At 63.7% G+C, this 51,361-nt stretch carries 51 protein-coding genes; 30 read left to right on the top strand and 21 right to left on the bottom strand.

All coding sequences use genetic code 11. From position 1 onward, the window contains the following. Positions 1 to 547: 547 nt before the first annotated feature. The 3 genes from ercA to DM872_RS11420 all read left to right on the top strand — a co-directional run bounded on the left by ercA (position 548) and on the right by DM872_RS11420 (position 5,218). On the top strand, positions 548 to 1,711 hold the full coding sequence (ercA, locus tag DM872_RS11430; protein WP_179059602.1) for an alcohol dehydrogenase-like regulatory protein ErcA: 1,164 nt from the start codon (positions 548 to 550) through the stop codon (positions 1,709 to 1,711). Beyond that, entirely contained in the window at positions 1,695 to 3,032 is a 1,338-nt protein-coding gene (locus tag DM872_RS11425; protein ID WP_179059601.1) for a hybrid sensor histidine kinase/response regulator, read from the top strand. Before ercA ends, DM872_RS11425 begins: the two co-directional genes overlap by 17 nt. 437 nt (positions 3,033 to 3,469) lie before the next feature. Then, positions 3,470 to 5,218 (top strand): ABC transporter ATP-binding protein/permease, encoded by a 1,749-nt coding sequence (locus DM872_RS11420; protein WP_179059600.1) that lies wholly within the window; start codon positions 3,470 to 3,472, stop codon positions 5,216 to 5,218. On the opposite strand, the gene DM872_RS11415 is transcribed toward DM872_RS11420, so the two are convergent. Both DM872_RS11415 and pobA read right to left on the bottom strand, forming a co-directional pair. Further along, positions 5,204 to 6,331: a glycoside hydrolase family 5 protein gene (locus DM872_RS11415; RefSeq protein ID WP_179059599.1), complete on the bottom strand. Its 1,128-nt coding sequence runs from the start codon at positions 6,329 to 6,331 to the stop codon at positions 5,204 to 5,206. The two genes, DM872_RS11420 and DM872_RS11415, sit on opposite strands and share 15 nt — an antisense overlap. 233 nt (positions 6,332 to 6,564) lie before the next feature. Further along, complete coding sequence (gene pobA / locus DM872_RS11410; protein WP_179059598.1) at positions 6,565 to 7,749, bottom strand: 4-hydroxybenzoate 3-monooxygenase; 1,185 nt, start codon at positions 7,747 to 7,749, stop codon at positions 6,565 to 6,567. 161 nt (positions 7,750 to 7,910) lie between these two features. On the opposite strand from pobA, the gene DM872_RS11405 reads away from it, so the two are divergent. Next, a complete protein-coding gene (locus tag DM872_RS11405; RefSeq protein ID WP_179059597.1) occupies positions 7,911 to 8,780 on the top strand; it encodes a helix-turn-helix domain-containing protein in 870 nt (289 codons plus the stop codon). A 192-nt stretch (positions 8,781 to 8,972) separates the two neighbouring features. On the opposite strand, the gene DM872_RS11400 is transcribed toward DM872_RS11405, so the two are convergent. The 6 genes from DM872_RS11400 to DM872_RS11375 all read right to left on the bottom strand — a co-directional run bounded on the left by DM872_RS11400 (position 8,973) and on the right by DM872_RS11375 (position 14,127). Then, on the bottom strand, positions 8,973 to 9,485 hold the full coding sequence (locus tag DM872_RS11400; protein WP_179059596.1) for a DoxX family protein: 513 nt from the start codon (positions 9,483 to 9,485) through the stop codon (positions 8,973 to 8,975). Next, a complete protein-coding gene (locus DM872_RS11395) occupies positions 9,482 to 10,258 on the bottom strand; it encodes an HvfC/BufC N-terminal domain-containing protein (protein WP_179059595.1) in 777 nt (258 codons plus the stop codon). The genes DM872_RS11400 and DM872_RS11395 overlap by 4 nt, the downstream gene beginning before the upstream one ends. Beyond that, entirely contained in the window at positions 10,255 to 11,124 is an 870-nt protein-coding gene (gene bufB, locus DM872_RS11390; protein ID WP_179059594.1) for an MNIO family bufferin maturase, read from the bottom strand. Before bufB ends, DM872_RS11395 begins: the two co-directional genes overlap by 4 nt. Positions 11,125 to 11,148: 24 nt before the next feature. Further along, positions 11,149 to 11,460, bottom strand: a complete 312-nt coding sequence (locus DM872_RS11385; RefSeq protein WP_179059593.1) for a BufA1 family periplasmic bufferin-type metallophore — start codon at positions 11,458 to 11,460, stop codon at positions 11,149 to 11,151. A 181-nt stretch (positions 11,461 to 11,641) separates the two neighbouring features. After that, entirely contained in the window at positions 11,642 to 12,277 is a 636-nt protein-coding gene (locus DM872_RS11380) for an SCO family protein (protein ID WP_179059592.1), read from the bottom strand. After that, positions 12,274 to 14,127, bottom strand: a complete 1,854-nt coding sequence (locus tag DM872_RS11375; protein ID WP_179059591.1) for a multicopper oxidase family protein — start codon at positions 14,125 to 14,127, stop codon at positions 12,274 to 12,276. The genes DM872_RS11380 and DM872_RS11375 overlap by 4 nt, the downstream gene beginning before the upstream one ends. 367 nt (positions 14,128 to 14,494) lie before the next feature. Between DM872_RS11375 and DM872_RS11370 the strand changes: the two genes are divergently transcribed. Both DM872_RS11370 and DM872_RS11365 read left to right on the top strand, forming a co-directional pair. After that, positions 14,495 to 14,941: a hypothetical protein gene (locus DM872_RS11370; protein WP_179059590.1), complete on the top strand. Its 447-nt coding sequence runs from the start codon at positions 14,495 to 14,497 to the stop codon at positions 14,939 to 14,941. A gap of 286 nt (positions 14,942 to 15,227) precedes the next feature. Next, entirely contained in the window at positions 15,228 to 16,607 is a 1,380-nt protein-coding gene (locus DM872_RS11365; RefSeq protein ID WP_179059589.1) for an aldehyde dehydrogenase family protein, read from the top strand. A gap of 105 nt (positions 16,608 to 16,712) precedes the next feature. Here the strand turns inward: DM872_RS11365 and pdxR are convergent, their stop codons facing one another. Continuing rightward, positions 16,713 to 18,146 carry a MocR-like pyridoxine biosynthesis transcription factor PdxR gene (pdxR, locus tag DM872_RS11360; protein WP_179059588.1) on the bottom strand — a complete coding sequence of 478 codons (1,434 nt, stop codon included), beginning with the start codon at positions 18,144 to 18,146 and terminating at the stop codon, positions 16,713 to 16,715. 287 nt (positions 18,147 to 18,433) lie between these two features. Between pdxR and DM872_RS11355 the strand changes: the two genes are divergently transcribed. The 3 genes from DM872_RS11355 to DM872_RS11345 all read left to right on the top strand — a co-directional run bounded on the left by DM872_RS11355 (position 18,434) and on the right by DM872_RS11345 (position 20,263). Continuing rightward, a complete protein-coding gene (locus DM872_RS11355) occupies positions 18,434 to 18,694 on the top strand; it encodes a hypothetical protein (RefSeq protein WP_179059587.1) in 261 nt (86 codons plus the stop codon). A 176-nt stretch (positions 18,695 to 18,870) separates the two neighbouring features. Further along, the gene (locus DM872_RS11350) at positions 18,871 to 19,518 is read left to right on the top strand and encodes a hypothetical protein (RefSeq protein ID WP_256873370.1); all 648 of its coding nucleotides are present in this window, start codon (positions 18,871 to 18,873) and stop codon (positions 19,516 to 19,518) included. Continuing rightward, positions 19,511 to 20,263, top strand: a complete 753-nt coding sequence (locus DM872_RS11345) for a hypothetical protein (RefSeq protein WP_179059586.1) — start codon at positions 19,511 to 19,513, stop codon at positions 20,261 to 20,263. The genes DM872_RS11350 and DM872_RS11345 overlap by 8 nt, the downstream gene beginning before the upstream one ends. A gap of 59 nt (positions 20,264 to 20,322) precedes the next feature. Here DM872_RS11345 and DM872_RS11340 read toward each other — a convergent pair whose 3' ends face one another. Next, positions 20,323 to 20,892, bottom strand: a complete 570-nt coding sequence (locus DM872_RS11340) for a MarR family winged helix-turn-helix transcriptional regulator (protein WP_373273706.1) — start codon at positions 20,890 to 20,892, stop codon at positions 20,323 to 20,325. Positions 20,893 to 20,998: 106 nt separating this feature from the next. Between DM872_RS11340 and DM872_RS11335 the strand changes: the two genes are divergently transcribed. From DM872_RS11335 to DM872_RS30705, 20 genes are all read left to right on the top strand, one after another. Then, positions 20,999 to 21,229 carry a glutaredoxin domain-containing protein gene (locus DM872_RS11335; protein WP_120650993.1) on the top strand — a complete coding sequence of 77 codons (231 nt, stop codon included), beginning with the start codon at positions 20,999 to 21,001 and terminating at the stop codon, positions 21,227 to 21,229. A gap of 13 nt (positions 21,230 to 21,242) precedes the next feature. Then, the gene (locus tag DM872_RS11330; RefSeq protein WP_179059584.1) at positions 21,243 to 21,497 is read left to right on the top strand and encodes a DUF2024 family protein; all 255 of its coding nucleotides are present in this window, start codon (positions 21,243 to 21,245) and stop codon (positions 21,495 to 21,497) included. Between the two features lie 10 nt (positions 21,498 to 21,507). Beyond that, positions 21,508 to 21,792: a Rho-binding antiterminator gene (locus tag DM872_RS11325; protein WP_179059583.1), complete on the top strand. Its 285-nt coding sequence runs from the start codon at positions 21,508 to 21,510 to the stop codon at positions 21,790 to 21,792. 163 nt (positions 21,793 to 21,955) lie between these two features. Beyond that, a complete protein-coding gene (pcaQ, locus tag DM872_RS11320) occupies positions 21,956 to 22,885 on the top strand; it encodes a pca operon transcription factor PcaQ (RefSeq protein ID WP_179059604.1) in 930 nt (309 codons plus the stop codon). 129 nt (positions 22,886 to 23,014) lie between these two features. Continuing rightward, positions 23,015 to 23,734, top strand: a complete 720-nt coding sequence (gene pcaH / locus DM872_RS11315; protein WP_179059582.1) for a protocatechuate 3,4-dioxygenase subunit beta — start codon at positions 23,015 to 23,017, stop codon at positions 23,732 to 23,734. 12 nt (positions 23,735 to 23,746) lie between these two features. Continuing rightward, on the top strand, positions 23,747 to 24,352 hold the full coding sequence (pcaG, locus tag DM872_RS11310) for a protocatechuate 3,4-dioxygenase subunit alpha (protein WP_179059581.1): 606 nt from the start codon (positions 23,747 to 23,749) through the stop codon (positions 24,350 to 24,352). Then, a complete protein-coding gene (zapE, locus tag DM872_RS11305) occupies positions 24,342 to 25,442 on the top strand; it encodes a cell division protein ZapE (protein WP_179059580.1) in 1,101 nt (366 codons plus the stop codon). Before pcaG ends, zapE begins: the two co-directional genes overlap by 11 nt. Positions 25,443 to 25,456: 14 nt before the next feature. Next, positions 25,457 to 26,386: an AEC family transporter gene (locus DM872_RS11300; RefSeq protein WP_179059579.1), complete on the top strand. Its 930-nt coding sequence runs from the start codon at positions 25,457 to 25,459 to the stop codon at positions 26,384 to 26,386. Between the two features lie 189 nt (positions 26,387 to 26,575). Next, positions 26,576 to 27,208: a malonic semialdehyde reductase gene (locus tag DM872_RS11295; protein WP_179059578.1), complete on the top strand. Its 633-nt coding sequence runs from the start codon at positions 26,576 to 26,578 to the stop codon at positions 27,206 to 27,208. Between the two features lie 337 nt (positions 27,209 to 27,545). Then, the gene (locus tag DM872_RS11290) at positions 27,546 to 28,388 is read left to right on the top strand and encodes an IclR family transcriptional regulator domain-containing protein (RefSeq protein WP_179059577.1); all 843 of its coding nucleotides are present in this window, start codon (positions 27,546 to 27,548) and stop codon (positions 28,386 to 28,388) included. Positions 28,389 to 28,771: 383 nt separating this feature from the next. Further along, on the top strand, positions 28,772 to 30,121 hold the full coding sequence (locus DM872_RS11285; protein WP_179059576.1) for an MFS transporter: 1,350 nt from the start codon (positions 28,772 to 28,774) through the stop codon (positions 30,119 to 30,121). 164 nt (positions 30,122 to 30,285) lie between these two features. After that, positions 30,286 to 31,248 (top strand): AraC family transcriptional regulator, encoded by a 963-nt coding sequence (locus DM872_RS11280; RefSeq protein ID WP_077527238.1) that lies wholly within the window; start codon positions 30,286 to 30,288, stop codon positions 31,246 to 31,248. Between the two features lie 254 nt (positions 31,249 to 31,502). After that, the gene (gene benA, locus DM872_RS11275; protein WP_077527239.1) at positions 31,503 to 32,861 is read left to right on the top strand and encodes a benzoate 1,2-dioxygenase large subunit; all 1,359 of its coding nucleotides are present in this window, start codon (positions 31,503 to 31,505) and stop codon (positions 32,859 to 32,861) included. After that, positions 32,858 to 33,346: a benzoate 1,2-dioxygenase small subunit gene (benB, locus tag DM872_RS11270; RefSeq protein WP_179059575.1), complete on the top strand. Its 489-nt coding sequence runs from the start codon at positions 32,858 to 32,860 to the stop codon at positions 33,344 to 33,346. Before benA ends, benB begins: the two co-directional genes overlap by 4 nt. 10 nt (positions 33,347 to 33,356) lie before the next feature. Continuing rightward, complete coding sequence (gene benC, locus DM872_RS11265) at positions 33,357 to 34,370, top strand: benzoate 1,2-dioxygenase electron transfer component BenC (RefSeq protein WP_179059574.1); 1,014 nt, start codon at positions 33,357 to 33,359, stop codon at positions 34,368 to 34,370. Positions 34,371 to 34,487: 117 nt separating this feature from the next. Further along, complete coding sequence (locus DM872_RS11260; RefSeq protein WP_179059573.1) at positions 34,488 to 35,264, top strand: 1,6-dihydroxycyclohexa-2,4-diene-1-carboxylate dehydrogenase; 777 nt, start codon at positions 34,488 to 34,490, stop codon at positions 35,262 to 35,264. 150 nt (positions 35,265 to 35,414) lie between these two features. Beyond that, complete coding sequence (locus DM872_RS11255; RefSeq protein WP_179059572.1) at positions 35,415 to 36,746, top strand: MFS transporter; 1,332 nt, start codon at positions 35,415 to 35,417, stop codon at positions 36,744 to 36,746. Between the two features lie 37 nt (positions 36,747 to 36,783). Beyond that, a complete protein-coding gene (locus DM872_RS11250; protein WP_179059571.1) occupies positions 36,784 to 37,998 on the top strand; it encodes a benzoate/H(+) symporter BenE family transporter in 1,215 nt (404 codons plus the stop codon). A gap of 129 nt (positions 37,999 to 38,127) precedes the next feature. Then, entirely contained in the window at positions 38,128 to 39,387 is a 1,260-nt protein-coding gene (locus DM872_RS11245; protein WP_179059570.1) for an OprD family porin, read from the top strand. A gap of 160 nt (positions 39,388 to 39,547) precedes the next feature. Then, complete coding sequence (locus DM872_RS30705) at positions 39,548 to 40,432, top strand: methyl-accepting chemotaxis protein (RefSeq protein WP_373273705.1); 885 nt, start codon at positions 39,548 to 39,550, stop codon at positions 40,430 to 40,432. A 12-nt stretch (positions 40,433 to 40,444) separates the two neighbouring features. Here DM872_RS30705 and DM872_RS11235 read toward each other — a convergent pair whose 3' ends face one another. The 4 genes from DM872_RS11235 to DM872_RS11220 form a co-directional block, all read right to left on the bottom strand. Further along, positions 40,445 to 41,623, bottom strand: coding sequence for an NAD(P)/FAD-dependent oxidoreductase (locus DM872_RS11235; RefSeq protein WP_179059568.1), 1,179 nt, complete (start codon positions 41,621 to 41,623; stop codon positions 40,445 to 40,447). A 184-nt stretch (positions 41,624 to 41,807) separates the two neighbouring features. Beyond that, the gene (acuI, locus tag DM872_RS11230; RefSeq protein ID WP_179059567.1) at positions 41,808 to 42,791 is read right to left on the bottom strand and encodes an acrylyl-CoA reductase (NADPH); all 984 of its coding nucleotides are present in this window, start codon (positions 42,789 to 42,791) and stop codon (positions 41,808 to 41,810) included. 64 nt (positions 42,792 to 42,855) lie between these two features. Beyond that, a complete protein-coding gene (acuR, locus tag DM872_RS11225) occupies positions 42,856 to 43,488 on the bottom strand; it encodes an acrylate utilization transcriptional regulator AcuR (protein WP_179059566.1) in 633 nt (210 codons plus the stop codon). A 191-nt stretch (positions 43,489 to 43,679) separates the two neighbouring features. Continuing rightward, positions 43,680 to 44,567, bottom strand: a complete 888-nt coding sequence (locus DM872_RS11220) for an alpha/beta fold hydrolase (RefSeq protein ID WP_179059565.1) — start codon at positions 44,565 to 44,567, stop codon at positions 43,680 to 43,682. Positions 44,568 to 44,742: 175 nt separating this feature from the next. On the opposite strand from DM872_RS11220, the gene DM872_RS11215 reads away from it, so the two are divergent. Then, positions 44,743 to 45,324, top strand: a complete 582-nt coding sequence (locus DM872_RS11215; protein WP_373273707.1) for a CGNR zinc finger domain-containing protein — start codon at positions 44,743 to 44,745, stop codon at positions 45,322 to 45,324. 406 nt (positions 45,325 to 45,730) lie between these two features. Here DM872_RS11215 and DM872_RS11210 read toward each other — a convergent pair whose 3' ends face one another. The 7 genes from DM872_RS11210 to DM872_RS11180 form a co-directional block, all read right to left on the bottom strand. Then, the gene (locus DM872_RS11210) at positions 45,731 to 46,525 is read right to left on the bottom strand and encodes an ABC transporter ATP-binding protein (protein ID WP_179059564.1); all 795 of its coding nucleotides are present in this window, start codon (positions 46,523 to 46,525) and stop codon (positions 45,731 to 45,733) included. Between the two features lie 7 nt (positions 46,526 to 46,532). Continuing rightward, a complete protein-coding gene (locus DM872_RS11205) occupies positions 46,533 to 47,303 on the bottom strand; it encodes an ABC transporter permease (protein WP_179059563.1) in 771 nt (256 codons plus the stop codon). 9 nt (positions 47,304 to 47,312) lie between these two features. Further along, positions 47,313 to 48,080 (bottom strand): ABC transporter permease, encoded by a 768-nt coding sequence (locus DM872_RS11200; RefSeq protein ID WP_179059562.1) that lies wholly within the window; start codon positions 48,078 to 48,080, stop codon positions 47,313 to 47,315. 2 nt (positions 48,081 to 48,082) lie between these two features. Then, complete coding sequence (locus tag DM872_RS11195; RefSeq protein WP_179059561.1) at positions 48,083 to 49,276, bottom strand: MFS transporter; 1,194 nt, start codon at positions 49,274 to 49,276, stop codon at positions 48,083 to 48,085. Between the two features lie 592 nt (positions 49,277 to 49,868). Then, positions 49,869 to 50,270 (bottom strand): ExbD/TolR family protein, encoded by a 402-nt coding sequence (locus DM872_RS11190; RefSeq protein ID WP_179059560.1) that lies wholly within the window; start codon positions 50,268 to 50,270, stop codon positions 49,869 to 49,871. A 1-nt stretch (position 50,271) separates the two neighbouring features. After that, positions 50,272 to 50,979 (bottom strand): MotA/TolQ/ExbB proton channel family protein, encoded by a 708-nt coding sequence (locus DM872_RS11185; RefSeq protein ID WP_179059515.1) that lies wholly within the window; start codon positions 50,977 to 50,979, stop codon positions 50,272 to 50,274. Positions 50,980 to 50,994: 15 nt separating this feature from the next. Then, positions 50,995 to 51,361: energy transducer TonB (locus DM872_RS11180; protein ID WP_179059559.1), on the bottom strand; the 367-nt coding region annotated here is incomplete at its 5' end.

Here is a 51,361-nt window from a genome sequence, read left to right as displayed (position 1 = left end):
GCGATTGAAATCGCCCCCACAACCAGCCCTAGGCGGCGCCGAGCTCGCAATTGGCTTTCCTGTAGGGGCGAATTCATTCGCCAAGGGCGGCGCAGCTGCCCCCTGAGAGGCAGAGGGGCGAACCTGCGGTTCGCTTGGCGATTGAAATCGCCCCCACAATTAGCCCCAGGCGACGCTGAGCTCGCAATTGGTTTTCCTGTAGGGGCGAATTCATTAGCCAAGGGCGGCGAAGCTGCCCCTGGAAGGCAGCGGGGCGAACCTGCGGTCCGCTTGGCGATTGAAATCGCCCCCACAACCAGCCCCAGGCGGCGCCGAGCTCGCAATTGATTTTCCTGTGGGGGCGAATTCATTCGCCAAGGGCAGCGAAGCTGTCCCTGGAAGGCAGCGGGGCGAACCTGCGGTCCGCTTGGCGATTGAAATCGCCCCTACAACCGCTAGGAAGGATGGAATCGGGGCTTAGGAAAGCTCCCAAGGTCTGATTGAAAAGCCCCGTGAATCCAGTAGGCTGGGTCCTACTCACCGCATAACTACAAGAAAGAGCCGTTTGATGCGTCACGATATCAGCTCGCTTCGCAAGTTCGTTTCTCCCGAGATCATTTTCGGCGCCGGCTGCCGGCACAATGTCGGCAATTACGCCAGTACCTTCGGCGCACGCAAGGTGCTGGTGGTGTCCGACCCCGGCGTGCAAGCCGCGGGCTGGGTCGCTGATGTGGAGGCCAGCCTGCAGGCCCAGGGCATCGATCATTGCCTCTACACTCAGGTATCGCCCAACCCACGCGTCGAAGAGGTGATGGAGGGGGCCGACTTCTACCGCACCATGGGCTGCAACGTGATCGTCGCCGTGGGGGGCGGCAGCCCGATGGATTGCGCCAAGGGCATCGGCATCGTGGTTGCCCATGGCCGCAGCATTCTCGAATTCGAAGGTGTGGACACCCTCACGGTGCCCAGCCCGCCGCTGATCCTGATCCCGACCACCGCCGGCACTTCGGCCGACGTTTCGCAGTTCGTGATCATTTCCAACCAGCAGGAGCGGATGAAGTTCTCCATCGTCAGCAAGGCGGTGGTACCCGACGTGTCGCTGATCGACCCGGAAACGACCCTGAGCATGGACCCGTTCCTCTCTGCCTGTACCGGCATCGACGCCCTGGTTCATGCCATCGAGGCCTTCGTTTCCACAGGGCACGGTCCGCTCACCGACCCCCATGCGCTGGAAGCCATGCGCCTGATCAACGGCAATCTGGTGGCGATGATCGCCAATCCCCAGGACATCGCCCTGCGCGAGAAGATCATGCTCGGCAGCATGCAGGCCGGGCTGGCCTTCTCCAACGCGATCCTCGGCGCCGTGCATGCCATGTCCCATAGCCTTGGCGGCTTCCTCGACCTGCCGCACGGCTTGTGCAACGCGGCGCTGGTCGAGCACGTGGTGGCCTTCAACTACAGCGCCGCACCGGAGCGCTTCAAAGTGATCGCCGAGACCTTCGGCATCGATTGCCGTGGCCTGACGCAGAATCAGGTACGCCAGCGCCTGGTGGAGCACCTGGTGACCCTGAAGCGCGCGGTGGGCTTCCATGAGACCCTCAGCCTGCATGGCGTTGGTACATCGGACATTCCCTTCCTCTCTCGTCACGCCATGGACGATCCCTGCATCCTCACCAACCCGCGCGAGTCCAGTCAGCGGGATGTCGAGGTGGTGTATGCCGAGGCCCTCTGACGACCCGCGCGATGCGCTGACCGGGCTGCTTGGCCTGGGCAGTCACTCCGCGCGCAAGAGCCATTACCCCGAGCTGCTGGCGCGCCTGGAAGAGCTGGAGGCCGAGCGCAACCGCTACCAGACCCTTAACGATGAACTTGAGCAACGCGTGCTGGACCGCACCCGCGAACTCCAGGCGCTGAACGAACAGTTGCGCGAGGCCCGCGATGCGGCCGAGGCGGCCAACCTGAGCAAGGACAAGTACCTGGCTGCGGCCAGCCACGATCTGCTGCAACCGCTGAACGCTGCGCGCTTGCTGGTTTCCACCCTGCGCGAGCGCGAGTTGCCGGCGCCTGAGCAAAAACTGGTGGAGCGCACCCACCAGGCCCTGGAAGGGGCCGAGGACCTGCTGACCGACCTGCTGGATATTTCCAAGCTGGACCAGGCCGCGATCAAGCCGGATGTGGACGTCTACCAACTGGACGAGGTGCTGGGCCCGTTGGCCTCGGAGTTCGAGAGCGTCGCCGAAGCCGCCGGATTGGCGCTGCGTGTGCGCATTCCGCGCCTGAGTATCAGTACGGACTTCCGCCTGCTTACGCGCATCCTGCGTAATTTCCTCAGCAATGCCTGCCGTTACACCGAGCGCGGACGCATCCTGCTCGGGGCAAGGCGTCGGGGCGATCGGCTGCGACTGGAAGTGTGGGACAGCGGTCGTGGCATTCCGGAGGACAAGCTGCAGGCGATCTTCCTGGAGTTCAACCAGCTGGATGTGGGGCGTGCTGCGGAACGCAAGGGCGTTGGGCTCGGTCTGGCGATCGTCGACCGGATTGCCAGCATGCTGGCGTATCGCGTTGAGGTGAGATCGCAATTGGGGCGAGGCTCGGTGTTCAGTATCGAAGTGCCATTGGCCACGTCGCAGCCTGAAACGAGAGCCCTGGTGGAGCCACGCTCCGTAACCGGCGATCCACTGCCCGGTCAGCGCCTGTTGGTCGTGGATAACGAACCCGACATTCTCGAAAGCATGTCGGCGCTGCTGGGGCAGTGGGGCTGCGAAGTGCTGACCGCCACTGACCTGGCCACCGCCCAGAAGGTGCTGGAAGATCAGGCCCCGGACCTGATCCTGGTCGACTATCACCTGGACCACGGCATGGTCGGTTGCGATGTGATTCTGGCCCTTCGCCAACGCTTCGCGCGGCAAGTACCGGCAGTGATCATCACCGCTGACCGCAGTGACCAGTGCCGACGAAAGCTGCAGAGCCTCGGCGTGCCGTTGCTGAACAAACCAGTCAAGCCGGGCAAGCTGAGGGCGGTGATCAGCCAACTGATCGGCAGCGCCGGCTGAAGCGGCGGCCCATCCGGCAGGTCCGTCGATCCACCTTTTTCGGCCAGAGGCGCTCGACGGTCTGGAAAAAAACGGTGGATCAGATTCCGTGTGCTTGAATCAACCTTACCGGCGTTGCCATGCAACGAGGCCGACGAGCCGAGATCGGATGGTCTGTCCTCGTTTGTCCCTGCGTTGCAGCCACGCCCCGCGGCAGACCCTCGCCGAGAGCCAACCATCGGCAGGGCAGACAACGCGCTCCCCGGAGTTCGCTGAGCAACCTGAGGCCACGGCCTCGAGCAGCAGGGGGTCAGATGATGCTTCGTATGCTGAACAGGGCGGCAACACAGGCTCGCCCGCGATGGGGAAAAGGCTGCGTCGCCTGTGCGCAGCGCAAGGGGGGGCCTGACTCTTCCGGGTCGCCTGTTCGTTTTTTCTCTGAATCGAGTGGCAGCTAGATGTCCCGGCCGGCGGCAAGGTCGCGCTGGCAGTTCCTGCATCTGGTCATGCCGTACTGGGACTCAGCCGAGAAATGGAAGGCGCGTGGCTATACCATCGCGCTGCTGCTGCTCACCCTGGCCCAGGTCGGGCTGGTGATCTGGACCAACTACTGGAACCGCGCACTGTTCGATGCCCTGGAGGCCCGGTCGCTGAATCGTCTGCTGATGCAGATCGGCACCTTTGTGGTGATCCTCCTGCTGACGGTAGGCGTCACGGCGATGCACATGCGGGTCAAGCGCTGGTTGCAGCTGGACTGGCGGCGGTGGCTGACAGAACGACTCATCGACAAGTGGATGGCGCGTGGGCATCACTACCAACTGCAGCAAACCCATGGCGAGCATGACAACCCCGACGGGCGCATCGCCGAAGACATCCACGTCGTGACCGAAAGCGCGATTTCGCTGACCCATTCGCTGGTCTACTCGCTGCTGATCCTAAGCACCTTCGCCAACATCCTGCTGACGGTCACCGGCAGCGTGCAGTTCCCCGGAACTGGCCTGATGGTTCCGGGCTACATGCTGATCCTGGCGGTGGCCTACGCCGGTGCCGGCACAGTGTTCGGCATGCTGCTCGGGCGCCCGCTGATCCGGGCCACCAACAAGTTGCAATCGGCGGAAGCGGACTTCCGTTTCGGGCTGGCCCATGCACGGGAAAGCTCCGAGTCCATTGCACTGATGCAGGGCGAGGAAGCGGAGCGCCGGAGTTCGACGAGCCACTTCGCTGAACTGGGGCACCGCTGGTCTCGGCAGACCAAGGCCTACCTCGGCATCGTGTCGTTCTCGTCGGGCTATGGCGTGCTGCTGCCGGTATTCCCGATCCTCGTCATGGCGCCCCAGTTCATTTCCGGCGCCATGACCCTGGGCGTCCTGATGCAGGCCGCGCAGGCATTCCACCAACTGACCTCGGCGCTGTCATGGCCGATCGACAACCTGGCCGAACTGGCGCGTTGGCGAGCGTCGGCCGACCGTGTCATTAGCCTCTACAACGACCTGCAGGACCTGGAAGACCAGGACGCCCAGCCGCAGCACCGGATTTGCCTGGCGCAGTCGCAGCAGGCGGAAATCGTGCTGCGCGACCTGTGCATTGCAAACCCTGACGGGCAGGTCCTGATCGAGGGACTCAACGTCGTGATCCAACGTGGCGAGCGGGTGCTGATCTCAGGTGATCCGGCGGTCACCATTGGCCTCTTCAAGGTGCTCGCGGGGTTGTGGCCATGGGGGCATGGGGAGGTCTGGCTGCCGGCGGGCGCGGCCATCTACTTCCTGCCGCAACGTCCCTTCCTGCCGGTCGGCAGCCTGTGCGCGGTGTTGAGCTACCCGCAGCCCGCCGGCACTTTCGCTACTGGCGCCATGCTGCATGCCCTGGAAAGCGCCGGCATCGCCTGGCTGGCCAAGCGAATGGAGGAGGTCGACAACTGGCAGAGCGTGTTGCCGCTACGTACGCAGCAGCGGTTGGCCATCGCCCGGTTGTTCCTGCAGCAGCCCCCCTGGGTGTTCATCGAAGAAGCGAGCAGTGCGTTCGAGACCCGGGACGAGGAAGACTTCATGGATTTGCTGCATCGCGAGCTGCCGGATTCGACGCTGCTGGCCATCAGCTTCCAGTCCGGGCTGGAGCGCCACTACCAACGCAGGCTCCGGCTCAATCACCTGCCGCAGGAGCCCCTGGTCGGCTATGGCACGCCACTGCGGGCGCTAAGAAAAAGTTGAGGGTAGCCAGCCGCGCTGGACGCATTCACGGAAGCACCAGGCGGGCGTGGTCTCAGTCTTATAACTCCAGAAGAACCAGCCCAGGTACTTCTCATAGGTCAGCAACTGCGCAGCGGCATAGCCGCGATAGGCCACGTCTTTCTGGAAGCTGTCCATGTTTTCCAGCGCGTGGTTGAACGGCCCTTCAGCCCATAGCGAGACGACTTTCAGGTCCAGTCCCAGGCTCCACTCGCCGCAATAGGCCGGGATGCCGAGGCGCTGGATGATTCCGTCAGCCTCGGTTTTCCACTGGCCGCTGGCCTTGTGGATGTGGGTATAGATATCGCTGTCGATGTCGCCACGCTCGAAGCATTGGTAGCGATGGATGTCGAACACCACGTTGGCGAATTCCGGTGGTTGCATGAAGCCGAGGTATTGCTCGTAGTCGCGAAAGCCGTCATGGAACACCACGCTGACCTTGTCGGCACTGCAGTGCTGGCGAATGCGCTGGTAGGCGTCCTGGTTGTAGCCCTTGAGGTAGTCGGTCGGCACATCCCAGCGGGGCTCGTTGAGGACCTCGATGGCATGCAGGGCGCTCTGGTCACGATAGCGTTCGGCGAGGCGCTCCAGCACCTTCAGCGAGTGCTCGCGATACTGCTCGTCGGTGTGCCATTCGCAGACATCCTTGATCCCGCCGTTATCGAAGCCGTTCTGGCAGCCAGGTGCGGCGTGCAGGTCCAGGACGATCCTGATCTGGAGTTCCGCTGCCCAGGCGAAGGCCTGGTCCAGCACCTCGATGCCGCCTTCGACGAAGGGGTGACGGCTCTCGCCGTACTTGGTGTGATAGGGGTAATCCGCACCGAAGATCCAGTGCCCCACGGGAATGCGCACCGCATTGATGCCGCGCTCATGCAGCCAGACGAAGTCTTCGCGGGTTATGAAACTGTTCCAGTGCTGCCGCAGCCTTTCCGGGGCGCGGGCCCCCATTTCGGCGCACCAGGTGGTTTCATCCGTCGCCTGTAGTCCTTCGAACAGACTGGGGGTCATCCATTTTTCCAGGACCAGCCAACCGCCCAGGTTCACGCCGCGCAATTTCTGGTGGGGGTGGGTATTGACGGGATTCTGCTGCGCCATGACTGCACTCCTTGGGTCTGCAGGACCGACTTCCGATTCTTGTGAATCGCCCTTGCAAGCCTAGGTCATGAGCGGGAGGCCGCCAGGCGCGTTGGTGACGACGCCAATTTCGGCTGGCTGGAGGTTGCAGTCGCACTTGTAGGAGCGAGCTTGCTCGCGAAGCTTTTGGGGCCGGGCCTTTCGCGAGCAAGCTCGCTCCTACACAAAGCAAAGCCATGGCGGCCGCTTTCGCTTTAGCCAATCGCCTCATAGGGCAGGCCCACATAGTTCTCCGCAATGGTCTTGCGACCGGCTTCGGAACCGACGTAGTAGTCCAGTTCGGTCTGTTGCATGCGGTGTCCGAAGGCGTCGGTTTCCGGGAAGCGGTGCAGCAGCGAGGTCATCCACCAGGAGAAGCGCTCGGCCTTCCAGATGCGCCGCAGGCAGATGGCCGAGTACTGCTCCAGCAGGTCGACGCGGTTCTCGGCATAGACCTTCACCAGGATGCGGAACAGGGTATTCACATCACTGGCTGCCAGGTTAAGGCCCTTGGCGCCGGTGGGTGGGACGATGTGGGCGGCATCGCCGAGCAGGAACAGGCGGCCGTACTGCATGGGCTCCACCACGAAGCTGCGCAGCGGGGCGATGCTTTTCTCGATGGAAGGGCCGGTGACCAGCTTCGCCGCGGTCTGCTCGGGCAGGCGGCTCTTCAACTCATCCCAGAAGCGCTCGTCGGACCAGTCTTCGACCTTTTCCTCGGCCGCCACCTGCACGTAGTAACGGGTGCGGGTAGGCGAACGCATGCTGCACAGGGCGAAGCCGCGCTCGTGATTGGCGTAGATCAGTTCGTCGTTGACCGGCGGGGTGTCCGCCAGCACGCCTAGCCAGCCGAAGGGGTAGACACGTTCGAACTCCTTGAGCACGCCGGCGGGAATGGACTTGCGCGAAACACCGTGGAAGCCGTCGCAGCCGGCGATGTAATCACAGTCGAGTCGCACGGCCTGGCCGTCCTGTTCGAAGGTCACGTAGGGTGCTGCGGATTTCAGGTCGTGGGGCTGGACGTTGGCCGCGTTGTAGACACTGCGCGCACCGCAGGCGGCGCGGGCCTCCATCAGGTCGCGGGTCACCTCGGTCTGGCCGTAGATCATCACGCTCTTGCCGCCGGTGAGCCCCTTGAGGTCGATGTGTTCGCACCGACCGTCGAAGGCCAGTTCGAAGCCGTCATGTACCAGCCCCTCGCGATCCATGCGCTCGCTGACGCCGGCTTCGCGCAGCAGGTCGACCATGCCCTGTTCCAGTACCCCGGCGCGGATGCGGCCAAGCACGTAGTCCGGGCTCTGGCGTTCGATGATGACGTTGTCGATACCGGCGTTGTGCAGCAACTGGCCGAGGAGCAGGCCGGACGGGCCGGCGCCGATGATGGCGACCTGAGTCTTCATTGTTGTTGTCCTCTCGTAGGATTGCGGTGGCCGGCGCAAGGCAGTGGCGGCTCACCTCTTGTTATGGTCCGCCTGTATTTTTTGTGGATGGGCATTGGCTTTGAAGGCAATATCCAAGGTCATTCATGGACTTTTCATGGATTGATGTCATTGGAGGTTCGATGATCGAACAGACCCATTCCCCCGTCCCGGTGTTCAAGCTCTACGGCGAGACGGCTGCCTGGCCGACGCCGGACCTGATCCATTGGGAATCGATCGAGTCGCGCAGCCGCCTGCATGAATGGGAGATCAAGCCGCACCAGCATGGCGACCTGGTGCAGCTGCTCTACGTGCGCTCTGGTCGCGCGGAGCTGGAAGTGGAGGGGCGGGTGAACCGGGTCGACTGCGCGTCGCTACAAGTGGTGCCGGCGCTCTGCGTGCATGGTTTTCGTTTTTCCAACGATGTCGACGGCCATGTGCTCACTCTGGCGTTGCCTCTGGTGGAGCAAGTGGCGGGGCTTCTCGACAGCAATGCGCTGCTGGCACCGGCCTGCTTCGCCGCCGGCGACAGCCAGCCTTACCTGGACACCTTGTTCGAAGCCATCAGCCGCGAGTACGCCCAAGCGGCGCCGGGGCGCGAGCTGATGCTGCAGTCCCTGATCAGTGTGCTGCTGGTGTGGATCGGCCGTCGCTCGTTGGCCCTGTCCCAGGCCGAAGCCCAGCATCAGGATCGCGGGCGGCTGCACCTGCAGGAGTTCGCCCGGTTGCTGGAGAAGCACTTCCGCGAACACCTGCCCATCGAGCATTACGCCCAGCGCCTGGGGATCAGCGCCGCTCACCTCAACGCCCTGTGCCGACGCCTGGCCGGGCAGTCGGCGCTGCAGATGATCAACCAGCGGCTGCTGCTGGAGGCCAAGCGCTGCCTGGTCTACACCGCGATGACCATCAACCAGGTGTCGGACAGCCTGGGCTTCTCCGAGCCGGCCTATTTCTCGCGATTCTTCAAACGAGGAACGGGGCAGTCGCCGAAGGAGTTCCGCATTTCCCGCTGATGCTCGCTCCTACAGGATTAGGTTGGGTGTGGTAGGCCTGATTTTGGCGCGGTTGGCAACAGATCCTTGTGGGGGCGAATTCATTCGCTAAGGGCAGCGCCGCTGCCCCGCTGGGAGGTCGAAGGGCGAACCTGCGGTCCGCATAGCGATTGAAATCGCCCCCACAGAAAAAGAAAGGATTCGTCCCGGCTGTCAGTCTTGATACCGCCGCGCGATCAGGTGATCGATGGAAATCACCCCGGGTCCCTGGCTGACCAGCAGCATCAGGCAGGCAGCCCAGACGCCGTGGGTGGGATAGGCGTCGGGATAGACGAAGGTCTGGATCACCAGCGTCATGCCCAGCAGGGTCAGGGCGGAAAAACGTGTGGCCAGGCCGAGCAGGATCAGCAGCGGGAAGAAGTGCTCCGCGAATGCCGCCATGTGGGCGGCCAGCTCTGGCGAGAGAAAGGGCAGTTTGTACTCATCCGCGAACAGCGGGATGGCCGAAGCGGAGAGGTGCGGAACACCCAGCTGGAAGGTACCGTCCACCAGGTCGATGGCCAGGCCTTCCACCTTCGTCTGCCCGGATTTCCAGAAGATCGCGGCGATGGAGAAGCGCGCGACGAAGGCCACCAGGCTGTAGGGAATCCGCTTGCACAGTTCGATGGCCTGGACCACCAGTTTGGCGGGCAGGTGGCTGTAGTGGATCTGGATGGTGGCGTTCATGGCATCTGACTCCCGCTGTGGAAGGTGAACCGGGTGATGGCACCGCCCGCCAGCAGGCGGGCGAGGGTGGAGCCGAGGTCGAACGCGGTATCGACGGCGAGCGCGGCGCCCACGGCCGAAGCGAGGGGACTGCCCGCGCCCAGTGCCTGGATGAAGGCAGTGGCACCGAAGCTGATGCGGTTGACCTGTACCTCCAGGCCATTGCGCAGCACCAGTGCACATTCGGGCTGGTTGGGGTCGACTTCGGTGAGCTCGAGCAATCCCTGGTGGGCGGCCCAGAGCGAGGTGATGGCGAAGTCGGAGCTGATCACCGCCACTGACGGGTGCAGCCAGAGCTGCATGCCGGGCAGCATCTGCGGATCGGCCAGGACATCGGCAAGGCCGGCGGTGCCCAGGGGGGGCAGGTCGGCGGCGTGGTAGGCATGCACCTGTGCCAGTTCCAGTCGCGCCACGTCCGCCAGATACGGCAGATTGGCCGCCGGTGGGAATGCTGCGATGAAGGCAGGGAAGTCCTCACCGTAGAAGGCCAGCAGCGGTGAACGAGGGGGTGTGGCTTGCACGTGCAAGCGCGCCATTCCGGCAAAGAACGCCTCTCCCACCAGTTGCTTCACCACTGGAAAGGTGTCTCCCAGCGCGTTGATCAGCGACGCCAGCACGTTGTTGCGATAGACCGCAAAACGCCGCATCGGATCAGAGCCGTTCCACGTCCGCAGGCCGGGTGGGCAGTCGGGATTGGCGGTGAGCAGGGCGGAGGCGAAGGCTTCGTCGTTCATGCAGGCAGCTCCCGTCTCAGCCGTCGCTCGGCACGATCTGCCTCGCGAACCAGCGCGTCGAGGGCGGGAATGTCGTTGTCCCGCTCGATCAGCGTCGGCAAGGGGCCGAGGCGCTCCAGTGTTTCGTCGTAGAGGGCCCAGACCGCGTCATCGACGGCCGATCCGTGATGGTCGATCAGCAGGCGCGCACCGTCGGCATCGCAATCCTCGGCGAACCCCGCCAGGTGGATTTCGCCGACCGCATGCAGGGGCAGGGCATTGACGTAAGCGCGGACGTCGCGATTGTGGTTGGTGCAGGACACATAGGCATTGTTCAGGTCCAGCAGCAGGCCGCAGCCCGTACGTTTCACGACTTCACTGATGAACTCGGCCTCGTCCAGGCAGGAGTCGCTGAACTCCAGGTAGGTGGCCGGATTTTCCAGCAGCATCGGTCGTTGCAGCTGCTCCTGGACCTGATCGATGTGCGCGCAGACCCGTTCCAGGCTGGCCTGGTCGTAGGCCAGTGGTAGCAGGTCGTTGAAGAAGAAATCGCCATGGGTCGACCAGGCCAGGTGTTCGGAGAACGAGGCCGGCTCATAGCGACGGAGGAGCACGGCCAGGCGGTCGAGATGGGCTTTGTCCAGCGGCTGGTCGGCACCGATGGACAGGCCGACGCCGTGGATGGAGAGGGGATAATCCTCGCGGATCAAACCCAGGTAATGGTGGAAGGGGCCACCGTCCACCATGTAGTTCTCGGCATGGATTTCAAGGAAGCCGACGGCCGGCCGGGATTCGAGCAGGTCCCGGTGGTGCTGGGACTTCAGCCCGATCCCGGCCCGCGCCGGCAAGCAGCTGGCAAGAGCAGGTGGCAGTGAAGACAGGGTCATGGCGCGCGCTCCTGCCGGCTCGGGTCAGCTCTTCTTCTCTTCCTTGAAGGCCTGCAACTGGCCATTGCCGGTGGGCGAAGAGGGGGACGCCGTCTTCTCGCAAGTGCCGGTGGGGACGTACTTCCAGGCGTTGCCCTGGTAATCCATCTTGGCGGTGCCCGCGCAGGACGTGCCGGCGCCGGCAGCGCAGTCGTTCTTGCCTTTCATGGCGACGCCGAAGCATTTCTCGTTGTCGGCGGCCTGGGCAGTCATAGGCGCCATGGCCAGGCCAAGGGCAGTACTCAGGGCAAGGGCGAGACCGGTTGCGGATACGACACTGGCAGTCGGGGTTTTCATGGTTGTTCTCTCCGTTTCTGATGGGTCGATAGGGCTGGGCGCCCAAGGCGATGGGGGTCCCGGACTTGTTGGGTGCCGGAATCACCGCCTTCGAAAAAGGAGAGTTTGGACGACGAGCAGCGTTACATCCCGACGAGAAGTTTTTTCTTGAACAACTCGCTGGCTACGTTGCGCGGCCGTCTCAGGTCGGTACGGCTGCATCCTTGTAAGCCGTCGCCACCATTGCCGTATCCACGTGGTTGATGGTGGCAATGATGCGTTCGGCGTCGCACAGGGCCGGCGCCATGGCCCAGCGGTTGGTACGGTCGTTGCCGATGCGGAGCATGCCGATGTGGTTGGCGAGATTGCCGTCGACCTCCGGCACGGGGTCGTAGAAGCCCAGGCTGTAGCGCAGGCGACGGATATCCGCTTCCTTGCCGGTGAGGAACAGCCAGCCCGGTCGTACGCCCTGGCGTTCGGCGTAGTCCCTGAGTACGTCGGCGGTATCCAGCGCCGGTTGCAGGCTAATGGAGTAGAGGAATACATCGCGCCCCAAGCGCTCGCCGAGCAGGATCTGGAGTCTGCGCAGGTTGGCGATCATGGCTGGGCAACTGCCTTCGCACTGGACGTACATCATGTTGATCGCCACCACCTTGCCGCGCACCAGTTCGTCGTAGAAATGCATCTGGCGGCCGTCATGGGCCTGCACAGGAACATTGGGGAAGCGGCCGTCGGACTTGCGCGCCGTCGATTGCGATGTTGGGGCAAGGCTATAACCCAGGGCGCCGCCAAGCGCGGCCAAGCCCAGCCCGCCGATTACCATGCGTCGAGTGTTCATGTGCGGCCTCCCGGGAGCGGCGATTCATTGCGTGCCATGCCGCTGCCGCTGGGCGATGGTCCACTGGTATCCAGTTCGATATCCCAGCGAGCCATCATGGCGTGGTCTTCGTGGATCAGGTTGTGGCAATGCAGGGCGTACTTGCCAAGGAAGTCGCGGAAGCGCAGGAACACCCGGACCGTCATGTCCTCGCCTATCACGTAGACATCCTTGCGTCCCTGCTCATGGAGCGGAATCGGCACGGCGCGACCCAGTACCGTCTTGCTGATGATGCGACCTTCCTCGAAGTGGACATGGATGGGGTGGTCCCAGCCATCCTCGGGATTGATGAACTCCCAGATTTCGGCGCTGCCCTGGCGTATGCGGGCGTTGATCTGGTTGGGGTCGAAGAAACGCTCGTTGATGGACCACAGGCCCTTGTCGCGGTCGAACACCCAGCGTCGTAAGGGTGCCGCGGCGATCTCGTCGGCAGTGACAGGGCGAAGCTCGCGGAGGCTGTCGGGTACCTGACTGATGTCGGCTTCGAGGGGCATGCGATCGACGATGAACTTGAGCACCTGCACGCCGGGCCTGCGCACATCCTTGGGCTGCCGGGTGTCTTCGGCCTTGTGTGTGAGGCGGTTGACCAGATAGAGCTCGGTTCCCAGCGGGTAGGCGGAGAAGTCCACCACGATGTCGCCGCGCTCGGCCACAGCCAGCCGGACCCGCGTCTGATCGCGCAAGGGCGCGGGCAGCAGGTTGCCGTCATTGGCGATGTAGGTGAAGCGCTGGTCGCGGCCGCGGCGATCCACCAGGTAGAACTCGTAGAAACGGCTTGGTCCCGTATTGAGCAGACGCAGGCGATATTTGCGGGCGGCGACGCGTAGTACGGGTTCGATGATGCCGTTGACGGTGATCTTGTCGCCCAGTACGCCCTCCGGGCTGACCTGATCCCAGAACAGGGTGCCGTCGGGGGCGAAACGTTTGTCGCCGAAGGCCAGCGGATAGTCATGGGGATGGCTCGGCAGACGCAGCGCTCCTGGATTGGGATCGTGCTCGTCGCCGGAGTCGAGGTCATCGAACAGCAGATAGAAACCCAGCAGTCCCTTGTAGATGTTGGGCGCCGTGAAGTCCATTGTGTGGTCATGGTAGAAGAGCGTGCCCAGCGCCTCACGCGGGTCGCCGACACCGTTCTGGAACTCGTCGAAGCCGGCGTAGATGTTGCCGTACAGGTGGTCGAGGAATTCCCCGGGAGCGGCAAGGGTCGGTCCGGCCTTGGTGGCGCTGTAGAAGTCGCCGGGGAAGCCGTCGCTTTCCGATCCTGTGTGGGCGTTGTGCAGGTGGGTGGCGATTTCCGGCGAGCCGAATCCCTGGTGGTCGGCGGGCAAGCCATTGCGGATACGCACAACGATGGGCTCGCCATAGCGCGCGAAGATCACCGGTCCTGGCGTCATGGCTTCCGCCTCATTGCCCTGGAATCCCCAGATCGGCTGACGCGGGTAGGCTTCATTGAAGAGCCATTGCGGGTTTTCCCGTGCCGTCAGTTCGTAGGTCGTCCCGTAGGCCAGTTCGGCCCAGCGCTGATGCGCCGCTCGGCCGGCCTCTCCGGCTGAACCATTGGCCTGCTCGGTGGGGGCGGGAGACAGGAGTACGGGGGCGAGTGGAGTGATCCGTTCCGGTAATTCGAGGGTCCAGGGAATGGTGGGCGGGCTGGGCGGGATGACCGGAATGACCTCTTCGCCTTCATCGTCGCTGGCCAGGCTGCCAAGCGGGCGCCCGATGAAGGGGACCGCCACTGCAGCCGAGGCGAACTTGAGGAAGGTTCTGCGGGAATCGCCGGACGCCGAGTGGATGGGGTAGGGCCTGCTCATGAGACGCCTCCTCCCGCAGGAATTCATTTTTGGGTCGGGACAGAAGATCCGAGTGGACTTCCGTGTCGGTATAAAGGGGCGGGATCTCCGTCAATGTTCTGGCAATCCATGACGATATCACCGTGAAATCGCGCGCAGTCAAAATAATGACAATCGGCTGGGCAGGTGTTGTGGATCGCGGCCTGAATGCGCTTCGTCGCGTCTCTGGCCCTCCTGTCAAAGCCAGGCTGGCGGCGTCTTGACTCCTGTTCCCCGGTCACGAAACTCAGGCGGCAGGGGTGGGAAAAAAATACCGAGATGCCAACAACCGACCCCAAACCAGCAATCCTGGAAACGATGACAATTGCTTCGGCTAGGGGAGGCAGTCATGTGTCATTCAGTGGAAGTCAGTGGGCTCTTCACCGCCGAAGGGAGCCGGCAACTCATCAACTACCCCGATGCCGATGCGGCACTGCCCATCCATGACCCGCAGCGTGGCGTGGTGTGGATTCCCTGGGGACGTCGGAGCCAGGAACACGGCGAACTCCCGGCCACAGGCTGGTTGCAGGGTGAGGGCGTGCTGCCCGAAGGCTGGGATCGTTTCAATCCGGCTTCGGTGCTCGCGCGGGTGGAGCGTTTCATGGAGATGACCCACGACGGAGAGCCGCGCTGGTTCGACATGGAGGACGGCAAATTGCTGCAGTGCGTGTTGCTGCGCCATGGCCACGAACAGCGGGTATACGTGGTCACCACCGAGTCACCGGACGAACAGCACCGCAGCTGGCCACTGACGCGCGGTCACCGGGGCAAGGGGCGGCTGGCGGCGCTTGTGTAGGGTGGATGACGCCTTTTTCATCCACCGGCGGCGTTGGTCCACGCGCGGAAAAGGTGGAGTGGAAGATCTGTCTGTTACTGGGGCAGAGCCTTTCGCGAGCAAGCTCGCTCCTACCTACAATCCGCAAGTATTTCAGCCCAAGCGGGACGAATGCGCCGCTCATCCATTCTCTTTTTGTGAATACTTTCTTCTGGATTATTCGTTTTACGTGAATCGGTCACTGCCTTAACGTCGCCGCATGATTGATCGCGAGCCCTGACCGGCTCTCACGTAGAACGAGGACAACATGACTCAGCCTGCCGCCATCTCCCGCAACCCCGCCACCGGCGAAGAAATTGCCCGTTATCCCTACCAGGATGCCGCCGCCCTGGAAGCCAGCCTGGCGTCCGCCCAGCGTGGCTTCGAGACCTGGAGCCGGTTCAGCGTGGAAGAACGCAGCGCGGCGCTGCTGCGTATGGCCAAGGCCCTGCGTGCCAACGCCGAAACAATGGCGCGGATGACCACCACTGAAATGGGCATGCCGATCAGCCAGTCCCGTGGCGAGATCGAGAAGTGCGCCAAGCTCTGCGAGTGGTACGCCGAGCACGGTCCCGCCATGGTGGCCGACGAGCCGACTCTGGTGGAGGACGACAAGGCCGTGGTTGCCTACCTGCCGCTGGGTCCGGTGCTGGCTGTGATGCCCTGGAACTTCCCGGTGTGGCAGGTGATGCGCGGCGCCGTGCCGATCATCTTCGGCGGCAACACCTACGTGCTCAAGCACGCCCCCAACGTCATGGGCTGCGCTCGTCTGCTGGGCGCCGCCTGGGCCGAGGCCGGCCTGCCGGAAGGCGTGTTCGAGGTGATCAACGTCGAGCCGCCGCTGGTCTCGGTGGCCATCGCCGACCCGCGCATCGCCATGGTGGCGGTGACCGGTAGCGTGGGTGCCGGTGCGGCCATCGCTTCCCAGGCCGGTGCTGCGCTGAAGAAGTGCGTACTGGAGCTGGGTGGTTCCGACCCCTTCATCGTCCTGGCCGACGCTGACCTGGACCAGGCCGTGAAGGCTGCGGTCACCAGCCGCTTCAACAACGCTGGACAGGTGTGCATCGCCGCCAAGCGCATCATCCTCGAAGCACCCATTGCCGAAGCCTTCACCGAGCGCTTCGTGGCGGCGGTCGAGGCACTGAAGATCGGTGATCCGCAGGCCGATTCCACCTTCGTTGGCCCGATGGCCCGCTTCGATCTGCGCGATGAGCTGGATGGTCAGGTTCAGACCACGCTGGCCGAAGGCGCGACCCTGCTGCTCGGCGGCCACAAGCTGGAGGGCGAGGGCAACTACTACGCGCCGACCATCCTGGCCGACGTGACCCCGGACATGACCGCCTTCCGCAAGGAAATCTTCGGCCCGGTGGCCTCGCTGATCGTCGCCCGTGACGCCGAGCACGCCGTGGAGCTGGCCAACGACAGCGAGTTCGGCCTGGGTGGTGCGCTCTGGACCACCGATGCCGCCAAGGCACAGAAGCTGGCCCGTCGTATCGTCAGCGGCGCGGTGTTCATCAACGGCTTCACCGCCTCCGACCCGCGCGTGCCGATCGGTGGCGTGAAGAAGAGCGGTTACGGCCGCGAGCTGTCCCACTTCGGCCTGCGCGAGTTCCTCAATGTGCAGACCATCTGGCGCGATCGCGGCTGATGGTTGGGTGAGTGAAAAAAAGGGGCTGCCAGGTGCAGCCCCTTTTTCATTTTGAGATCGGAATTTGGGTGCGCCCCCACAGGAAAAGCGGATGGGCGTTTGAAACTATGCAATCTGCTCCAGGATGTCCCGCACCCGATCCAGCGCCGGGTCGATGTCCAGGGTTTCGATGCCGCCATAGCCGAGCATCAGGCCGCTGCGTGGCGGCATCTGGTAGGAGAATCCGGCCAGCGGATAAATGCCGACGTCCACTTTGCGGGCCAGTTCCACCAGCAGCGGTATGTCCACCGGCACCTTCGCCAGGACCGCGAGGTGGAAGCCTGCCACCGAAGGCACCAGCTCGAACCAGCGTCCGAGGTCGCCGTTGATGCGTTCGTGAATACGCTCGCGCCGGCTGGTGTAGAGCGGGTGGCAGCGACGGATATGTTTGAGCAGGCAGCCTTCATCGATGAACTTGGCCAGGGTCCACTGCATCAGGGTCGAGCAGTGGCAATCGGCGAGCTGCTTGGCGGCGGTAATGGCGGCGATCAGCGCGGGCGGCAGGATGCAGTAGCCCAGGCGAAGCTCTGGCTGCAGGGACTTGGAGAAGGTACCGACGTAAGCCACGGCTCCCTGGCTGTCCAGGCTCTGCAGTGTTTCAGTGGGGCGGCCTTCGTAGCGGAATTCACAGTCGTAGTCGTCTTCGATGATCACCGCGCCGATGCGCAGGGCTTTCTCCAGCAGCGCTTCGCGTCGGGCCTGGCTCATGGGCATGCCGAGGGGGAACTGGTGCGACGGGGTCACGTAGATCAGTCGCACATCTTCGGGAATGGCGTCGACGCAGATACCTTCCGCATCCACTGGAATGCCGATCACCTCGGCGCCCTGGGCGGCGAACAGTTGGCGCGCCGGCGGGTAGCCAGGGTCCTCCACGGCCACGCTGCAGCCTGGTTCGATCAGCACACGAGCAAGCAGGTCCAACGCCTGCTGCGCGCCATTGCACACCACGACATCCTCGGCGTTGCAGCGTACGCCGCGGGAAAAGGCCACGTGGCGGGCAATGGCATCGCGCAGGGCGGGCAAGCCGGCTGCCTCGCTGTAGAGGCCCCGGGATTTCGCTGTCTGGCGCAGGGCGTGCTGGGTGCAGCGGCGCCAGTCGTCCTGGGGGAACTGATTGCGGGTGGTGGCGCCGCCGAGGAAGTCGTAGCGCAACAACGCATCAGGGGACGGATGGCTCAGGCTGCTGGAGATATTGCGCCACCGGGAAATGATCGCCGCACTGGCCAGGGATTCGTGTCCCTGCTTGCGCCCCTGGCCGGCGGACTGCGCATTGACGAAGGTGCCCGAGCCCACCTTGCCGATGAGCAGGTTGTCGTAGGTGAGCAGGGCATAGGTATCGGATACCGTCTTGCGCGAGATACCCAGCTGCTCGGCGAGCAAGCGGCTTGGTGGCAGCCGCGTGCCGGCCTTCAGGCGGCCGGACTCGATGGCCTCGCGCAACTGGCGATACAGCTGACCGGACAGGTCCTTGCTGCCCTGAATGACGATGTGCAGTTCCATGCATGGCTCCGGCGAGGGACTGGTTGAAAAAATACCGCATTGCCGGTGGCAGTGGATGGCGAGGACGGGGCTACGTTAGCCCCCGGGCCGTCCGCGTCGAATAGCCAATTTACGCATTTCCCGGAAGGCCAATGGCATGACCCCCGGTCAGGTGAAACGTCCCGGAGTGCCCCCTGTGCTATATCCGGATGAGAGCGAGGCATGCGCCAACCTTCAGTTGAACTTCACTCACGCCTGCCGGACTGGGCGACCCATTGCGCCGGGCATTCAACAAAGAGGTAGACCCCATGAGCATCCTGCAATGCGTACACCGCGACCACACCGTAGTCGCCGATGTGTTCGAGCATCCGGGCATTCCGACCCCCTGGGCTGCCGGTTGCCACATCATCGCGCCTGACGGGCAAACCACCCGCCGAATTGCGCTCCCGGTTCGCTATTCCTTCCTGGCTGAACTGGGCAAGGCCCAGCAGGCATCACTGGCCCATGGCAGGTGGTTGGTGGATCAGTGCCTGGACGAGGGGCGCGAGCTGTTCCAGAAGAGCGCTTGAGCAAAGCAGGGAGGCCCTTGTCTGACATCGTTGCGCGCCCGTCTTGAGCGGGTGCGCGGTTAGTGCCTGCGGCTTCCACTTCCCATTGCCTCCCCATACTTACGAACGGGTCCACGCCGTCGTCATGTAGCCCTGAAAGGGTTCTTTTGCATTAGTAGCCTATTCAGGCTACTTTCATGGCTTCCATTGCCCTTTCCGGTTTACCTATGACCATCAAGGCAGTACTGACGGGGGATTTGATTCATTCCCAGTCGTCCTATGACACGTTGGCCTATATCGACAGCTTGCAGAGCGTACTGAAAAGGCTTGAAGCATCCTTTGCTTTCAAGGCTGAGACCTACCGTGGGGATGGCTTCCAACTGGTGCCGGAGAACACGGTCGAAGCTGTTCGCTGCGCTGTGGTACTGCGCGCGGGGCTGATTGCATCCAGTCCGCCGGAGGAACGGTGGGATGCGCGAATCGCAATCGGCATTGGTACCGTGGAAGCGCAGCGTGGGTTCGGTGAGGCGTTTGTGCTCTCCGGTCAGGGCTTGGATGGCATGAAGAAAAACAGTCTCGCGGTTTTCTCCAGCGATAGTCAGTTGCAGGAGCGCCTGGGTCTGGTAACGGAGTTTGTAGCGGCGATCCTCGATGGGTGGACCACTGTTGAAGCGCAGACTTACTTCTTGCAAGCAATAGAGGGGCGAGATCAGCAAGGCACGGCACTCCTCCTCGGCAAATCGCGGGTTACCGTAAACAAGGCATTGCAACGGGCCAATGCGCGTTTGGTGGACCGCTACTTAGAGCGTTCCCGGGACTGGATCAAGGAACTTCTCCATGGATAAGGCGAAGGTCTTGCTGTTGTTCCTATTGCTGGGATTTACGTTACTGGAGTTCTTGCTGCCGTTGCGGCGAATGATCGATCAAGCAACTCGACCAGTGAGGGCTTGGGAGAGGGCGTTACTGGCAGTACTACATGGGGTGGCTGTACTGGTTGTATTGGCTGTCTTCGGCCAAGGGTGGGCCTTTGCGTTGGCGGCGGGGTTAGCCGTCTCGTTGTCCTGGCTGCTACTGAACCATTGTTCGTCACGTGTCGGCCTTGGAAAGGGTGCAGGACTTGGCGTCGAGTTGGTAGGAAATCTGTCCCTCATCCTGGTCATATGGCTGAGCAGTAATGGCTATTGGGATGAGGTGGCAGCGCATCTCGAGAAAACGCTGAATGCCCAAAATCTTGTTGTTCTACTGGCTTTTGCGATGGTGCTTCAACCGGCGTCCCGGGTGATAGTTGCGGTGCTGCAACCTTGGTTGGGTTCGATACCCCAAAGCGATGGCTCCTTGAAAAATGCTGGGGCTCTGATTGGTTACCTGGAGCGCGGAATGATCCTCACCTTCGTGCTGTTACAGCAGTGGGAAGCTGTTGGCTTCCTGCTTACGGCCAAGAGCATCCTGCGTTTCAACGAGGTCAAGGGAGCTAATCATCGTGCGCTCAGCGAATACATCCTATTGGGCACGTTGCTCAGCTTCAGTATCAGTATCGGCGTGGGTATCGCGACGCTTCTGATTCTGGGACAGGATTTGCAAGCAAAGTAGCCGTAAAAGGCTACTTATCTATTTTTAGCCTCTTAAGGCTTTTCCCACCCAGCCATTGATCAGGCTGCATCTTCGTGCGGCTGGTGTTCACGGCAGATCAGCTCGATGGAAGCGCGGGCCAGGGGTTCCCGGGTCAACCCGCAGAAGGGGCCGCCGTCCCGCTGCTGATGAAAGCGGCAGGTCTTGCACAGGCCGAAACCGGGCACATCCACCTGGCGCTGTACGGTACGCAGCAGTTCAGCCAGCAGCCGTTCCAGTTCCTCCGCATCCGCCCCCATTGCCTCTGCGGCGTTCGCCAGGAATTCAGGCGGCGTCACCGCCACCAGCAGCTCACGCGCCGCAGGCGTCAGCACCAGGTGCACGCTGCGCTTGTCCTGCAGGTCCTGGCGCTTCTCGATCAGCCCCTTGGCTTCCAGCGCTTTCAGCGATTGCGACACCGTGCCCTTGGTCAGCCCCAGGTAATCGGTCACTGCCAGCGGCGTGTCCGAGTAGTGGTTGCAGCGCGCCAGGTATTCCAGCGCGCTGAGCTGCACGGGCTGGAGATCGGCCAGCAGCGGGTGCTCGCGGTGCCAGATGCGCATCAGGCTGGTCAGTCGTTCGAACAGATCGAAAAGGGTGGTCATATTCACCTCCGTCGATAAATAGTATCGAGTAAAAACTATATTGACAAAGGGTGTGCTCCGGGTAACCTGACTGCGGTATCGAATCGATACTAAATCAACCAGGAGACAGAAGATGACTACCGCCCGTTACTACCACGCCGGCTGCCCGGTTTGCGTTTCCGCTGAACAGACCCTGCTCAATCTGCTCGCCCCTGAGGTGAAGGTGGAAGTGGTTCACCTGGGCGAAGCCCCGGCCCGCGTTGCCGAAGCTGAAGCTGCCGGCGTGAAGTCGGTCCCCGCCCTGGTGGTGGACGATCAGGTGCTGCACATCAACTTCGGCGCCGCGATTGCGGACCTGAAGTAAGGAGGGCATCGAAATGCAGGTGAAAGTCTTCGATACCCATGTCCGTACCCGCGATGGCCGTTACCTGCACTTCGACGTGCTGACCGACGGCGGCGACAAGCTCCAGGCGGGGCGCTTCGCCGCCGAGTGGCTGGCCGGCCGGGGTGTGCAGGACGCCGACATCGCCGCCAGCGAGTGCCTGTTCTGCCACAGCGAGATCGCCAGTCCGCAGGTGGCCGAAGCCATCGGCCGACACGGCTACTCGATCATTCCGCTGCAAGGTTGCTGAGGAGACCGCCATGTATCAGCCCCTGGATTGCGACTTGCACGATTTCCTGGAAATCGCCTGCCTGTATCGCTACCTGGTGAAGGTGGAGCTGGTGGACGGCGGCGGATTCGAGGCCAGGGCGCTGACCACCCACACCAGCGCGGAGAAGGAAGAATTCTTCGTGCTGGAAGTGGAGGACGGCCCTTGCTCCGTGCGCATGGACCGGCTGCTGGCGATCACCCCACTGGAACCCGGTGCGCGGTTCGGCCGGGTCGAGTTGGCCGGCAAGGTCTGCGCGGTGCCGTTTGGGCTGTAGGAGCGAGCTCTGCTCGCGAACAGTCCGAGCGCCATCCTTCGCGAGCAAGCTCGCTCCTACACGAGTTCGGTCCAGACGTGGTTTTCCCAGGTTCAAATAGGAGTTGGCTGTGGGCCCCGTCCTTGAGCTAGCCTTCGCAGGCCAGCCGCCACAGGACCCGCCGTTGAATATCGATACCCGCATCAAATTCCGCCACCTGCTGTGCTTCCTCGAAGTGGCGCGCCAGGGCAGCCTGGCCCGCGCCGCGGATCAGTTGGCGGTGAGCCAGCCGGCCATCTCCAAGACCCTCAAGGAGCTGGAGGAAGTGCTCGATGCCAGCCTGTTCGAGCGCAGCAAGAGCGGCGTCAGCCTGACCGAGGCCGGCCTGGCCTTCATGCGCTATGCCGGCCCCTGCGTCCAGGCCCTGCGCGACGGGGTCAACAGCTTGCGCGAAGGCGAGTACGCTGCCGGCACCGTGCGGCTCGGCGTGCTCTCGACCGTGGAAGGCCTGCTGGTGCCGGAAATGGTGCGGCGGCTGCATCAGCAGCATCCCTCGCTGGTGGTCAGCGTGCTGACCGGGCCCGGTGCCTACCTGCTGTCGCAATTGCGGGTGGGCGAGCTGGACCTGGTGGTCGGGCGCATGACCGACAACCCGGAAATTCACGGCCTGACCTTCGAGCACCTGTACAGCGAATCCATGACCCTGGTGGTCCGTGCCGGCCATCCGCTGCTGGAGGAGGGCGCTGATCGCCGCTCCCTGGATGGCTTCCCCCTGGTGCTGCCGCTGGCTGGCACCACCATTCGCAAGCATGCCGACGGATTCTTTGTGCAGAGCGGCATCAGCCCGCCGCGCCAACGCTTGGAAACCCTTTCCCTGGCCCTGAGCCGGCGCTACGTGCAGAGCGGCGATGCAGTCTGGATCGCCCCCCTGGACGCGGTGCGCCTGGACCTGGCCGCCGGCGAACTGGTGGAACTGGACCTGGGCTTCAAGGAACCCGGCGGTTCGGTGGGGATCTGCAGTAATGCGTCGCTGCCGCTTTCCCTGGCGGCGCAATGGGCGGTGGAGACCCTGCGCGAGGCAGCGCTGGACTATCGCGAGGGGCGTCTTACATAACCATACGGTTATGGATGGTCGGCAGGATTTCAATTTTCTGCCAGCCTCTGTTGGATGAGACTGCGCGTCACGGCCGAATGCCTTATGTATCGATTGGCCGCCCGACAACTCCAATAAGAGGAAACCGTGATGTCCGATGCGGAAAACAGCCGCTTCGTCATTCGTGACCGAAACTGGCACCCCAAGGCCCTGACCCCCGACTACAAGACGTCCATTGCCCGTTCCCCGCGCCAGGCGCTGGTGAGCATTCCGCAGTCCGTCTCCGAGACCAGCGGCCCCGATTTCTCCCACCTGAAGATGGGCGAGCACGACAACGACCTGCTGCTCAACTTCAACAACGGCGGGCTGCCCATCGGCGAGCGCATCATCGTTTCCGGGCGGGTGGTCGACCAGTACGGCAAGCCGGTTCCTCACACCCTGGTCGAGATGTGGCAGGCAAACGCTGGCGGCCGCTATCGCCACAAGAACGACCGTTACCTGGCTCCGCTCGACCCGAACTTCGGTGGCGTCGGCCGTGCGCTGACCGACCGCGACGGCTACTACCAATTCCGCACCATCAAGCCGGGCCCGTACCCGTGGCGCAACGGCCCGAACGACTGGCGCCCGGCGCACATCCACTTCTCCATCAGCGGGCCGTCGATCTCCACCCGCCTGATCACTCAGCTGTATTTCGAAGGTGACCCGCTCATTCCGATGTGCCCCATCGTCAAGAGCATCGCCAACCCCGACGCGGTTCAGACGCTGATCGCCAAGCTCGACATGAGCAACGCCAATCCCATGGATTGCCTGGCGTACCGCTTCGACATCGTTCTGCGCGGCCAGCGCAAGACCCACTTCGAAAACCGCTGAGGAGATACGCGCATGCCTATCGAACTGCTGCCGGAAACCCCCTCGCAGACCGCCGGCCCCTACGTGCACATCGGCCTGGCCCTGGAAGCGGCCGGCAACCCGACCCGCGACCAGGAAATCTGGAACCAGATGGCCAAGGCCGACGCCCCCGGCCAGCACATCCTGCTGCTGGGCAATGTCTATGACGGCAATGGCCACCTGGTGCGCGACTCCTTCCTGGAGTTCTGGCAGGCCAACCACGAAGGTGTCTACGACACTGCCTTCGACCTGGAAAAGCCGTTCAACAGCTTCGGCCGTACTGCCACCACTTTCGATGCCGGCGAGTGGACCCTGCACACCATCAAGCCGGGCGTGGTGAAGAACGCCGCCGGTGTGCCCATGGCGCCGCACATCAACGTGTCGCTGTTCGCCCGTGGCATCAACATCCACCTGCAGACCCGCATTTACTTCGACGACGAAGCCAGCGCCAACGCCGTCGATCCGGTGCTGAACCTGATCGAGCAACCACAACGCCGCGAAACCCTGGTGGCTCGACGCTGCGAAGTGGACGGCAAACTGGCCTATCGTTTCGACATCCGTATCCAGGGAGAAGGGGAAACGGTGTTCTTTGACTTCTAGAGAGCGGGAGCCCGCATTCGATGCGCCGGCCGAAACGGTCGGCCAGCGCATCGAACGTCATTTCGACGCACTGCTGGAGGCCCGGGGCTACCGGGCCGACGCGGCGCAACGCACAGCCATTACCCATCTCGGGCAATGGCTGGAGTCGTTCATGGCCGGGAAAAAGGGCTGGTTGCGGCGTCCCGTCGCCGGCCTGTACCTCTGGGGCGGAGTAGGGCGCGGCAAGAGCTTCGTGATGGACGCCTTCTTTGCCGCCGCACCGCTGTCGGCGAAACGCCGCGTGCACTTCCATGCGTTCCTCCAGGAGTTGCAGGAACGCATGGTGGCCTTTGCCGGCCAGCCCGATCCGCTGGCACTGGCGGCCAGGGCGTTGGCAGTGGATACGCGACTGCTCTGCTTCGACGAGTTCCACGTCCACGACATCGGCGACGCTGTGCTCCTCGGGCGGCTGCTCAAGGTGCTGGTGGAGGAGGGCGTGGGCATGGTCTGCACTTCCAACTACGACCCCGACGGCCTCTGCCCGAACCCGCTGTACCGCGAACGCTTCCAGCCGGCCATCGCCTTGATCGAAAAACGCTTCGACGTGCTCAACCTCGACGGCGGCGAAGACTACCGCCTGCGGCGCGGAGAACTCGAAGCCTGGGGTACCTATTGCTGGCCGCTTTCAGCCACCGATGCGGCCTGGATCGAACATCAGCTGGGGTTGAGCGCAGCGGCCGAACGGGATGTGGTGGTGGCGGTCAACCACCATCCGCTGCGGTTGCGCGCCATGGATACCGAACGCGCCTGGCTGGATTTCGACGAGCTGTGCCGGCGCCCCCATTCCAGCGCCGATTTCCTCTGGCTGAGCAGGCGCTTTCTGCATCTCGCCATCAGCGGCGTGCCCTGCCTCGGTGAGGAAGCCATCGATGTGCAACAGCGCTTCGTCAACCTGATCGACATCGCCTACGACGCGGGAATCCAACTCCTGCTGGCCAGCGAAGCCAGCCTGGACGACCTGTGCCGGGGCAATCCCCATATGGACTTTTCCCGTACCCGCAGCCGGTTGCAGCAATTGAAACCGGTTCAGCCTGGGGAAAGGAGCCGCTGACCGCAGAGCCTCCAATGCTTCAGATACTTGGCATTACCGCGCCCATCTTCATCCTGATCGGCATCGGCTACCTGTCCGCCCGCGGGCGGCTGGTCAGTCCGGAGCAGGTGCTGGGCATGGGCAAATTCGTCATCACCTTCGCCTTGCCGGCCCTGGTCATACGCGCACTGTTGGAAAAACCGCTGGACGAGGTGTTCGACGCCACCTACCTGCTGGCGTACGGCATCGGGTCCCAGCTGGTGTTCTGGGGCGGTTTCCTGTTCTCCCGGATGGTGCGCAAGGACAGCCTCAGCGGCAGCGCGCTGGCGGGCCTTGGCATGTCGGTGTCGAACAGCGGCTTCATCGGTTATCCCATCGTGGCCATGGTCCTCGGCTCGCCGGCAGCGGTGGCACTCGCCCTCGGCATGCTGGTGGAGAACCTGCTGATGATTCCGCTGGCGCTGGCCCTGGCCGAAATGGGGCGGCAGAACGGCAGCGGATTGCGCGCGGCCCTGCTGGATACCTTCCTGCGCCTGCTGCGCAATCCGGTGATCATCTCCATCAGCATCGGCCTGGGATTGGCCCTGCTCGGCGTCCGCCTGCCCAGCGTGCCGGCCAAGGTGGTGGAGATGCTAGCGACGGCCTCGGCGCCGGTCGCGCTCTTCGTCATCGGCGCCAGCCTCAACGGATTGCGAGCCGGTGGCCTGGTCAAGGACGTGTCCCAGCTCAGCCTCGGCAAGCTGATCCTGCACCCGCTGGCGGTCATGCTCAGCTTCCAGTTGCTGCCCCCGGTCGACCCGGCATTGCGAGTCGCGGGCGTGCTCTTCGCTTGCTCGCCGATGATGAGCATCTACCCGATCCTCGGTCAGCGCTTCGGACTCGAAGGTCGCTGCGCCGCGGCGCTGGTGGTCTGCACCGTGCTGGCGTTCGTCAGCATCAGCTTGTTCATCGGATTGCTGACCTGAGGCGCGGGCTGCTTTCTGTAGGCGCGATTTCAATCGCCAAGCAAGCCGCAGGTCTGCCCTTCAGATGCTCTGGGGCGGCTTCGCCACCCCTGGCGAATGAATTCGCCCCCACAGGTGGAGCGCTGCGCTGACTATCCTCTCTAGATCATCCGCACGAGCGTGCGGCCACCCTGGCAAGAGGAGGCAGCGATGAGCAAGCGATTGAGCGAGGAAGGCATGGACCTGCTGTTCCGCCAGGCACGTACCTACAGTGCCTGGCTGGAGAAACCGGTGAGCGACGATACGTTGCGCGAACTGTATGACCTCATGAAGTGGGGCCCCACCAGCGCCAACTGCTGTCCAGCGCGGATCCTTTTTCTGCGCACGCCCGAGGCCAAACAGCGCCTGTTACCCGCACTGGCGCCGGGCAACATCGACAAGACCATGGCGGCTCCGGTCACCGCTATCGTTGCCTACGACCTGAAGTTCTATGAGCAGCTGCCCACGCTCTTCCCGCACACCGATGCGCGTGCCTGGTTCGCCAACACGCCAGAACTGGCGGGGCTTACTGCGCGGCGCAACAGCTCCTTGCAGGGGGCCTATTTCATGCTGGCGGCGCGGGCGGTGGGGCTGGACTGCGGGCCGATGTCGGGGTTCGACAATGCCCTGGTCGACCACGAATTCTTCCCCGCCGACGGGCGCGCGGATGCCTTCCAGCTGGAGCACTTCCCGGATAGCCAGGTGAAGTCCAGCTTCCTCGTCAACCTGGGTTATGGCGATCCGTCGAAGCTGCACGCGCGCGGACCGCGCCTGGACTTCGACGAGGTGTGCAAGCTGCTGTAGGGCGCGGGTCCCAGAAATTGTGGGGGCGATTTCAATCGCTAAGCAGGCCGCAGGTCTGCCCTTCGGAATTGAAGGGGGCCAGCTGTGCGGCCCTTGGCGAATGAATTCGCCCCCACATGGCACGCCGGGGTGTTGACGTTTGCCGCGGTGGGGGGGAATCCGGCTGCGCCTCTTGAGCGGAGCCGTTGCCGGGCGCCGAGGTACCTGATCAAACCGGGGCGCTGGTTGGCGGCGGCAAAAGTAAGAGTCGAAGGCATCCGGGTCAATTGCGATTATCGAACTTTGGTTCGATAATCGGCCGACTTGCCGCGACCACGATCCACCAAGGACAAGAAGAATGACCGAAGAACTGCGTGCCCCTCTGCCGCCACTGGCTCCCCCGATCATTGCCTCGCCGGCCAAGCGCATCGAAGCCTTCACCGGCGATCCCAACTTCATGACTTCACTGGCTCGCGGCCTGGCGGTGATCCATGCGTTCCAGGAGCGCAAGCGCCACCTGACCATCGCCCAGATCAGCCATCGCACCGAGATTCCCCGCGCAGCCGTGCGTCGTTGCCTGCACACCCTGATGAAGCTGGGCTACGTCACCACCGACGGCCGCACCTACTCGCTGCTGCCGAAAGTCCTGACCCTCGGCCACGCCTACCTGTCGTCGACGCCGCTGGCGGTCACCGCCCAGCCGATCCTCGACCGCCTCAGCGACCAGCTCCACGAAGCCTGCTCCATGGCCACCCTGGAAGGCGACGAGATTCTCTACATCGCCCGTTCGGCCACGCCCAATCGGCTGATCTCGGTGGACCTGAGCGTCGGCAGCCGGCTGCCGGCCTATTGCACGTCCATGGGCCGCATCCTCCTGGCCGCCCTGGATGACGCCGCGCTGGACGACTACCTCGAACATGCCGACCTGCAGGTGAAGACGAGCCGCACCGTGCACACCGTCGACGGGCTGCGCGCCAGCATCGCGGAAATCCGCCGCCAGGGCTGGGTGATCATCGACCAGGAACTGGAGATGGGTCTGCGCTCGGTGGCGGTTCCGGTACGCGATTCCGCTGGCCAGGTGCTCGCTGCGCTGAACGTTGGCACCCACGTTGGTCGCGTCAGCCGCCAGGAGCTGGAGACACGCTTCCTTCCTGCGCTGCTCGAGGCGAGCAAGGACCTGAGTACGCGGTTGTTCCATTGAACGGGCGGTGACGCTTTTCCTGTGGGGGCGAATTCATTCGCTATGCAGGCCGCAGGCCTGCCTTGAGGCGTTCTTCGGGGCAGCTGCGCTGCCCTTAGCGAATGAATTCGCCCCCACAGAAGAGCAGCAAGGGCAATGCCTGCAGGATGCGTTCGATATTCGAACGCTTTGCCGATTATCGAATTGAACCACCAGGCCGCTCTTCGTATGGTCTGCACAGCCGCGCCACCAGCCAGCGCGGCCAATAACAACAATGAGAGTCCGATCCGGTGACACCAGAAGCACCGGGCACGCCCTCATTCCTGTCCAGTCCGAGTCTTCCCCGTCAGAGACCGCAGAGAACGGTCCGCATGCGGAGGAGGGCCAATAGCAGGAATTCTTGCATGACCAGCCCAGCCCACCTGCCCGCCACGGGCACGCTCGACGTTCAATCCTTCATCAACGCCCAGCCGCTATCCGCCTACCAATGGCGCATCGTGTTGCTGTGTTTCCTCATCGTGTTCCTCGACGGCCTGGATACCGCCGCCATGGGCTTCATCGCCCCGGCGCTGACCCAGGACTGGGGCATCGACCGTGCCAGCCTCGGCCCGGTGATGAGCGCCGCGCTCATCGGCATGGTCTTCGGCGCCCTCGGCTCGGGTCCCATGGCCGACCGCTTCGGGCGCAAGGTGGTGCTGGTGACAGCGGTGTTCCTGTTCGGGCTGTTCAGCCTGATCTCCGCGTTCAGCGCCAACCTCGAACAACTTCTGATTCTCCGCTTCCTCACTGGCCTCGGCCTGGGCGCCGCCATGCCCAACGCCACGACGCTGCTCTCCGAATACACCCCCGAACGCCTCAAGTCGCTGCTGGTCACCAGCATGTTCTGTGGCTTCAACCTCGGCATGGCCTCCGGTGGTTTCGTTTCCGCCTCGATGATCCCGGCTTTCGGTTGGCACAGCTTGCTGCTGCTGGGCGGTATCCTGCCGCTGATCCTCGCCGTGGTGCTGCTGGTCTGGCTGCCGGAATCGGCGCGCTTCCTGGTGGTACGCAACAAGGGCGCGGACAAAGTGCGCAAGGCGCTGGCACCCATATCGCCTGCTGAAGTGGCGACCGCCAGCGGCTTCAGCGTGCCGGAACAGAAGACCGTGCAGAGCCGCAACGTCTTCAAGGTGATCTTCTCCGGCACTTACAGCGCCGGCACTCTGTTGCTCTGGCTGACTTATTTCATGGGCCTGGTGATCGTTTACCTGCTCACCAGCTGGCTGCCCACCCTGATGCGCGACAGTGGCGCGAGCATGGAACAGGCCGCTTTCATCGGCGCGCTGTTCCAGTTCGGTGGTGTGCTCAGCGCCGTTGGCGTGGGCTGGGCCATGGACCGTTTCAACCCGCACAAGGTGATCGGCGCGTTCTACCTGATGGCCGGTGTCTTCGCCTATTTCGTGGGGCAGAGCCTGGGTGAAGTGACCCTGCTGGCCACCCTGGTCCTGCTGGCCGGCATGTGCGTCAACGGCGCGCAATCGGCCATGCCGTCCCTGGCGGCGCGTTTCTACCCGACCCAGGGTCGCGCCACCGGTGTGTCCTGGATGCTTGGTATCGGCCGCTTCGGCGCCATCCTGGGTGCCTGGATCGGTGCGACCCTGTTGGGCCTGGGCTGGAACTTCGAACAAGTGTTGACCGCGTTGGTGGTGCCTGCCGCCATCGCTACTACAGCGGTGATCATCAAGGGGCTGGTAAGTCACGCCGACGCGACTTGAGTCGGCTCGCGACCGGTTGTTACAACCGGTCGCACTTACTTACAACCGTTTATCCCTGGCCACAGCACGTAGGAAAAGCCTCACATAGAATCGCGTAATGATGATCGCGGGCGCTTGCCAACCGGCATGACGCTCGCGACTTACAACAACTAGAACGAGTGCCTGTGATGGATAGTCGCCTGCTGAGTGAACGCAGTAAGGTGTTCGAGCGTGCGGACCCCTATGCCGTGTCCGGATATGTGAACCAGCATGTCGGGTCGCACTGCATTCGCCTGCCCGCCGCAGGCCATCCCGAGGCCAGCCTCAACCACCGCAAGTTCGCCAACCTCGACCTCTGCCGCATTAGCTACGGCGGCGCCGTGCGCGTCACCTCACCGGCGCTGGAAACCATCTACCACCTGCAGATTCTCCTCAGCGGCCATTGCCTCTGGCGCGGCCACAAGCAGGAGCACTACCTGGCCCCCGGCGAGCTGCTGTTGATCAACCCCGATGACCCGGTGGACCTGACCTACTCGGATGACTGCGAGAAGTTCATCCTGAAGATGCCCACCAGCCTGCTGGAAGGCGTCTGCGATGAGCAGCGCTGGCAACGGCCGAGCCCCGGCGTGCGTTTCCTGCAGAACAACTATCAGCTCGGCGAGCTGGAAGGCTTCGTCAACCTGCTGGCGATGGTCTGCCAGGAAGCGGAAGCCAGCGACCAGTTGCCGAGGGTGCAGGAACACTACGCGCAGATCGTCGCGAGCAAGATGCTCAGCCTGATGAAGACCAACGTCAGTCGCGAGAGCCTGGGTTGCCAGGAAGCTTCGTTCGACCGCATCCTGGCCTACATCGAGCACAACCTGAAACAGGACATCAGCAGCGAATTCCTGGCTCGCCAGGCCAGCATGAGCCTTCGCTCCCTCTACGCGCTGTTCGAGCGCCACCTGGGCACCACGCCCAAGCACTACATCCGCCAGAAGAAGCTGGAGCGCATCCGCGCCTGCCTGGCCGACCCCAGCTGCAACGTCCGCAACGTCACCGAACTGGCGCTGGATTACGGCTTCCTGCACCTGGGGCGCTTCTCCGAAAGCTACAAGGGCCTGTTTGGCGAGCTGCCGTCGGACACCTTGAAGCGGCGGGGACTGTAGCCGCTCCTGCTTTTCTGTGGGGGCGAATTCATTCGCTATGCAGACCGCAGGTCTGCCCTGAGACCTTGATGGGGGCAGCTGCGCTGCCCTCAGCGAATGAATTCGCCCCCACAAGCTGCGCTCGTACAAACCTTTCCTGACATCCACCACCGCTTTGCAAAAAACGGATAGCGATCTGCACAAAGCGGATATTGCCGTTTGCCCCGCATCCCTAACCTGACCTGGCCTGAACAATAACAACGGAGGCCCTGGCCATGTCCCTGGGATTCGATTTCCTGCACTCGCTGCTTGAGGATGACAAAGAGAAGGGCGTCTACCGCTGCAAGCGGGAGATGTTCACCGACCCGCGCCTGTTCGAACTCGAGATGAAGCACATCTTCGAGGGCAACTGGATCTATCTCGCCCACGAGAGCCAGATTCCCGAGAAGAACGACTACCTCACCCTCAACATGGGGCGCCAGCCGATCTTCATCGCGCGCAACAAGGACGGGGTACTCAACGCTTTCCTGAACGCTTGCAGCCATCGCGGCGCGCAGCTGTGCCGGCACAAGAGCGGCAACCGTTCCTCCTATACCTGCCCGTTCCATGGCTGGACCTTCAACAACTCCGGCAAGCTGCTGAAGGTGAAGGACCCGGCTGAAGCCGGCTATCCCTCCAGCTTCAACTGCGAAGGCTCCCACGACCTGACGAAAGTGGCTCGCTTCGAATCCTATCGCGGCTTCCTCTTCGGCAGCCTTAATGCCGACGTGAAGCCCCTGGTCGAGCATCTGGGCGAGTCCGCCAAGATCATCGACATGATCGTCGACCAGTCCCCCGAGGGCCTGGAAGTCCTGCGTGGCTCCTCCAGCTACATCTACGAAGGCAACTGGAAACTGACCGCCGAGAACGGCGCCGACGGCTACCACGTGAGCTCCGTGCACTGGAACTACGCTGCCACCCAGAACCAGCGCAAGCAGCGCGAGGCGGGTGAAGAGATCAAGACCATGAGCGCCGGCAGCTGGGCCAAGAACGGCGGCGGCTTCTACTCCTTCGATCACGGTCACCTGCTGCTCTGGACCCGCTGGGCCAACCCGGAAGACCGTCCGCTCTACGAGCGCCGCGACGAACTCGCCCAGGATTTCGGCAAGGCCCGCGCCGACTGGATGATCGAGAACTCGCGCAACCTCTGCCTGTACCCGAACGTCTACCTGATGGACCAGTTCAGCTCGCAGATCCGCATCGCCCGGCCGATCTCCGTCAACCAGACCGAAATCACCATCTACTGCATCGCGCCGAAAGGCGAGAGCGCCGATGCCCGCGCCAAGCGCATCCGCCAGTACGAAGACTTCTTCAACGTCAGCGGCATGGCCACTCCGGACGACCTGGAAGAATTCCGCTCCTGCCAACTGGGCTACCAGGGCAGCCGTGGCTGGAACGACATGTCCCGTGGTGCCGAGCACTGGGTCGAAGGCGCTGATGCCGCTGCCCAGGAAATCGACCTGCACCCGCTGCTCTCCGGCGTGCGCACCGAAGACGAAGGCCTGTTCGTGCTGCAACACAAGTACTGGCAGGAAACCATGCTCAAGGCCGCCGCGGCCGAGCAGCAACTGATCCCCGTGGAGGCCGTGCAATGAGCATCTCTTACGACGCCGTGCGCGACTTCCTCTACCGCGAAGCGCGCTACCTGGACGACAAGGACTGGGACAACTGGCTGGAGCTGTACGCCAGCGACGCCAGTTTCTGGATGCCGTCCTGGGACGACCGCGACGAGCTGACCGAAGACCCGCAGACTGAAATCTCGCTGATCTGGTACGGCAATCGTGGTGGCCTGGAAGACCGCGTCTTCCGCATCAAGACCGACCGCTCCAGCGCGACCATGCCGGACACCCGTACCTCCCACAACATCAGCAACATCGAGATCCTCGACGTGGCCGATGGAAAGTGCGAGGTGCGCTTCAACTGGCACACCCTGAGCTACCGCTACAAGACCGTGGACAGCTACTTCGGCACCAGCTTCTACACCCTGGACGTGCGTGGCGAGAGCCCGCTGATCAAGGCGAAGAAGGTGGTCTTGAAAAACGATTACGTACGTCAGGTCATCGACGTCTACCACATCTAGGGTGCCTGCCATGACTCACAAGATCGCACTGACTTTCGAAGACGGCGTTACGCGTTTCATCGACGCCACCCCCAGCGAAACCGTGGCCGATGCGGCCTATCGCCAGGGCATCAACATCCCGCTGGACTGCCGTGACGGCGCCTGTGGCACCTGCAAGTGCTTCGCCGAGGCCGGCCGCTACGACCTGGGCCAGGACTACATCGAAGACGCACTGAGCGAAGACGAAGCCGCCCAGGGTTATGTGCTCACCTGCCAGATGCGCGCCGAGAGCGACTGCGTGGTGCGTGTGCCGGCGTCCTCCGATGTCTGCAAGACCCAGCAGGCCAGTTTCGAGGCCAGCATCAGCGCCGTGCGCCAGCTGTCCGACAGCACCATCGCGCTGTCCATCAAGGGCGAGTCCCTGAGCAAGCTGGCCTTCCTGCCGGGCCAGTACGTGAACCTGAAAGTGCCGGGCAGCGAGCAGACCCGTGCCTATTCCTTCAGCTCCCTGCAGAAGGATGGTGAGGTCAGCTTCCTGATCCGCAATGTGCCCGGCGGCCTGATGAGCAGCTTCCTCACCGGCTTGGCGAAGGCGGGTGACAGCATGTCCCTGGCCGGCCCGCTCGGCAGCTTCTACCTGCGCGATATCCGCCGACCGCTGCTGTTGCTGGCTGGCGGCACTGGACTGGCGCCCTTCACCGCGATGCTGGAAAAGATCGCGGAAGAAGGCAGCGAGCACTCGCTGCACCTGATCTACGGCGTGACCCACGACCATGACCTGGTGGAGATGGACAAGCTGGAAGCCTTCGCCGCGCGCATCCCCAACTTCACCTACAGCGCCTGCGTGGCCAACGCTGAAAGCAGCTACCCGCAGAAGGGCTACGTGACCCAGCACATCGCGCCGAATCACCTGAACGACGGCGACGTGGATGTCTATCTGTGCGGCCCGCCACCCATGGTCGAGGCGGTCAGCCAGTACATCCGCGAGCAGGGCATCTCGCCCGCGAACTTCTACTACGAGAAGTTCGCCGCCAGCGCGGCCTGACCCCGCGCGATTTTCTGTAGGAGCGAGCTTGCTCGCGAAGGATCCGAGTGTGGCCATTCGCGAGCAAGCTCGCTCCTATGGGCATTGCGATGTCACGAGCCATTTCAAGGGGCTGTCATGAACAAGAGATTCCAAGACAAGGTCGCGCTGGTCACCGGCGCGGCGCAGGGTATCGGCCGCCGAGTGGTCGAGCGGCTGGTGGAGGAGGGCGCGCACGTCGTTGCCGTCGATCGTTCCGAGCTGGTGTTCGAGCTGCAAGACGAACTGGGCGCCGGCGCATCGATGCTGGCCCTGACCGCCGACCTCGAACAGTTCGCCGAGTGCCATCGCGTGGCTGCCGCCGCCGTGGAACGCTTCGGCCGGTTGGACATCCTGATCAATAACGTGGGTGGGACCATCTGGGCCAAGCCCTACGAGCACTACCAGGAACACGAGATCGAGGCCGAAGTGCGCCGCTCGCTGTTCCCCACCCTCTGGTGCTGCCACGCCGCGCTGCCCTACATGCTGGAGCAGGGCGCGGGCGCCATCGTCAACGTCTCGTCCATCGCCACGCGCAGCGTTAATCGTGTGCCGTACGGCGCGGCCAAGGGTGGCGTGAATGCGCTGACGGCGTGCCTCGCCTTCGAGAACGCTGAGCGGGGTATCCGCGTCAACGCCACCGCACCGGGCGGCACCGAAGCGCCGCCACGCCGGATTCCGCGCAACACCGCGCAGCAGAGCGAACAGGAAAAGGTCTGGTACCAGGAGATCGTCGACCAGACGATCGACAGCAGCCTGATGAAGCGCTACGGCAGCATCGACGAGCAGGTGGGGGCGATCCTCTTCCTCGCCTCCGACGAAGCCACCTACATCACCGGCGTCACCCTGCCGGTGGGCGGAGGTGACCTGGGTTGAACAGCCTGTGGGAACTGACCTGTGGGAGCGAATTTATTCGCGAATGAATTCGCTCCCACAAAGAAGTACTTACAGGGCACTACCGGACCGGCACCGTCACGCGCCCGTCCCTGCGGTTTCTACACAACAAAAACAAAAGAGACACATGCCATGCGAAAACTCGACGTACACGAGATCATCGATAACGCGCGCTTCACGCCCTTCCACTGGATGGTGATGTGCTGGTGCGCACTGCTGCTCATCTTCGACGGCTATGACCTGTTCATCTACGGCGTGGTCCTGCCGGTACTGATGAAGGAATGGGGCCTGACCCCGCTGGAAGCCGGCGCCCTGGGCAGCTACGCGCTGTTCGGGATGATGTTCGGCGCGCTGTTCTTCGGCCCCCTGGCCGACAAGATCGGCCGCAAGAAAGGCATCGCCATCTGCTTCGTGCTCTTCTCCGGTTTCACCGTCCTCAACGGCTTCACCAGCACCCCCACCGAGTTCGGTATCTGCCGATTCATGGCGGGCCTGGGCATCGGCGGGCTGATGCCCAACGTGGTGGCGCTGATGAACGAGTACGCGCCGAAAAAACTGCGCAGCACCCTGGTCGCCATCATGTTCAGCGGCTATTCGCTGGGCGGCATGCTGTCCGCTGGTGTGGGTATCTACATGCTGCCGCGCTTCGGTTGGGAGGCCATGTTCTTCGCGGCCGCCGTGCCGCTGCTGATGCTGCCGCTGATCCTCTGGTACCTGCCGGAGTCCGTCGGCTTCCTGCTGCGCCAAGGCCGTGTCGAGCAGGCCCGCGCGATCCTCAAACGCGTCAACCCGGAACTGGAACTGCGTGACGACGATCACCTGGAACTCACCGAAGCGAAGAAGCAGGGCGCCCCGGTGCTGGAACTGTTCCGCGAAGGCCGTGCGCTGCGCACCGTGATGATCTGGGTGGCGTTCTTCTGCTGCCTGCTGATGGTCTACGCCCTGAGCTCCTGGCTGCCGAAGCTGATGGCCAACGCCGGCTACAGCCTGGGTTCCAGTCTGTCGTTCCTGCTCGCCCTGAACTTCGGCGGCATGTTCGGCGCCATTGCTGGCGGCTTCCTCGGTGACCGCTTCAACCTGCCGAAAGTGGTAGCGGCCTTCTTCATCGTCGCGGCTATCTCCATCAGCCTGCTGGGCTTCAAGAGCCCGACTCCGGTGCTCTACCTGCTGATCGGCATCGCCGGCGCCACCACCATCGGCACGCAGATCCTTCTGTACGCCACCGCTGCGCAGTTCTACGGCCTGGCCATTCGTTCCACCGGCCTCGGCTGGGCCTCGGGCATCGGCCGCAACGGTGCCATCGTCGGCCCGCTGCTCGGTGGCGCGCTGCTGGGCATCAACCTGCCGCTGCAACTGAACTTCATGGCCTTCGCCATCCCCGGCGCCATCGCCGCCCTGGCCATGTGCTTCGTCCACCTGCAGCAATCCCGGGTTACCCCGCTGGCAGCCGCTGCGCAGGGTTGAACCTGACCACGAGTCGCACCACTGGCCAGGAGGCAGCATGCGCACGTTGTTCAAGGACTGTTCATTGTCCGCCGTGGTGGCGGGGTTCATCGCCACCATGATTTCCTACGCCGGCCCCCTGGTGATTGTGTTCCAGGCGGCCGAGAGCGGTGGCATGCCGGCCGAACTGCTGTCCTCCTGGGTGTGGGCGATCTCCATCGGTAGCGGGGTGCTGGGGATCGTCCTCAGCCTGCGCTACCGGGTACCGGTGATCATCGCCTGGTCGGCGCCGGGCTCGGCACTGCTGGTGTCGATGTTGCCGGGCATCAGCGCCGCCGAGGCGGTGGGGGCCTATGTGATGGCCAACGCCATCATCCTGCTGGTGGGTCTATCTGGCGCCTTCGACCGCATCGTCGGCAAGCTGCCGGCGACCATCTCGGCGGCAATGCTGGCGGGCATCCTGTTCAGCTTCGGCACCCGACTGTTCACCTCCCTCAAGGACGAACCGCTGATGGTGATGGCGATGTTCATCACCTACCTGCTGGTGCGGCGCCTGTCGCCGCGATACGCGGTGATGGCCGTGCTGCTGGTGGGTTGCAGCATCGCCGCCGGTAGCGGCCAGCTCAACACTGCGGCCCTGGTGATCGGCTTCGCCACCCCGGAATGGGTGACGCCGGCATTCAGTTGGCACGGGCTGTTCAACATCGCGTTGCCGCTGGTAATGGTGGCGCTGACCGGCCAGTTCGTACCGGGCGTGGCCGTGCTGCGCCATGCCGGTTACCCAACCCCGGCGAGCCCGATCATCTCCGCCAGCGGACTGGGCAGCCTGCTGCTGGCGCCCTTCGGTTGCCACGGCCTGACGCTCGCCGCTATCACGGCGGCCATCTGCACCGGTCGAGAAGCCCACGAAGACCCGGCCCGGCGCTACGTCTCCGGCGTCGTCGGTGGGGTGTTCTACCTGTTGCTGGGCATCTTCGGCGCAACCCTGGTATCGATCTTCACCGCGCTGCCCAAGGAACTGATCGCGGCGCTGGCGGGCCTGGCTCTGTTCGGTGCCATTGCTGGCGCGCTGGCAGGCTCCATGGCTGTGCCCGAGGACCGCGAGGCGGCCCTGATCACCTTCCTGGTCACGGCGTCGGGGATGTCCTTCCTCGGTCTGTCGGCGGCGTTCTGGGGGCTGATCTTCGGCATCTTCGCCCATCTGCTGCTGACGGCGCGTCGTGCACCCAAAGTTGCACCGGAACGGGAGGAGGTGCTCGAACCCAATCCCTGACCTGACCCGGTGATGGAACCACTGCGGGAGCTGTCCGCAGCCATTGCCACACCTTCCCCGACTTGCGTGCATGGCCCCGAAAGAGGGTCGACGGGGAAGTTTTGTCCCAATAAAAACAAGAGCGACGAAATGACCAACACCACGAGCAAGCTTTCCGTAATGCTTTGCGCCGGCGTAAGCGCTGGCTTCGCCCAGGCCGCTGAGTCCGGTTTCATCAAGGACTCCACCGCGACCTTGCAGGCGCGCAACTACTACTTCAGCCGTGACTATTCCGACATCGTCGGCGCCAACCAGCAGTCCAAGGCCGAAGAGTGGGCCCAGGGCTTCATCCTCAACTTCAAGTCCGGCTACACACCCGGCCCGGTGGGCTTCGGCCTCGACGCCATCGGTACCCTCGGCATCAAGCTCGACAGCAGCCCCGACCGGGTCAACACCGGCCTGCTGCCAGTGAAGGAAGATGGCAGGGCTGCCGACGATTACAGCCGCCTGGGCGTGGCTGGAAAGATGCGCTTCTCAAAGACCGAGCTGAAAGTCGGCGAATTGCAACCCAACCTGCCGGTGCTGGTATTCAGTGATATCCGCCTGCTGCCGCCCAGCTACCAGGGCGCGAGCATCACCTCCAACGAGATCGCCGGCCTGACTGTGCAGGGCGGCCACCTCAACAGCACCAGCCTGCGTAACGAGGCGGGAGACGACAAGATGCAGGCCATGCTCGGCCACGTGCCGCAGCGCCAGGCCTCCAGCGATGCGTTCAACTACGCCGGCGCCGACTACGCCTTCAATGCGAACCGCACCACACTCAGCGCCTGGTATGCGCAGCTGGAAGACATCTACGACCAGCGCTTCTTCGGCCTCAAGCACAGTGAGCCGATGGGCAATTGGGTGCTGGGCGCCAACATCGGCTACTTCGACTCCAGCGAAGACGGCAAGAAGCTCATCGGCGAGATCGACAACCAGGCCTTCTTCTCGCTGCTGTCGGCCAAGCGTGGCGGGCATACCTTCTACATCGGCTACCAGGCCATATACGGCGACAGTTCCTTCCCGCGTGTATTCGCCAACGTCAGCCCGCTGGGTAACGAAGTGCCGACCTACGAGTTCGCCTTCGCCGATGAGCGCTCGTGGCAGGCGCGTTACGACTACGACTTCGCCGCCCTCGGCATCCCCGGCCTGGTGGCCAGCACCCGCTACATCACCGGCGACAACGTGGACACCGGCCAGGGCTTCGAGGGCAAGGACCGCGAGCGCGACCTGGACATCAGCTACGTCGTCCAGAGCGGCAGCCTCAAGGGGCTCGGCGTGCGCGTACGCAACGTCACCGCGCGCTCCAACTACCGCACCGATATCGACGAGAACAGGCTGATCCTGAGCTACACCTGGACGCTGTTCTGAGGTCGAGTGCCGCTGCCTGACATGGGCACGACCTGCTTTTCCCTGTGGGGGCGATTTCAATCGCCAAGCGAGCCGGAGGCCCGCCACGTTCAGGCCCAGTTGGGGCAGCTGCGCTGCCCTTGGCGAATGAATTCGCCCCTACAGGATCTTGTATTCCGCGATGCAGAAGGAGTGTTCATCCATGCCCCGCAAACCCCTCGCCGCACTGTTGCTAATCAGCGGCGGCGTGCTTTGCCTGATTGCCTTCCTGATGGCCAGCGGATGGCTGCTGGCCGTGGCGCTGACGCTGATCGCTACCGCCGGACTGCTGTATCACTTCCAGCCGCCAGTGGTGGTCGAAGTGCGTGTGGAGGTGCCGGTCGAGCCGGTCGCCCAGGTCATCACCGCTGCTGCGCCGGAGCCAATTCGCATCCGCTCCAATACACACCTGCAAGGGCCACTGGCCGAGTTGCTCGATGCCATCCGTCATTGCGAGGCAGACATGCAGTACGCCAACTCGCTGGCGCGCGCGGCCGGGGAAAAGGTCCAGCTGGGTGCGGAGAGCATGCAGGCCACTGCCGGCGCCATCGGTGAGCTGGACGCCTACATGTCGCATATCGGTCAGGTATTCAACGAGCTGGGCAGCCAGTCCATGCGCATCGGTGCGATTGTCGGCAGCATTCAGGACATCGCAAAACAGACCAACTTGCTGGCGCTCAATGCCGCCATCGAGGCGGCACGGGCGGGCAGCCACGGGCGCGGTTTCGCCGTGGTGGCCGACGAGGTGCGCAACCTGTCGCTGCGCGCCAATGAATCCAGTGGGCAGATTCGTTTGATCGCCGAGGGCCTGCAAAAGGCCGCCCTTGATGCGAGGGCGGGCATGGAGCATGTCAGCGGTTCGACCCGCGCGGGTCTGGAGAAATCCGCCGCCGCCCTGCATGCCATGGGTGAGATGCGGGCGGGCGCAGCGGCGCGGGTGGAGATCGTCGAGCGGATCGTCCAGCGCCTCGCCGGTCAACGAGGGCTGGCACAGCGCATGGCGGGTTTGCTGGAAGAGGGCGCCTGACCGGTTACCGGCTCAGGCGTACTGGCCGGCGGCGTAGCCGGATGCCCAGGCCCACTGGAAGTTGAAACCGCCGAGGTGGCCGGTCACATCCAGCACTTCGCCGACGAAATACAGCCCCGGCGAGCGCTGTGATTCCAGGGTTTTCGAAGACACTTCGTCGGTGCTCACGCCGCCCAGGGTCACTTCGGCGGTGCGATAGCCCTCGGTGCCGGACGGGGTCAGTCGCCAGGCGGACAATTGCTCGGCAATCGCCGACAGCTCGGACGGGGTGTACTGCTTCATCGGCTTGGACTCGAACCACAGATCGGCGAGCAGGCCAGCAAGCTTCTTGGTGAACAGCTCGGCGAGCAGGGTCTTGAGTTCGCTGTTGGGGCGTTCCCGCTGCTGCTGCGCCAACCATTCGTTGGCGTCGTGATCGGGCAGCAGGTCGATTTCCAGGGTGTCGCCCGGATGCCAGTAGGAGGAAATCTGCAGCATGGCCGGGCCGCTGAGGCCACGGTGGGTGAACAGCAGGTTCTCGCGGAAGACCTGGCCGTTGCAGCTGACGCGGCAATCCACCGAAGTGCCGGAGAGCTCGGTGCACAGGTCCTTCAACTGGTCGGTGATGGTGAAGGGCACGAGTCCAGCGCGGGTCGGCAGCACTTCGTGGCCGAACTGGCGAGCCACCTGGTAGCCGAAACCGCTGGCACCCAGCGTCGGGATCGACAGGCCGCCACTGGCGATCACCAGCGATTCGCAGTGCATCATCCCGGCGCTGGTCTGCAACTGATAGCCGCTGTCGTGACGGGCGATCTCGATGATCGAGGTCTCCAGCATGATCTCCACGCCAGCGTCGTCGCACTCAGTCAGCAGCATGTTGAGGATGTCGCTGGACTTTCTGTCGCAGAACAGCTGGCCGAGTTTCTTCTCGTGGTACGGCACTTCGTGCTTGGCCACCAGACCGATGAAGTCCCACTGGGTGTAACGGGCCAGTGCCGACTTGCAGAAGTGCGGGTTGCGCGAGAGGAAGTTGGCCGGCTCGGTGTACATGTTGGTGAAGTTGCAGCGACCGCCGCCGGACATGAGGATTTTCTTCCCGGCCTTGTTCGCGTGGTCGAGCACGCGAACACGGCGCCCGCGCCCGGCCGCCGTTATCGCACACATCAGTCCGGCCGCGCCGGCGCCAATGATCACCACCTCAGTACTCGACACTGTCCACTCCGCTAATCGAAAACGGCGCGCATCTTACCCGAATGCCAGACGGGCCGCCGAACCTCCCGACGCAGTACGTTTCCCGAGAGCGACCAGCCCTCCGAAAAGAGGGGTAGAACACCGCGCTCGCAGGTTGGCGCCGAGTGCTGTGCATACACGGCGCCAACCTGCGAAGCCCGTGGCATCACGCGTTGACGTTCACCACCACGCGGCCGCGTACCTTGCCGTCCAGCAGGTCGCCGGCCACTGCAATAGCGTCACCCAGGCCGATCTCGCGCGTGATAGCGTCCAGCTGGGCGATATCCAGGTCGCGGGCCAGGCGGTCCCAGGCTTCGATGCGCTCGGCGCGCGGGCGGGTGACGCTGTTGATCCCCAGCAGGCTCACGCCACGCAGGATGAAAGGCGCCACGCTGGCGGGGAAGTCCATGCCCTGGGCCAGGCCACAGGCCGCCACGGCGCCGTCAGCACACAGGCCGGCGCAGACGTTGGCCAGGGTATGACTACCCACCGAGTCGATGGCGGCGACCCAACGTTCCTTGCCCAGCGGACGACCCGGCTCGGACAGCTCGCTGCGGTCGATGATCTCGGCGGCGCCCAGTCCCTTCAGGTAGTCCGCTTCACTGGTACGCCCGGTGGCTGCGACAACGCGGTAGCCCAGGCGGGCGAGCAGGGCGATGGCGAAGCTGCCCACCCCGCCGTTGGCGCCGGTGACCAGTACGTCGCCCTGGCCGGGTTTCAAACCATGACGTTCCAGGGCCAGCAAACAAAGCATGGCGGTGTAGCCGGCGGTGCCGATGGCCATGGCCTGGCGCGGGCTGAAAGCGGTGGGCAGCGGAATCAGCCAGTCGCCTTTCAGGCGTGCCTTCTGTGCCAGTCCACCCCAATGGGTCTCACCCACGCCCCAGCCATTGAGCAGGACCGCGTCGCCTACCTTGTAATCTGGATGGCTGCTGGCCTCCACCGTGCCGGCCAGGTCGATGCCCGGCACCATGGGGAACTGCCGCACCACCGGGCTCTTGCCGGTAATGGCGAGGCCGTCCTTGTAGTTCAGCGTGCTGTAGTCCACGCGGATCGTCACATCGCCTTCAGGCAGTTGCGCCTCGTCCAGCTGGGCATTGCGGGCGCGGTAACCGGCCTCGTCCTTCTCGATCAGGATTGCGTCGAACATGCTCACACCTCCAATTAGACCAGTCGTCTATAAATAGGCTCGAAAAACCGCGCGCCCGCTTGGGCTAGCGCGGTAATCCGGCCAGGAATCCTTTGAAGAAAACATCCAGCGGGACGTTGTCCCGCGTCAGCCGGGCACGCAATACGGCGCCTTCCCAGCCGATCCAGAAGAACGCCGCCAGTCCATCGCAATCCGCCTTCGCCGACAGCTCACCGGCCGCGCGGGCTTCGCGCAGGCATGCGGCCAGGCGGTCCTGCCAACTGCACAGGATGGCCTCCAGTTCCAGGCGGAAACCCTCCGGCAGAATGGCCACCTCCTGGCCCAGGTTGCCCACCAGGCAGCCCCGGCAGAACTGATGGCGGAGCATGCCGGTCTTGGCGTCCTCGACGAAATTCTCGAGGCGTTGCAGCGGCGACACGTCCTCTTGCAACAGGTAGCGGTCGAGCTTGTGGGCGAAGTAGCGGGCGTAGCTCTCCAGCACCGCCTGCCCGAAGGCTTCCTTGCTGTTGAAGTAGTGATAGAAGGAGCCCTTCGGCACGCCCACGCGCTTGAGCACGGCATCGATGCCGGTGGACATGAAACCCTGTTCGGTAAGGATCTCCATGCCGCAGCGGATCAGCGCGGCACGGGTATCGGCGAAGTCGCGCTCGACCTTGGGCGGGCGGCCGCGACGGGGTTTGGATTGAGTGTCGGTCATGGGGAGGGGATTTTAGACTGATCGTCTAGAAGATCAACCGCGACGAAGGTCGAAAATTGGGTGCCGCACTATTGTGGGGGCGAATTCATTCGCTGAGGGCTGCGCAGCTGCCCTTGGCATCGTTGGCAGGCCTTAGGCCTGCTTCGCGAATGAATTCGCCCCCACAAAAAAATCCAGGCCGTGCCGGAAGGTCAGGCCGGAATATCCCCCAACACCTCACGAATCCGCTGGGCGATATGGCCGACATGGGTTTCCAGGGCGAAGTGCCCGGTATCCAGCAACTCCACCACTGCATTGGGGTTATCGCGCTTGAAGGCTTCGGCTCCCGGCGGGATGAAGAAGGGATCGTGCTCGCCCCAGATCACCAGGGTCGGCAGCCGGGTATCGCGGAAGAAGGCCTGGAACGCGGGATAGAGCTTCAGGTTGTTGGCGTAGTCGAGGAACAGGTCGAGTTGGATGTCCTTGTTGCCCGGGCGTTCCAGCAGCAACGCATCCAGGTAGTACGACTCGGGAGCCACCAACGCCACGTCCTTCACGCCGTGCACGTACTGCCAGCGCGTGCCTTCCAGGTGCAGGACTGCATCGTGCACCACCTTGCGACGTTCCGGGTTGCCGGGCTCGGCCCAGTAGGCGCGGATCGGCTCCCAGGCATCGCCCAAGCCCTCCAGGTAGGCATTGCCATTCTGCGAAATCAGCCCCGTGACCCGTTCCGGATGAGCCAGGGCCAGGCGCAGACCGGTGGGGGCGCCGTAGTCGAACACATAGAGGGCGTACCGCTTGAGGCCAAGCTTCTCGACGAAGGCCCCGAGGGTGACGGCCAAGGCATCGAAGCTGTAGCGGTAATCGCGCTCGGCGGGGACTTCGGTGAAACCGAACCCCGGCAGGTCCGGCGCGACGATGTGGAACTTGTCGGCCAGCAGGGGGATCAGGTCACGGAACTGGTGTGACGAGCTGGGATAGCCGTGCACCAGCAGCAAGGTGGGCGCGGCCGGGTCTCCGGCTTCACGGTAGAAGACACGGACACCGTCGGCTTCGACGAACTGGTGGCGAACCGGGGTATGCACGATGGGCGAGGTCATGGTTGGTGCTCCGTAACTTGTAAAGAGGTTATTGAGGGTTACTGCTTGGGGCTGAGTATGCGCCTGCTTTGTAACCTGTCAATCACAAAAATAGAGGTTACTCGCCCCATTCGTCGTAACTGTTCATTCGTGGTTTATAGGGTTACTCTTTCGTCATTCACTTCCCTGGAGTGCCATCGTGACCACTGCCGCTTCCTCGCCTCCTCTCGAACCCTTCGTACTGGCCGACCACCCCGTACTGGACATGCTCAACACCAAGGCCGCGATGGATGGCGCCGCGTTGGAGTTCTGGCGCAGCGATGAGGATGTCCGGGCCTGGCTGGAGCGCACTGGCTGGGACTTGCCCGAGTCGCGCTTTGCCAAGGGCGAGTTGCTGAAGGCGGCGCTGACCCTGCGCGAAGCGGTGCGCGGACTGGTGGAGCAGCGCAAGGCGGGAGGTCAGGAGGCCCCGGATGTACTCAATCGCTTCCTGGCAACGCCCAGCCACCTGAGGCTGGACTGGTCGGCAAGCGGGGACCTGCGTCTGGAAAAGGTGCGGACGAGTGCCACCGCCGAACAGTACCTGGCGCCGCTGGCCGAAGCGGCGGCGGAGCTGCTGGTGGAGGGCGACTTCACCCTGGTACGCGAATGCGAGCACCCGGACTGCGTGCTCTGGTTCTACGACCGCACCAAGTCCCATCGCCGCCGCTGGTGCAGCATGGCGCTGTGCGGCAACCGGCATAAGGTGGCCGAGTTCCGCAAGCGCAAGCAGCAGTGACAAAGCGTTGTCGCGCTTTTTCCTGTGGGAGCGAATTCATCCGCTATGGGCAGCACAGCTGCCCCTTGTCCACCACAGGGCGATCCTTCGGTCCGCTCAGCGATTGAAATCGCCCCCACAGGATTTGCGCCGAGCCTCCCGTAGGTTGGGCAGAGCGCAGCGAAGCCCAACGCAGCGGGGTTCCGTTCCCAGGCGATGGGTTTCGTTCCTCTTCCCATCCTACGATCTGAAATCGCCCCCACAGGTTTCGCGCCGATCGTGGCTTTCATCTGTGGGGGCAAATTCATTCGCGAAGGAGGCCGCAGGCCTCCCGTAGGTTGGTGCTGAGCGCAGCGAAGCCCAACAGGGACTTCGCGCGTTGGGCTTCGTGGCCTCAGCCGCAACCTACAGAGAGGTGCTACCAGCCTCAATGCCCGGTCAGCTCACCGAGCAATTCCTCCTTCAACTTGTGCAACAGCGGCGCTGCACGATCACGCGGGTGGGGCAGGTCGACCTTGATCTCGTGCTTGATCCGGCCCGGGTGGGAGTCCATGACGATGACACGGTCACCCAGGTAAAGCGCCTCTTCCACATCGTGGGTCACCATGATCATGGTGCTGCGCTGCTGTACCCAGATGCGTTGCAATTCGCGTTGCAGGTGGACGCGGGTGAGGGCGTCGAGGGCGCCCAGGGGTTCGTCCAGTAGCAGGATTTTTGGCTTGGTGATCAGCGCGCGGGCGATGGCCGCCCGTTGAGCCATGCCACCGGAAAGCTGGTGCGGATAGGCGTTCTCGAAGCCGGTGAGGTTCACCAGGGCGATGTGCTCGGCGACCAGTCGGTCCTTCTCCGCCTTTGACAGCCTGTGGTTCTTCAGCGCCAGGCCGATGTTCTTCTGCACCGTCATCCAGGGGAACAGGCGGTGGTCCTGGAAGACGATGCCACGCTCCAGGCTGGTGGCGACGATGCGCTCGCCGTCCAGCAGGATGTCGCCCTGGTACTCGGCTTCCAGGCCGACGATCAGGCGCAGCAGGGTGGACTTGCCGCAGCCACTGGCGCCGACGATGCTGACGAACTCGCCGGGGTTGACCTTCAGGTCGACGCTCTCCAGCACCGGCAGGCTGCGGCCTTCGATGCTGTACGACTTGGACAGGCCGCGGATTTCCAGGGCGCCTGGCAGGGTGTGCTCCTCGGTAGCCGGAGCGAGCTTGGGAATGGCTGTCATGGTGGCCTCAGCGGAGGTTGCGCCAGCGCAGCAAGTGGCTGGCCAGACGGGTGAAGAGAAGGTTCATCAGGTAGCCGAGCAGGCCGATGCTGAGCACGCTGAGGACGATCACGTCCATGCGCGAACCGGCTTCGGCGTTCATCATCAGGTTGCCCAGGCCAGCCCCGGAGGAGAGGAACAGCTCGCTGCCCACTGCCGTGACCCAGGCGAATGCCAGGGCGTGCAGAACACCGGTGGCGATGCTCGGCAAGGCCGCCGGCAGCAGCACATGGAAGAACTGCTGGAAGGGTTTCAGTTCCAGCACCCGGCCGACTTCACGCAGGCGCCGGTCGACGTGGCTGAAGCCTTCATAGGTGTTCAGCACCATGGGGTAGAAGGCCGCCAGCGACACGATGAACACCTTGGAGAACTCGCCATTGCCGAACCACATGGCGATCAGCGGAATCCAGCCGAGCATCGGCACCTGGCGGATCGAGTGCAGCAAAGGACCGATCAGCCGGTCGGCGACGCGCGACAGCGCCATCAACACACCCAGCGCCACGCCGAAGACGATGCCGAAGAACAGCCCGCTGCTGGTGCGCGCCAGGCTGGCGAACATGTTGACGAACAGCTCACCGCCGACCACCAGGGCGATCAGGCTCTTGCCGATCTCCGCCAGCGGCACGAAGGCGTAGGCGCCGGACGCATCCTGGCGCGACATGTATTCCCAGCCCACCAGCAGCAAGGCCGGAAGGAGCAGGCCGCGCAGGTGGCGTAGAGAAGAAAGGGACAGGGACATGGACGCCTCCTAGCGGGTTTTCCAGCGGAACAGGTGTCGTTCGAGCAGGCGGAACAGGAAGTCGAGGGAAAAGCCGACGACGCCGGCCATCACCACCCCGACCATGACGACGTCGATGCGCAGCATCTGCCTGCTCATCTCGATCATCTGCCCCAGGCCGCTGTCGGCGGCCAGCAACTCGGCGGCCACCAGCACGACCCAGGCGCGGGTCAGGCTGATGCGCAGGCCAGTGAGGATGGGCGGTGCAGCGGCGGGCAAGGCGACTACGCGGATCAGCGTGGGCCAGCGCAGGCGGTAGACGTCCGCCACTTCGAAGTAGCTGCGCGGGATCGCCTTGACGCCTTCGCTGGCGGCCAGCGCCACCGGGAAGAACGCCGCCTTGGCAACGATCACGATCTTGAAGGTTTCCTCGATGCCGAAGAACAGCACGAACATCGGGATCAGCGCGATGCTGGGAATCTGCCGCAGGGTGTGGAACAGCGGTCCGCAATAGGCCGTGACCGTTTTCGACAGCGCCATCAGCACGCCGAACAGCAGGCCACCCAGGGCACCGATGGTGAAGCCGAGGGCGAGACGCGACAGGCTGTTCAGCAAGTGGTCCTGCAGCTCGCCACTGGCCAGCAATTCCTCGAAGGCCTGTAGCACGTGCAGTGGCGGTACCAGCAATTGCTGGGGGAACAGGCCGGCATCGGCCACCACCACCCAGAGCGCGAGCAGGGCGACGGGAGAGATGAGCCAACTGGCCCGGCTGGAGAACCTTTTCAATCCTTGATGCATCTTCAATTCTCGTTCAGCAGGGAAAGGGAAGCGCGGTTGCGACGTTGCGCCAGGAACCAGCAGGCGAGGGCGGCGAGCAGTACCAGCGGAATCCAGCAGAGGAACAAGCGATCCAGCCCCAGTGCCTGACCGAGCAGGCCGCCGAGCATGGCGCCGCTGAAGCCACCGAGCATGCCGGCCAGGTTGAACAGGCCGGAAATCTTGCTCTTGTCCATGCGGTGTTCGCTGAGTCGGCCCATGTTCACCAGGTGCACCAGGGAGCCGGCGATGCTCAGCAACACCGCGCCCAGCGCCAGGAGCGCGTAGTGGTGGGCCGTACCTAACAGCAGCAGCGCGGCGATAGCAGCCGCCAGGGCCACCAGGTAGGCGGTGCCGCGCCCGCTGCGTTGCACCAGATAGCCGAGGCTGAACAGTGCGACGACCGAAGAGATGCCCTGGACCATCAGCAGGCTCACGGCCTGGGTCTGGGAGAGCCGGGCCACGTCCATCGCCAGCAGGAGGATGAAGGTGCCGAACAGGGCGCCGGTGGAGTTGCCGAGCATTTCCAGCAGGCAGCTTTCGGCGATGTCGGGGTTGGCCAGCATGGCCTTGACCTGTTCGAGGTAGTTGCCGCTGTCCACGGGCGCACCGGCCTCCTGCTCCGGGCCGCTTTCCGCGCCCCAGAAGCCCAGGCTGTAGACCGCCATCAGACCGAAGCACAGGCCGATCAGGGCGAAGGCGAGGGCATGGCTGGTGGTGCCGGTCAGCCAGTTGCCCAGAAGCGGGCTGAGGATGCTCATGCCCACGGTCAGCGCCATGCGATACCAGCCGGCCTTGGCGAGGCCAATATGCCGCAGTTGCTGGAGGAAGGCGCTGTTCATGGCGACGATGCGGAACGGGATGCAGAAGCCGATCAGCAGGCGCGCGGCGGCCAGCCACAACCAGTTGGCAAAGAGCGGGATGGCCAGGTTCAGCAGCATCGGACCGAGGCTCGCCAGGAAGTAAACCCGGCGGGTGCCGTAGCGGGCGATCACGAATCCGGCGGGCAGGGTCAGGAACACCATGCCGAGGGACTCCATGGCCGAGATGATGCCGATCTGCATGGTGTTGGCACCGATCCCTATCGCGTAGAGCGTGGTGACGATCTTCGCCATGCCGATGGTGGCGCCGCTGAAGGCGGCGAGGAACATGAAATTGACAAGAAAGCGCGGGTTCACGGCTGGGGCTTTCCTGTCTGGGTGAATGGAGCGGATCGCATGCGCAAGGTCCTGATTACGAAGGCAAAGTGACGTTGCAGCATGTGTGCCAGAGGCACCGGAGTGTTGCGAGGCCAGCAGTGATGCGGGTTTCGGCGGTGAGGTGAGGTGGGATTCGGAATGCATTGCTGGTGGGGCAGCAGTAGGGTGCTGGTGGAGCAGCAGTCGGGACGCAGCGGTGCGGGTTGCTTCGCGAATGAATTCGCTCCCACAGAACAACGCGCTGCCCCAATCGATGTACGGCAGGGCGCCCTCTCCCGCTTGCGGGAGAGGGCGGGGGGTGAGGGTGGTGTGGGGAGCAGGAAAGGGCAGCCCGGCGTTCCAGCTGGCCTGCCTTTCTTGTGGGGGCGATTTCAATCGCTATGGGCAGCGCAGCTGCCCTCCTGATAGGCCCCAGGGCAGGACTTCGTCCTGCTTAGCGAATGAATTCGCCCCCACAGGAGCAAGCGCCGCCACCAATTGCACCGTAGGTTGGCGCTGAGCGCAGCGAAGCCCAACATTGCGCGGTGTCGGATTCGCTCGTTGGGCTTCGCGTAGCTCAGACCAACCTACGTCAGCGCGCGGTGATCACCGTGAGCTTGGTGATCCCCGCCCGCTCGATGGAGGCCATGGCGCGGGCCACGGCGCCGTAGTCCACCTGGTCGTCGGCCTGCAGTTGCACGCGCAGTTCCGGGTCCTTGGCCTTGGCGGCCTCCAGGCTGGTCTGCAGCAGGTCGGGCTGGATTTCGTCCTTGTTGATGAACAACTTGCCGGCGCCGTCGATGCTCACCACCAGCGGGTCCTTCTGCTCGGGCGGGGCCACGGCCTCGGTCTTCGGCAGGTTGATCGGGATGGCGTTGGTCAACAGCGGCGCGGTGACGATGAACACCACCAGCAGCACCAGCATCACGTCCACCAGCGGGGTGACGTTGATCTCGGAAAGGACTTCGTCGTTGTCCTGGGTGGAGAAGGCCATGTCAGGAGGCCTCCTTCACGGCCCCGGCGGCACGCGCCGGGGCCGGATTGACGAGCAGCTTGAAGGCGCTCTTCTGCGCCAGCAGGTAGAAGTCGTGGGCGAAGTCGTCGAGGTCGGCGGCAGTGAGCTTCAGGCTGCGCAGGAAGTAGTTGTAAACCAGCACCGCCGGCACCGCGACGGCGATGCCCACGCCGGTGGCGACCAGCGCTGCGCCGATGGGGCCGGCGACGGTTTCCAGGCTGGCCGAGCCGGCCGCACTGATACCCTTCAAGGCTTCCATGATCCCCCAGACGGTGCCGAACAGGCCGATGAAGGGCGAGGTGGAACCAATCGAGGCGAGCACCGCCAGGCCCGATTCCAGGGAACGCCGTTCGCGCTGGATCTGCTGGCGCAGGGCGCGCTCCAGGCGGTCCTGGTGGTTGATCGCCTGGCTCAGGTCGCCGGGCTGGCCGCCCTGCACCTGGATCGCGGCGAAGCCGGCGTGGGCCACGTGGGCGGCGGCCCCGGCATGTTGCTGCAGTTGCTCGGCGGCGCTGTCCAGGCTGGTGGCGCTCCAGAAGCGCTTCTGGAACTGGCGGTCGCGGCGCTTCAGGCGGGCGAACTGGATGCCCTTGACCAGGGCCAGGCCCCAGGTGACGACGGAGAAGCCGATGAGCAGCCAGATCACCAGGTGCTCGATGGAGGCGAAGGGATTGGTTAACAGGTCCATGGAGTCTTCCTCTGATCAGTTCAATTTGAAATCGATGGGCACGCTGACCCAGCCGTCGCGGGCGACCTCGCCCTGTTTCGCCGGCACGAAGGTCCAGCGCTTGACCGCGCGCACCGCAGCCTCGTCGAGCAGCTCGCGGCCGCTGCTCGTTTGCACCTGGACCTCGCTCGGCAAGCCGCTGGCCAGCACATGCACGCGCAGCAGCACGGTGCCCTCCCAGCCGCGCCGCTGGGCGAAGGCGGGGTACTCGGGCGCCGGGTTCTTCAGGTAGCCGGCATTAGCCGAGGGCGGCGTCACCGGCGCCGGCGCAGGTGGTACCGGCGGCGCGGGCGGGGCTTCGGCCTTGGGCGGCGCGGGCGGCGGTTCCACCGGCTTGGGAGCC

The organism is Pseudomonas taiwanensis, assembly GCF_013393345.1.
GTDB classification, from domain to species: domain Bacteria; phylum Pseudomonadota; class Gammaproteobacteria; order Pseudomonadales; family Pseudomonadaceae; genus Metapseudomonas; species Metapseudomonas resinovorans_C.
The sequence above is the reverse complement of the archived record's forward strand: the minus strand, read 5'-3'. Positions and strand labels throughout refer to the sequence as shown.

Excerpts from the sequence above, each read along its gene's own strand:
- ercA (WP_179059602.1), top strand. The coding sequence starts at position 548 with ATGCGTCACGATATCAGCTCGCTTCGCAAGTTCGTTTCTCCCGAGATC.
- DM872_RS11425 (WP_179059601.1), top strand. The coding sequence starts at position 1,695 with ATGCCGAGGCCCTCTGACGACCCGCGCGATGCGCTGACCGGGCTGCTT.
- DM872_RS11420 (WP_179059600.1), top strand. The coding sequence starts at position 3,470 with ATGTCCCGGCCGGCGGCAAGGTCGCGCTGGCAGTTCCTGCATCTGGTC.
- DM872_RS11415 (WP_179059599.1), bottom strand. The coding sequence starts at position 6,331 with ATGGCGCAGCAGAATCCCGTCAATACCCACCCCCACCAGAAATTGCGC.
- pobA (WP_179059598.1), bottom strand. The coding sequence starts at position 7,749 with ATGAAGACTCAGGTCGCCATCATCGGCGCCGGCCCGTCCGGCCTGCTC.
- DM872_RS11405 (WP_179059597.1), top strand. The coding sequence starts at position 7,911 with ATGATCGAACAGACCCATTCCCCCGTCCCGGTGTTCAAGCTCTACGGC.
- DM872_RS11400 (WP_179059596.1), bottom strand. The coding sequence starts at position 9,485 with ATGAACGCCACCATCCAGATCCACTACAGCCACCTGCCCGCCAAACTG.
- DM872_RS11395 (WP_179059595.1), bottom strand. The coding sequence starts at position 10,258 with ATGAACGACGAAGCCTTCGCCTCCGCCCTGCTCACCGCCAATCCCGAC.
- bufB (WP_179059594.1), bottom strand. The coding sequence starts at position 11,124 with ATGACCCTGTCTTCACTGCCACCTGCTCTTGCCAGCTGCTTGCCGGCG.
- DM872_RS11385 (WP_179059593.1), bottom strand. The coding sequence starts at position 11,460 with ATGAAAACCCCGACTGCCAGTGTCGTATCCGCAACCGGTCTCGCCCTT.
- DM872_RS11380 (WP_179059592.1), bottom strand. The coding sequence starts at position 12,277 with ATGAACACTCGACGCATGGTAATCGGCGGGCTGGGCTTGGCCGCGCTT.
- DM872_RS11375 (WP_179059591.1), bottom strand. The coding sequence starts at position 14,127 with ATGAGCAGGCCCTACCCCATCCACTCGGCGTCCGGCGATTCCCGCAGA.
- DM872_RS11370 (WP_179059590.1), top strand. The coding sequence starts at position 14,495 with ATGTGTCATTCAGTGGAAGTCAGTGGGCTCTTCACCGCCGAAGGGAGC.
- DM872_RS11365 (WP_179059589.1), top strand. The coding sequence starts at position 15,228 with ATGACTCAGCCTGCCGCCATCTCCCGCAACCCCGCCACCGGCGAAGAA.
- pdxR (WP_179059588.1), bottom strand. The coding sequence starts at position 18,146 with ATGGAACTGCACATCGTCATTCAGGGCAGCAAGGACCTGTCCGGTCAG.
- DM872_RS11355 (WP_179059587.1), top strand. The coding sequence starts at position 18,434 with ATGAGCATCCTGCAATGCGTACACCGCGACCACACCGTAGTCGCCGAT.
- DM872_RS11350 (WP_256873370.1), top strand. The coding sequence starts at position 18,871 with ATGGCTTCCATTGCCCTTTCCGGTTTACCTATGACCATCAAGGCAGTA.
- DM872_RS11345 (WP_179059586.1), top strand. The coding sequence starts at position 19,511 with ATGGATAAGGCGAAGGTCTTGCTGTTGTTCCTATTGCTGGGATTTACG.
- DM872_RS11335 (WP_120650993.1), top strand. The coding sequence starts at position 20,999 with ATGACTACCGCCCGTTACTACCACGCCGGCTGCCCGGTTTGCGTTTCC.
- DM872_RS11330 (WP_179059584.1), top strand. The coding sequence starts at position 21,243 with ATGCAGGTGAAAGTCTTCGATACCCATGTCCGTACCCGCGATGGCCGT.
- DM872_RS11325 (WP_179059583.1), top strand. The coding sequence starts at position 21,508 with ATGTATCAGCCCCTGGATTGCGACTTGCACGATTTCCTGGAAATCGCC.
- pcaH (WP_179059582.1), top strand. The coding sequence starts at position 23,015 with ATGTCCGATGCGGAAAACAGCCGCTTCGTCATTCGTGACCGAAACTGG.
- pcaG (WP_179059581.1), top strand. The coding sequence starts at position 23,747 with ATGCCTATCGAACTGCTGCCGGAAACCCCCTCGCAGACCGCCGGCCCC.
- DM872_RS11300 (WP_179059579.1), top strand. The coding sequence starts at position 25,457 with ATGCTTCAGATACTTGGCATTACCGCGCCCATCTTCATCCTGATCGGC.
- DM872_RS11295 (WP_179059578.1), top strand. The coding sequence starts at position 26,576 with ATGAGCAAGCGATTGAGCGAGGAAGGCATGGACCTGCTGTTCCGCCAG.
- DM872_RS11290 (WP_179059577.1), top strand. The coding sequence starts at position 27,546 with ATGACCGAAGAACTGCGTGCCCCTCTGCCGCCACTGGCTCCCCCGATC.
- DM872_RS11285 (WP_179059576.1), top strand. The coding sequence starts at position 28,772 with ATGACCAGCCCAGCCCACCTGCCCGCCACGGGCACGCTCGACGTTCAA.
- benA (WP_077527239.1), top strand. The coding sequence starts at position 31,503 with ATGTCCCTGGGATTCGATTTCCTGCACTCGCTGCTTGAGGATGACAAA.
- benB (WP_179059575.1), top strand. The coding sequence starts at position 32,858 with ATGAGCATCTCTTACGACGCCGTGCGCGACTTCCTCTACCGCGAAGCG.
- benC (WP_179059574.1), top strand. The coding sequence starts at position 33,357 with ATGACTCACAAGATCGCACTGACTTTCGAAGACGGCGTTACGCGTTTC.
- DM872_RS11260 (WP_179059573.1), top strand. The coding sequence starts at position 34,488 with ATGAACAAGAGATTCCAAGACAAGGTCGCGCTGGTCACCGGCGCGGCG.
- DM872_RS11255 (WP_179059572.1), top strand. The coding sequence starts at position 35,415 with ATGCGAAAACTCGACGTACACGAGATCATCGATAACGCGCGCTTCACG.
- DM872_RS11250 (WP_179059571.1), top strand. The coding sequence starts at position 36,784 with ATGCGCACGTTGTTCAAGGACTGTTCATTGTCCGCCGTGGTGGCGGGG.
- DM872_RS11245 (WP_179059570.1), top strand. The coding sequence starts at position 38,128 with ATGACCAACACCACGAGCAAGCTTTCCGTAATGCTTTGCGCCGGCGTA.
- DM872_RS30705 (WP_373273705.1), top strand. The coding sequence starts at position 39,548 with ATGCAGAAGGAGTGTTCATCCATGCCCCGCAAACCCCTCGCCGCACTG.
- acuI (WP_179059567.1), bottom strand. The coding sequence starts at position 42,791 with ATGTTCGACGCAATCCTGATCGAGAAGGACGAGGCCGGTTACCGCGCC.
- acuR (WP_179059566.1), bottom strand. The coding sequence starts at position 43,488 with ATGACCGACACTCAATCCAAACCCCGTCGCGGCCGCCCGCCCAAGGTC.
- DM872_RS11220 (WP_179059565.1), bottom strand. The coding sequence starts at position 44,567 with ATGACCTCGCCCATCGTGCATACCCCGGTTCGCCACCAGTTCGTCGAA.
- DM872_RS11210 (WP_179059564.1), bottom strand. The coding sequence starts at position 46,525 with ATGACAGCCATTCCCAAGCTCGCTCCGGCTACCGAGGAGCACACCCTG.
- DM872_RS11205 (WP_179059563.1), bottom strand. The coding sequence starts at position 47,303 with ATGTCCCTGTCCCTTTCTTCTCTACGCCACCTGCGCGGCCTGCTCCTT.
- DM872_RS11200 (WP_179059562.1), bottom strand. The coding sequence starts at position 48,080 with ATGCATCAAGGATTGAAAAGGTTCTCCAGCCGGGCCAGTTGGCTCATC.
- DM872_RS11190 (WP_179059560.1), bottom strand. The coding sequence starts at position 50,270 with ATGGCCTTCTCCACCCAGGACAACGACGAAGTCCTTTCCGAGATCAAC.
- DM872_RS11185 (WP_179059515.1), bottom strand. The coding sequence starts at position 50,979 with ATGGACCTGTTAACCAATCCCTTCGCCTCCATCGAGCACCTGGTGATC.